At 33.9% G+C, this 41806-nt stretch carries 39 protein-coding genes and 1 tRNA gene (1 of these 40 cut by a window edge); 37 read left to right on the top strand and 3 right to left on the bottom strand.

Going from position 1 to position 41806, the window contains the following annotated elements; translation table 11 throughout:
- The first annotated feature begins 191 nt into the window (after positions 1 to 191).
- The gene (locus KA909_RS07245) at positions 192 to 725 is read left to right on the top strand and encodes a hypothetical protein (protein ID WP_210130077.1); all 534 of its coding nucleotides are present in this window, start codon (positions 192 to 194) and stop codon (positions 723 to 725) included.
- A gap of 453 nt (positions 726 to 1178) precedes the next feature.
- Here the strand turns inward: KA909_RS07245 and KA909_RS07240 are convergent.
- Positions 1179 to 1252, bottom strand: a tRNA-Arg gene (locus KA909_RS07240).
- 683 nt (positions 1253 to 1935) lie between these two features.
- On the opposite strand from KA909_RS07240, the gene KA909_RS07235 reads away from it, so the two are divergent.
- From KA909_RS07235 to KA909_RS07220, 4 genes are all read left to right on the top strand, one after another.
- Positions 1936 to 2070 (top strand): phenol-soluble modulin PSM-beta-3, encoded by a 135-nt coding sequence (locus tag KA909_RS07235; RefSeq protein ID WP_011276028.1) that lies wholly within the window; start codon positions 1936 to 1938, stop codon positions 2068 to 2070.
- Positions 2071 to 2129: 59 nt separating this feature from the next.
- On the top strand, positions 2130 to 2264 hold the full coding sequence (locus tag KA909_RS07230; RefSeq protein WP_070855432.1) for a beta-class phenol-soluble modulin: 135 nt from the start codon (positions 2130 to 2132) through the stop codon (positions 2262 to 2264).
- Between the two features lie 64 nt (positions 2265 to 2328).
- Positions 2329 to 2463 carry a beta-class phenol-soluble modulin gene (locus KA909_RS07225; RefSeq protein ID WP_075108605.1) on the top strand — a complete coding sequence of 45 codons (135 nt, stop codon included), beginning with the start codon at positions 2329 to 2331 and terminating at the stop codon, positions 2461 to 2463.
- 109 nt (positions 2464 to 2572) lie between these two features.
- A complete protein-coding gene (locus KA909_RS07220) occupies positions 2573 to 3274 on the top strand; it encodes a YjjG family noncanonical pyrimidine nucleotidase (protein ID WP_210130076.1) in 702 nt (233 codons plus the stop codon).
- A 212-nt stretch (positions 3275 to 3486) separates the two neighbouring features.
- Here the strand turns inward: KA909_RS07220 and KA909_RS07215 are convergent, their stop codons facing one another.
- The gene (locus KA909_RS07215) at positions 3487 to 3930 is read right to left on the bottom strand and encodes an N-acetyltransferase (RefSeq protein WP_053029181.1); all 444 of its coding nucleotides are present in this window, start codon (positions 3928 to 3930) and stop codon (positions 3487 to 3489) included.
- Positions 3931 to 4119: 189 nt separating this feature from the next.
- Between KA909_RS07215 and bshC the strand changes: the two genes are divergently transcribed.
- The 32 genes from bshC (at position 4120) to KA909_RS07055 (ending at position 40031) form a co-directional block, all read left to right on the top strand.
- Entirely contained in the window at positions 4120 to 5733 is a 1614-nt protein-coding gene (gene bshC, locus KA909_RS07210; protein WP_210125252.1) for a bacillithiol biosynthesis cysteine-adding enzyme BshC, read from the top strand.
- A gap of 142 nt (positions 5734 to 5875) precedes the next feature.
- A complete protein-coding gene (gene mraZ, locus KA909_RS07205) occupies positions 5876 to 6307 on the top strand; it encodes a division/cell wall cluster transcriptional repressor MraZ (RefSeq protein WP_053029183.1) in 432 nt (143 codons plus the stop codon).
- Between the two features lie 14 nt (positions 6308 to 6321).
- Positions 6322 to 7257 (top strand): 16S rRNA (cytosine(1402)-N(4))-methyltransferase RsmH, encoded by a 936-nt coding sequence (gene rsmH / locus KA909_RS07200; RefSeq protein WP_075108608.1) that lies wholly within the window; start codon positions 6322 to 6324, stop codon positions 7255 to 7257.
- Positions 7258 to 7270: 13 nt separating this feature from the next.
- On the top strand, positions 7271 to 7672 hold the full coding sequence (gene ftsL, locus KA909_RS07195) for a cell division protein FtsL (protein WP_053029185.1): 402 nt from the start codon (positions 7271 to 7273) through the stop codon (positions 7670 to 7672).
- Entirely contained in the window at positions 7653 to 9971 is a 2319-nt protein-coding gene (locus KA909_RS07190) for a penicillin-binding protein (RefSeq protein WP_210130075.1), read from the top strand. Before ftsL ends, KA909_RS07190 begins: the two co-directional genes overlap by 20 nt.
- A gap of 243 nt (positions 9972 to 10214) precedes the next feature.
- Positions 10215 to 11180: a phospho-N-acetylmuramoyl-pentapeptide-transferase gene (gene mraY, locus KA909_RS07185; protein WP_053029187.1), complete on the top strand. Its 966-nt coding sequence runs from the start codon at positions 10215 to 10217 to the stop codon at positions 11178 to 11180.
- Position 11181: 1 nt separating this feature from the next.
- Positions 11182 to 12531 (top strand): UDP-N-acetylmuramoyl-L-alanine--D-glutamate ligase, encoded by a 1350-nt coding sequence (gene murD / locus KA909_RS07180; protein ID WP_053029188.1) that lies wholly within the window; start codon positions 11182 to 11184, stop codon positions 12529 to 12531.
- Positions 12532 to 12546: 15 nt separating this feature from the next.
- Positions 12547 to 13872, top strand: a complete 1326-nt coding sequence (locus KA909_RS07175; protein WP_193839457.1) for an FtsQ-type POTRA domain-containing protein — start codon at positions 12547 to 12549, stop codon at positions 13870 to 13872.
- Positions 13873 to 13975: 103 nt separating this feature from the next.
- A complete protein-coding gene (gene ftsA, locus KA909_RS07170) occupies positions 13976 to 15412 on the top strand; it encodes a cell division protein FtsA (RefSeq protein ID WP_193839456.1) in 1437 nt (478 codons plus the stop codon).
- Positions 15413 to 15441: 29 nt separating this feature from the next.
- Entirely contained in the window at positions 15442 to 16623 is a 1182-nt protein-coding gene (ftsZ, locus tag KA909_RS07165; RefSeq protein WP_107629863.1) for a cell division protein FtsZ, read from the top strand.
- A gap of 229 nt (positions 16624 to 16852) precedes the next feature.
- Positions 16853 to 17644, top strand: a complete 792-nt coding sequence (gene pgeF / locus KA909_RS07160) for a peptidoglycan editing factor PgeF (protein WP_210130074.1) — start codon at positions 16853 to 16855, stop codon at positions 17642 to 17644.
- Between the two features lie 97 nt (positions 17645 to 17741).
- A complete protein-coding gene (locus tag KA909_RS07155; RefSeq protein ID WP_193839454.1) occupies positions 17742 to 18410 on the top strand; it encodes a YggS family pyridoxal phosphate-dependent enzyme in 669 nt (222 codons plus the stop codon).
- Between the two features lie 11 nt (positions 18411 to 18421).
- Positions 18422 to 19015 carry a cell division protein SepF gene (locus tag KA909_RS07150; protein ID WP_193839453.1) on the top strand — a complete coding sequence of 198 codons (594 nt, stop codon included), beginning with the start codon at positions 18422 to 18424 and terminating at the stop codon, positions 19013 to 19015.
- Between the two features lie 11 nt (positions 19016 to 19026).
- Positions 19027 to 19317 (top strand): YggT family protein, encoded by a 291-nt coding sequence (locus KA909_RS07145; protein ID WP_193839452.1) that lies wholly within the window; start codon positions 19027 to 19029, stop codon positions 19315 to 19317.
- Between the two features lie 65 nt (positions 19318 to 19382).
- On the top strand, positions 19383 to 20180 hold the full coding sequence (locus KA909_RS07140; protein ID WP_193839906.1) for a YlmH family RNA-binding protein: 798 nt from the start codon (positions 19383 to 19385) through the stop codon (positions 20178 to 20180).
- 42 nt (positions 20181 to 20222) lie between these two features.
- Positions 20223 to 20921, top strand: a complete 699-nt coding sequence (locus tag KA909_RS07135) for a DivIVA domain-containing protein (protein ID WP_193839451.1) — start codon at positions 20223 to 20225, stop codon at positions 20919 to 20921.
- Positions 20922 to 21149: 228 nt separating this feature from the next.
- Positions 21150 to 23900, top strand: a complete 2751-nt coding sequence (ileS, locus tag KA909_RS07130; RefSeq protein WP_075108619.1) for an isoleucine--tRNA ligase — start codon at positions 21150 to 21152, stop codon at positions 23898 to 23900.
- Between the two features lie 205 nt (positions 23901 to 24105).
- Complete coding sequence (locus KA909_RS07125) at positions 24106 to 25611, top strand: NmrA family NAD(P)-binding protein (RefSeq protein ID WP_210130073.1); 1506 nt, start codon at positions 24106 to 24108, stop codon at positions 25609 to 25611.
- Between the two features lie 348 nt (positions 25612 to 25959).
- The gene (locus KA909_RS07120; RefSeq protein ID WP_193839448.1) at positions 25960 to 26754 is read left to right on the top strand and encodes a VOC family protein; all 795 of its coding nucleotides are present in this window, start codon (positions 25960 to 25962) and stop codon (positions 26752 to 26754) included.
- A gap of 4 nt (positions 26755 to 26758) precedes the next feature.
- Positions 26759 to 27238: a CHAP domain-containing protein gene (locus KA909_RS07115; RefSeq protein ID WP_075108622.1), complete on the top strand. Its 480-nt coding sequence runs from the start codon at positions 26759 to 26761 to the stop codon at positions 27236 to 27238.
- Between the two features lie 115 nt (positions 27239 to 27353).
- A complete protein-coding gene (lspA, locus tag KA909_RS07110; RefSeq protein ID WP_075108623.1) occupies positions 27354 to 27830 on the top strand; it encodes a signal peptidase II in 477 nt (158 codons plus the stop codon).
- An 11-nt stretch (positions 27831 to 27841) separates the two neighbouring features.
- The gene (locus KA909_RS07105; RefSeq protein ID WP_075108624.1) at positions 27842 to 28759 is read left to right on the top strand and encodes an RluA family pseudouridine synthase; all 918 of its coding nucleotides are present in this window, start codon (positions 27842 to 27844) and stop codon (positions 28757 to 28759) included.
- Between the two features lie 338 nt (positions 28760 to 29097).
- A complete protein-coding gene (gene pyrR, locus KA909_RS07100; protein ID WP_075108625.1) occupies positions 29098 to 29625 on the top strand; it encodes a bifunctional pyr operon transcriptional regulator/uracil phosphoribosyltransferase PyrR in 528 nt (175 codons plus the stop codon).
- Positions 29626 to 29852: 227 nt separating this feature from the next.
- Entirely contained in the window at positions 29853 to 31163 is a 1311-nt protein-coding gene (locus KA909_RS07095) for a uracil-xanthine permease family protein (RefSeq protein WP_193839447.1), read from the top strand.
- A gap of 32 nt (positions 31164 to 31195) precedes the next feature.
- The gene (locus KA909_RS07090) at positions 31196 to 32089 is read left to right on the top strand and encodes an aspartate carbamoyltransferase catalytic subunit (protein ID WP_053029205.1); all 894 of its coding nucleotides are present in this window, start codon (positions 31196 to 31198) and stop codon (positions 32087 to 32089) included.
- 3 nt (positions 32090 to 32092) lie between these two features.
- On the top strand, positions 32093 to 33367 hold the full coding sequence (locus tag KA909_RS07085; RefSeq protein ID WP_210130072.1) for a dihydroorotase: 1275 nt from the start codon (positions 32093 to 32095) through the stop codon (positions 33365 to 33367).
- Positions 33368 to 34468, top strand: coding sequence for a carbamoyl phosphate synthase small subunit (locus KA909_RS07080; protein ID WP_210130071.1), 1101 nt, complete (start codon positions 33368 to 33370; stop codon positions 34466 to 34468).
- Positions 34461 to 37634 (top strand): carbamoyl-phosphate synthase large subunit, encoded by a 3174-nt coding sequence (gene carB / locus KA909_RS07075; protein WP_193839444.1) that lies wholly within the window; start codon positions 34461 to 34463, stop codon positions 37632 to 37634. The genes KA909_RS07080 and carB overlap by 8 nt, the downstream gene beginning before the upstream one ends.
- Before the next feature lie 94 nt (positions 37635 to 37728).
- Positions 37729 to 38421 (top strand): orotidine-5'-phosphate decarboxylase, encoded by a 693-nt coding sequence (gene pyrF / locus KA909_RS07070; protein WP_053029209.1) that lies wholly within the window; start codon positions 37729 to 37731, stop codon positions 38419 to 38421.
- A 1-nt stretch (position 38422) separates the two neighbouring features.
- Positions 38423 to 39031, top strand: a complete 609-nt coding sequence (gene pyrE / locus KA909_RS07065) for an orotate phosphoribosyltransferase (RefSeq protein WP_070855472.1) — start codon at positions 38423 to 38425, stop codon at positions 39029 to 39031.
- A gap of 30 nt (positions 39032 to 39061) precedes the next feature.
- Positions 39062 to 39289 carry a hypothetical protein gene (locus KA909_RS07060; protein ID WP_070855474.1) on the top strand — a complete coding sequence of 76 codons (228 nt, stop codon included), beginning with the start codon at positions 39062 to 39064 and terminating at the stop codon, positions 39287 to 39289.
- Positions 39290 to 39626: 337 nt separating this feature from the next.
- Positions 39627 to 40031: a VOC family protein gene (locus KA909_RS07055; protein WP_053029212.1), complete on the top strand. Its 405-nt coding sequence runs from the start codon at positions 39627 to 39629 to the stop codon at positions 40029 to 40031.
- A gap of 92 nt (positions 40032 to 40123) precedes the next feature.
- On the opposite strand, the gene KA909_RS07050 is transcribed toward KA909_RS07055, so the two are convergent.
- Positions 40124 to 41806: the 3' portion of an Rqc2 family fibronectin-binding protein gene (locus KA909_RS07050; protein ID WP_193839443.1), read on the bottom strand. It continues 15 nt past the right edge of the window; 1683 of the gene's 1698 nt are visible here — the last part of the coding sequence; the start codon falls outside the window, past its right edge; the stop codon is at positions 40124 to 40126.

Raw genomic sequence — 41806 nt, 5'->3', positions numbered from 1 at the left:
TATACATGCTAATATAATACACTCAGATGACATTTCACTATTAGTTCGTAAAGGGATAAGCATAACGGTGCTTGCCCCTGTTTTTTTATACCTGTTATAAAATACTTAAAGAAATTTAAGTAAAAGTATTGACAATATATAATACTTAAACTATTATAAGTATGTAAATTAAAACAAAGGCGGTTATTACAATGAGAAAACAAATCGAAGAATTATTAAAAAGCGAAGTTACAGGTTATAGAATTGCAAAGAAAACAGGTATTGGTGAAAGTGTTATTAGTAATTTAAGAAGTGGCAAACGTAATTTAGATAATATATCACTAAAGAACGCTGAATTACTAGCGCAATTCAAAAATGATTGGGACTTATATACAAATGCAAAACAAATTGAGGTAGATCCTGAAAGTGAAATAGAATTTGTAGAAAGTTTATATACTAATTACAGCATGATTAATACTAATAATGAGAATAACGGTTACTTTATTAGCTTTGAGAGTATTAATAAAGTAGAAGTTAATGACAAAGAATTATTCGAAATAGAATTTAAATATGCTGATGAAATTGAAATAGAAGAAGATTACTTTAAAGATGAAGTTGAACGTGCAATTTGGGGCAATGAGGAAGTCGAAGATAGAATATTCTTCAAAAAATATGAGGAAGCATTATCATATCTTAAAATGAGATATGATATATTCACATTAGAAGAAGTAATCGGAACAAAATAAAGTTAATTATGTTATAATTAACTTACAAGGGGTTTACCCCCAGTTAAAAACGTAATGATCTTAAGGAACAATTCATTTGAAAATGTTCCAATACGTATTGATCTAGCCATATCTCTATTCGGGGTATGGCTATTTTATGTTATAATTTAATCATTCTCGGTAGCCATTCTGATTTAGTGGAGGCCTTGCTTGCGTTTAGCAGTAAGTAACTGACCACTCATTTGATAGACGTCTAGTAACCGTATCTTAATAGGTACGGTTATTTTTTATGTATAATTTTCAAAAAAAACACAAACCACGTTCTTATGAGCGTGGTTTTATGCGAGGGACTCGGGTCCCTAAAAAGTCCCTAAAAATTTGTATTATATGGTGTGTTATTAATAGGCAAAATAAAAAGAACCCCGTCGTTATGGGATTCTTAATTTCGAAAAGTGTTTAATTTTTAGTTAATAACGTCCTGGGAGGGATTCGAACCCCCGACCGATGGCTTAGAAGGCCATTGCTCTATCCAGCTGAGCTACCAGGACATGATTTTTTAACACAAGAATAATTATAGCTAAAGAAACCTTATTTATCAATAGCTTTGATATAAAAAAAGTTTATATTTTTCACTAATTATGCGCATTTGTAACTCTTACGAAACGAATTGACCAAAATTAGACGTTAAACCTTTTATATACTATCTGCCGATTTTGAATTTCAACGTTAGTTATCAATAGTAGTACAATGAAATGCGTGAACAGGAATGGTATTGATAAAGTAATGTCATTTAATTAGTATGATCATTGATTAATACGCGTTTATTTACGATTATGCTTTGTTTTATGAATGAAAATAGACACAGATTAACTTAGCAAGGACTATAATTGATGAAATAAACTGTTTAAGCGAGGCTTTTATAATCTAATTTTAAGCGAATGTAAAGGTATTGTAAACGTTTGCAGAATTGTCTGATTTTGTACAACATATATGAATGCCTAAGTGTATTCTAATAAATCAAATGCCTACAGTTTTGATGTTTAATGTTTGAGTTAAGAAAGATAGAACGCAAAACCAACAAATCGGTATATAGTATAAGTATCAAAACGATAGGTAAACAAAAACTTACCAATTCATCGTTTTTAGTTTTAAGAAATAGCTTAATGTATTTCGAACAAACGAGTGCATTAAGATTCAAATATTCTAGCTAAAAAGAAATGGAGCGATTTAAATGTCAAAATTAGTACAAGCAATTTCAGATGCAGTTCAAGCAGGCCAAAACCAAGATTGGGCTAAATTAGGTACAAGCATTGTAGGTATCGTAGAAAACGGTGTTGGCATTTTAGGTAAATTATTCGGATTCTAATATTTCGACTTAAACATTTCATCTAAATATAAATAAACAGTACAAAGGAGATTATAATCATGGAAAAAATCGCAAACGCAATTAAAAGCGCAATCGAAGCAGGTCAAAACCAAGACTGGACTAAATTAGGTACAAGCATTTTAGATGTAATTTCTAACGGTGTAACAGAATTAAGTAAAATCTTTGGTTTCTAATTCAACGCTTTTTTTAAAACTTAGTTAATATCATAAATATACAAACAGAAATGGAGAGATAAATATGCAAAAATTAGCAGAATCTATTGCATCAGCAATTCAATCAGGTCAAGATAAAGACTGGGGTAAAATGGGTACTGACATCGTAGGTATCGTAGAAAACGGTATTAGTGCTTTAGGTAAAATCTTCGGTTTCTAATATAAATTTTAAGTCATATGGACCAGGGCAAGCGCTCTGGTCTTTTTTTAATTTATAGATCAATTTCTGTTAAAATACATAGTAGTAAATAATGAGTAAGGATGAAACGATGAAATATAATACAATTCTATTAGACTTCGATGATACTTTAGTTGATTTTTATGATGCTGAAGATAAAGCATTTCATAATATGGCAAAGCATTATCAACATTATCCAACAGCTGAAGACTTTCAATTTTTTAAACAAATTAATCAAGCACATTGGGAGGCATTTCAAGAAAATAAACTTACTAAAGAAGAAGTTCTATCCCACCGTTTTATTGAATACTTTAATCATTATGGTATAGAAGTTGATGGTAAACAAGCGGATATTATGTTTAGAGATGAATTAGCAAAGGCACCTATTAAGCACTTTGATTCAACTTTAGAAACCATAGATCGCTTAGCTCAAAATAATGAACTGTATATCGTAACGAATGGCGTTACTGATACGCAAAAAAGACGTATTGCGCAATTACAGTTTATAGATACATTTGCGGGTGTGTTTATTTCAGAAGAGACAGGCTATCAAAAGCCTATGATAGAATTTTTTGATTATGTGTTCGATGAAATTGGTGAAGCGAAACGCGAAAGTGCCATTATCGTAGGAGATTCGTTAACTTCAGATATATTAGGAGGCAAAAATGCTAATATCGCTACATGCTGGTTTAATATAAGAAACAAGAAGAACACCTCTAACATAGAGCCGGATTATGAAATTAAATCATTAGACGAATTAGTTAAATTAATTGAAATGGATAATGAAACATAGCTGAGTGCGGGGCTTAACGTAGCAGGTTCCAAACAGAAACGTCACACATATGTCAAGTTGTGCTAGTGAGCTATTAATTCTCAGTTTTTCAAAAATTAAAGCCAGTAAATGAATTAAGTCAAAACACATTTACTGGCTTTTTTCTAGTAATTGAATCTTGGTTTTTATATAGAAATGATTTGAATCACTTTTTTGTTCACGCTATGAAACGATTATTTAGGAGACCAAACAAGTACATCGTGGCCTTCAGGGTTTTTGGCATGAACATCTTCAAAATCTTGATTGATTAAAAAGTTTTTAGAATTTTGACGTGCAATCGCTTTGATAGGCATATTATAAGATTTGGCATAATCAATGAGTGATTGGCCGTATCCTTTATTTTGGTACTTCTCTAATACTTCCAATTTCCATAATAGTAAATAGTCATCAAATTCTGGAAAATAAATTTCCTCAACATCACCTTTTTTTAACAACGCCATACGCGCAACAAGGTTTTCACCATGGAAAATGCCATAGAATGGTGAATCGGAACTAGCGTCTATCATTTGACCTTGTAGTTCTTCTACCATGTATAAATCTTTGTTTCCAAACGCTCTAAAAGCTTCAAATAACTCGTCTGTTTTATAATTAATTTCAAGATGTTTAACTTCACTCATTTTCGTTATCCCCCTTATTTCTTTAGTTTTATTATAACTTAAATAATATGTAAATTTCATTCAATTATATTTTCCTTAGCAAAGACATCTTTTACAATACTATTTATAATTTTTTAAGCCGTAAAATTGTCATATAGTGCTATAATCTTTATACTATATGAGTAATAGCTATGTTGAAGGAGTATGGATATGGACTGTCGAGTAACTCAGTTTAAAGAAAAAGATTTATTTATTTCAAAATTAAAAGAAAGTGACAAGCGATTATTAGCGTTTTATCAGTATGATCCTGTTGCATCATCTAGCTTCACTGCGAGAATGGAACGTCCAAATAATGGTAGAGAACAACAATTAGCACAAATCATTAAAGACGAAATGGCAGATTTAAAATTAACGACTTCTCAACTAGAGCACATAGAGGCGCTTGGACAAGGTGCAAAAGTAGTCATCGGTGGTCAACAAGCCGGTCTATTTGGTGGACCTTTATATACGTTCCATAAAATACTTTCAATTGTTACGTTAAGTAATCAACTAACTAAAGCATACGGTGAAACGGTTGTACCAGTATTTTGGATTGCCGGGGAAGATCATGACTTTGATGAAGTCAATCATACGTATGCATATAATGGCAATGAGGCACAAGTAAAGAAAGTTAAATATCATACAATGACACCACCAGAAACTAATGTTTCAAGATATACACCTGATAAGGAAGCACTAATCAATGCATTAAATCTTTTCTTCAAAGAATTAAAAGAAACTAAGCATTCTAAACCTTTATATAACTTATGTGTGGATATTATTAATACGTTTGATACATGGACAGATATCTTTAAAGCTTTATTACATGAAGTCTTTAAAGATTACGGTTTGTTACTCATTGATGCACAAAATAATAACCTTAGACAACTGGAGAAACCATTATTAAAAGAAATTGTAAATCATCACGCTAAAATTGATCAGGCATTTAGACAAACACAAGAGCAAACTATTGAGGCTGGGTTAACACAAATGATTCAGACTGACACGAATGTTCATTTATTCCTTCATGAAGATGGGATGCGACAATTAATTACAAGAGATGGGGACTATTTTAAATTAAGTAAGTCTGAGAGCACTTTCTCAGAAAAGGAACTCATGGAATTGATAGAAGCTGAGCCAGAGCGATTCTCAAACAACGTTGTCACAAGACCAGTCATGGAAGAATGGTTATTCAATACTGTAGCATTCATAGGTGGCCCAAGTGAGATTAAGTATTGGGCAGAATTAAATGGTGTGTTCCAATTACTAGATGTTGAAATGCCTATTGTTTTACCACGTATGAAAATCACTTATATGATGGAGAGAACAGAAAAGCTATTGAAGCAATACAATTTGAATGTTGAAAAAGTAATTCAAACTGGTATTGATGATGACAAAAATAAATTTGTACGAGAAAAAGCATCCAACACCTTCATTCAACAAGTAGAAGAATTGCAAGCTAAACATGACAATGTATATGAGCAATTATTAAATGAAGTTCAAGGAAATCAAGACAATTTAAATTTAGTTACTAAAAATAGAGACATTCATCATAAACAATTTGATTATTTACTTAAGCGCTATTTATTAAATATTGAACGAGAAAATGATATTAGCATGAGACAATTTAGAGAATTGGATTTCGTATTACATCCTCACCACGGACTGCAAGAAAGAATTTGGAATCCACTCCAAATTATGAATGATTTTGGGATTGATGTGTTCAGTCCCTCCACTTATCCACCACTTGAATACACATTTGATCAAATCATTGTAAAACCTTAATAAATCAGGCATTAGCCCTATTTTATCGAAATGATAAAATAGGGTTTTTTTGTATAGAAAAAAGAATTTTAAGATATTTTACAGAATTAGTGGAGGATAGTGGGGATATGTGGTAAATTATAAATAAGGTGAGGTGATAATAATGTTCATGGGAGAATACGAGCATCAACTTGATGCTAAAGGACGTATGATAATTCCATCTAAGTTTAGATATGACTTAAACGAACGTTTTATTATCACACGAGGCCTTGATAAATGTTTATTCGGTTACACACTTGAAGAATGGCAACAAATAGAAGACAAAATGAAAACCTTACCTATGACAAAAAAAGACGCACGTAAGTTTATGCGTATGTTCTTCTCAGGTGCGATTGAAGTGGAATTGGATAAGCAAGGGCGTATTAATATTCCTCAAAATTTAAGGAAATACGCTAATTTAACAAAAGAATGTACAGTAATAGGCGTCTCAAATCGAATTGAAATTTGGGACAGAGAAATTTGGAAAGATTTTTATGATGAATCTGAGGAAAGTTTCGAAGATATTGCTGAAGATTTAATAGATTTTGATTTTTAATGGAGGAATAAGTCGTGTTTCATCATATTAGCGTCATGCTCAACGAAACAATAGATTATCTAGACATCAAGGAAGATGGTATTTATGTAGACTGTACGCTTGGTGGCGCGGGTCATGCTCTCTATTTATTAAATCAATTAAACGATGACGGTAGATTAATTGCGATTGATCAAGACACAACAGCATTAGATAATGCTAAAGAAGTATTGAAAGATCATCTACACAAAGTCACGTTCGTACATAGTAATTTTAGAGAATTGACTGACATTTTGAAAAATTTGAACATTGAAAAGGTAGACGGAATTTATTATGACTTAGGCGTTTCGAGTCCACAATTAGATGTTCCAGAGCGAGGATTTAGTTATCATCATGATGCCAAACTGGATATGAGAATGGATCAAACGCAGCAACTTAGCGCATATGAAGTAGTCAATCAATGGCCATATGAAGCGCTTGTTAAGATTTTTTATCGTTATGGAGAAGAAAAATTTTCTAAACAAATAGCGAGACGAATCGAAGCACATCGTGAACATCAGCCTATCGAAACTACATTAGAGCTAGTTGACATCATCAAAGAAGGCATTCCTGCTAAAGCTCGAAGAAAAGGTGGTCATCCTGCAAAACGTGTATTTCAAGCTATACGTATAGCAGTCAATGATGAGTTATCTGCATTCGAGGATTCAATTGAACAAGCGATTGAGCTTGTGAAAGTTGGAGGCAGAATTTCAGTAATCACTTTCCACTCTTTAGAAGACAGATTATGTAAGCAAATGTTCCAAGAGTATGAAAAGGGTCCTGAAGTGCCACGAGGGTTACCAATTATTCCTGAAGCTTACACACCTAAACTTAAAAGAGTAAATCGTAAACCAATAACGGCAACTGACACAGATTTGGATGAAAATAACAGAGCGCGCAGTGCAAAATTACGTGTTGCAGAAATTTTAAAATAAGGAGTAATTGACGATGGCTGTAGAAGAAATATATGAACCATATGAAGACGTCCAGCACAATAGTATACCGAAACAACAACCTCAACCCAAACCACAAACACGAACTGTCACAAAAAAGGTTGTAGTTCAACTCACAAGGTTTGAGAAATACTTATACATAACACTTGTTACTGCAATTGCAGTTATTGCTATCTATATGCTATCTTTAAAAATGGATGCGTATGATACTAATGGAAAAATTGCAGATTTAGATTCTAAAATTGAACAACAATCAAGTGAAAATAGCGCGATTCAATCTGAAATAAAGAAAAGTTCTTCTTACCAACGCATTTACGACAAGGCTAAAGCACAAGGTATGAGCCTAAATAACGACAATGTAAAGGTAGTGCGTACAAATGGCGAAGCGAAAAATTAAAATTAGAAAAAATAAATTAGGAGCAGTCCTCCTTGTTGGTATATTCGGACTGCTCTTTTTTATATTGGTTTTAAGATATGCGTACATAATGATTACAGGTCATTCAGATGGACAAGATTTAGTTATGCGGGCAAATGAAAAGTATCTTGTTCAAACCAATGAACAGGCGGAACGAGGTAAGATCTACGATAGAAACGGTAAAATTCTCGCAGAAGATGTAGAAAGATACAAAGTTGTGGCTGTTGTCGATAAAAGTGCAGGTAAAAGTGGTGATAAACCACGCTATGTTGAAGATAAGAAAAAAACTGCTAAAGCATTATCTAAAATTATAGATATGAAACCTGAAGAAATTGAAAAAAGGCTTAATCAGAAAAAAGCATTCCAAGTAGAATTTGGGCAAAAAGGAACCAATTTAACGTATCAAGATAAGCAAAAACTCGAAAAAATGGATTTACCTGGCATCACATTATATCCAGAAACTGAACGATTTTATCCAAATGGTAATTTCGCGTCTCATTTAATTGGGATGGCTCAGAAAAATCCGGATACAGGCGAATTAAAAGGTGCACTTGGTGTAGAAAAAATCTTTGACAGTTATTTAAGTGGTACTAAAGGTGCGTTGTCGTATATTCAAGATATTTGGGGATATATAGCTCCAAATACTAAAAATGAAAAATCACCTAAACGTGGCGACGATGTTCATTTAACGATTGACTCTAATATTCAAGTGTTCGTAGAGGAAGCACTGGATGATATGGTTAAGCGATATCAACCAAAAGATTTATTTGCTGTTGTGATGGATGCACAAACGGGTGAGATCTTAGCTTTTAGTCAACGACCTACGTTTAACCCAGAAACTGGCGAAAACTTTGGAAAAAAATGGGCAAACGACTTATATCAAAATACGTATGAACCTGGTTCAACATTTAAATCATTCGGTTTAGCAGCAGCTATACAAGAAGGTAAGTTTGATCCTGATAAGAAATATGAGTCTGGACACCGTGATATTATGGGGTCTCGAATTTCTGACTGGAATAGAACTGGTTGGGGAGAAATCCCAATGTCTCTTGGATTCACTTACTCTTCAAATACATTGATGATGCATTTACAAGACCTTGTAGGTGCTGACAAAATGAAATCTTGGTATGAACGATTTGGCTTTGGTAAAAAAACAGGCGGCCTATTTGATGGTGAAGCTGAAGGCCATATTGCCTGGTCAAATGAATTACAACAAAAAACATCATCATTTGGACAATCTACAACTGTAACGCCAGTACAAATGATTCAGGCACAATCTGCTTTCTTTAATGATGGCAATATGTTGAAACCTTGGTTTGTTGAAAGTATTAACAATCCAGTTTCTAAGAAAACATTCTATCAAGGCAAAAAAGAATTTGCGGGCAAACCCATCACTGCTTCAACTGCAAGTAAAGTAGAAACTGAACTAGATAAAGTAGTTAATAGTAAGAAAAGTCATGCGATGAACTATAGAGTAGACGGCTATGATATTGAAGGTAAAACTGGTACCGCCCAAGTAGCAGATGAAAATGGTGGCGGTTATGTTAAAGGTGAGAACCCTTACTTTGTAAGTTTCATAGGCGACGCACCTAAGAAAAATCCTAAGGTTATCGTTTATGCTGGAATGAGTTTAGCTCAGAAAAACGACCAAGAAGCCTATGAAATGGGTGTAAGTAAAGCATTTAAACCAATCATGGAAAATACACTTAAATATTTAAATGTAGGTTCTAAAACTGATGAAACAAAATCAGCACAATATTCAAAAGTTCCGAATGTATCAGGACAGTCTACAGATAAAGCGAAAGAAAGTCTGCAATCTGAAGATTTACAAGCAGTAGTTATTGGTAATGGAGATAATGTTAAATCGCAATCGATTAAACCAAACAAAAAACTATTGCCTAATAGTAAAGTGCTTTTATTAACCGATGGCGATATCACAATGCCAAATATGAAGGGTTGGACAAAAGATGATGTACTTGCCTTCCAAGAATTAACCGGCATTAACGTTACAACAAAAGGTAGTGGTTACGTCACAAAACAATCGGTTACGAGTGGAACAACATTAAAAGATAATAGTAAAGTTGAAATTGAATTATCTACTGAAGACCCTGATGACACGTCGACAAATGCTAGTGCTAATGATTCAACATCAAATGATGCTTCTAATAAAGAACAATCAAGTGATGATTCGTCAGATAAAGACAAATCAAATTCGTCTTCTGACACTAGTGGGGAAGACAACAAAGAAGATTCATCTCGTTCATCTGGCCAAGACGAGTAGTCCAGTACGACGCACAACGCTAGTAAGTAATCAGACATTGTCTTGAAAAGGTAGATGATGAGGTACAGGTATTGGATGAACACTGATGTTTTTATAAATTACGCATCATCAAAGTGTTTCATTCAATACTGTACTCATATTTAAATGAATTCACTTACAAATATTGATAAAATAAATAAGATATTATAACGAAGTTAACTCAGAGTACAACGTTTAAAAATTAAATATATAAAGGAGACCATTATGCTTTTTATACTCGCGTTTATCGCACTACTAATTACTTTTATTTTAGTACCAATATTAATCCCAACACTTAAGCGAATGAAATTTGGACAAAGTATTCGTGAAGAAGGTCCGCAAAGTCATATGAAGAAGACAGGAACACCTACAATGGGTGGCTTGACTTTTTTAATTAGTATTATCATTACGTCAATTATTGCAATTTTCTTTGTAGATAATTCAAATCCAATCATATTATTATTATTTGTAACCATTGGTTTTGGTTTGATTGGCTTTATCGATGATTACATCATCGTAGTTAAGAAGAACAATCAAGGTTTAACAAGCAAACAGAAATTTTTAGCACAAATCGCTATTGCAATAGTATTCTTTGTACTTAGTGACGTATTTCATCTTATAGCGTTTTCAACTGATCTAAATATACCTTTTACAAATATTAGCATTCCATTATCATTTGCTTACGTTATTTTTATCGTATTTTGGCAAGTTGGATTCTCAAATGCTGTGAATTTAACAGATGGTTTAGATGGCTTAGCAACAGGACTATCAATCATTGGTTTTACAATGTATGCCATTATGAGCTTTGTTTTAGATTCACCAGCAATTGGTGCATTTTGTATCATAATGATTTTTGCTTTATTAGGTTTTCTACCATATAACCTTAATCCTGCAAAAGTATTTATGGGTGATACAGGTAGTTTAGCCTTAGGTGGTATTTTTGCTACAATCTCAATTATGTTAAATCAAGAATTATCATTATTACTAGTTGGATTAGTATTTGTAATCGAAACAGCTTCAGTTATGTTACAAGTTGCTTCTTACAAACTTACAAAAAAACGTATCTTTAAGATGAGCCCAATCCACCATCACTTTGAATTAAGTGGTTGGGGAGAATGGAAAGTTGTAACAGTATTTTGGACAGTTGGTTTAATTTCAGGATTAATCGGATTATGGATAGGAGTGCATTAGCATGCTCGATTATAAAGGATTAGAAAATAAAGATGTCCTTGTGGTAGGATTAGCAAAAAGCGGATATGAAGCAGCTAAGTTACTAATTAAACTAGGTGCAAATGTAACAGTCAATGATGGCAAAGATTTATCTCAAGATCCACATGCCAAAGATTTAGAAGCATTAGGTGTTAAAATTGTTGATGGTGGTCATCCTTTATCGTTACTTGATAATAATCCTATTATTGTCAAAAACCCTGGTATCCCATACACCGTTTCTATTATTAAAGAGGCTTATCAACGTCATTTAAAGATTTTAACTGAGGTCGAATTAAGCTATTTAATATCTGAAGCACCTATTATTGCAGTTACTGGTACCAATGGTAAAACAACTACCACTTCTTTAATAGGAGATATGTTCAAGAAAAGTAGATTGACTGGTCGTTTATCTGGAAATATAGGTTATGTGGCATCTAAAGTAGCACAAGAAACGTCGCCAGATGAATTTCTTATAACTGAATTGTCATCTTTTCAATTATTAGGTGTAGAGCAATATCGTCCGCATATTGCAATTATTACAAACATATATTCAGCGCATCTTGATTATCACGAAACGCTTGAAAATTATCAAAATGCTAAGAAACAAATTTATAAAAATCAAACCGAAGATGATTATTTAATATGTAATTATCATCAAAGACAATTAATTGAGTCAGAGAATTTAAAAGCTAAGACACTGTATTTCTCTACACATCAGGAAGTTGACGGTATTTACATTAAAGATGGCTTTATTATCTATAAGGGCATAAGAATCATAAATATAGATGATTTAGTTCTACCAGGTGAGCACAATTTAGAGAATATTCTAGCTGCGGTATTGGCCTCTATTCTAGCTGGTGTCCCAATAAAGGCCATCGTTGATAGTTTAACGACATTCTCCGGCATAGATCATAGATTGCAATATATTGGCGCCAATCGCACGAATAAATATTATAACGATTCTAAAGCTACGAATACATTAGCAACACAGTTTGCATTAAATTCCTTTAAACAACCTATAGTATGGTTATGTGGTGGTTTAGATCGTGGGAATGAATTTGATGAATTAATCCCTTATATGAAAAATGTTCGTGTTATGGTTGTTTTTGGTCAAACGCAAGAAAAATTTGCTAAACTTGGCAATAGTCAAGGCAAAATCGTCGTCAAAGCTACAGATATTGAAGATGCAGTGAAAAAAGTACAAGATGTAGTTGAACCGAATGATGTTGTCTTATTATCTCCAGCTTGTGCAAGTTGGGATCAATATAATACATTTGAAGAACGTGGAGAAAGATTTATAGAGAGCTTCCGTGCCCACTTACCATCTTATTAAAGGTTGTGAAATCAAGTGAAAGATAAACGACGTAAAAATAATAAGGTGAGCTCGATTCAAAGTCTTATCGAAAAGAGAAATCGAGAACTAAATAATGAAGACCACCTTTCAAATCATGTAAATAATAATGACTTACCCACTGATGATGATCAATTGTATAAAATAAAAAAGCAAACTGATGAATCAAATCGAGAAAATGAGAACAATTCAGCAGACACACAGAAAACGGAAAGCCAAATCAAGGATTCTGAATCATTAGAACAAAATACATCTAGTGATCCATCGCATAAAAGCATAGAGAAAAAAGCCGAGAATAATCATAGTCATGATAGTGAAAAACCAGAGAAAAGGCATACGCTTTCTACTCAGTCAGAAGAACCTACGCACAAATTTACTGTCAAAGATAGGTTGAAAGAATTTAACGATAATCGTAAGAGACGAAAGCGTGAAAAGGATGCTCGATTCGATCATTTATCACCTCAAGAAAGAAAAGAACAACTAAGAATTCAGCGAAGGAAACGTCAAAAAAGAGTTCAGTATATTATCCTAACCGTTTTAATACTGTTAATTATCTTATTTTTACTTTATATGTTTACACCACTAAGTAGAATTTCAAATATTAAAATTAGTGGAAATAACAACGTAACTGATAGTCAAGTTGAAAAAGCTTTAGATGTTAAAGACAATTCAAGGATGTATACGTATAGTAAACGTAAAGGGATTCAAAATCTGAAGAAAAACGATTTAATCAAAGACGTTAAAATTAAAAAACAATTACCTAATACATTGAAAGTACAAATAACTGAAAATCAAGTTGTGGGTGTTGTCAAAGAGAAAAATAAATATGTGCCAATCATTGAAGGCAACGAAGAATTGAAAAACTTTGATGGTAATATTGCCGGTAGCGGTCCAATTATAGATGGATTTAAAGGTAAAGAAAAAGATAACATGATTAAAGCGTTGTCTAAGATGTCTCCAGAAGTGAGAGATATGATTTCAGAGGTGAGTTACGCACCCAAACAAAACAGTCCTAATCGAATTCTTTTATATATGCAAGATGACATGCAAGTGGTAGGTAATATCAAAACAATTGCTAATAAAATTAAATATTACCCTCAAATGTCACAATCTTTAGCGAAAGATGATTCAGGAAATCTAAAAACACAAGGATATATAGATTTATCTGTAGGTGCATCATTTATCCCGTATAATGAAAATAGTAGCGGAGATTCTAAATCTGATCAAAATGTTCGTCAAAAATCACAACAAGAAACAGATGCAAAAGATGAGTTACAAAGTGCATTAAATAAAATTAACGAACAATCAGATTCAAATAATTAAAAAATTTCGATATTAATATGTGTTTATAGTTCACAAGCCTTTCGACGTATTGTAAACTAAACATAGTGTATTTTAATAGTAATTTGTCAGGAGGTGCCTATCTATGGAGGAACATTACTATGTAAGCATAGATATTGGTTCATCAAGTGTAAAAACAATAGTAGGCGAGAAATTTCACAATGGTATCAATGTGATAGGTACAGGACAAACCTACACTAGCGGTATTAAGAACGGATTAATTGATGATTTCGACATTGCTAAACAAGCAGTTAAAGATACAATTAAAAAAGCTTCTATCGCATCAGGTGTAGACATTAAAGAAGTTTTCTTAAAATTACCTATCATAGGTACAGAAGTATATGATGAAGCAAATGAAATTGATTTTTATGAAGATACTGAAATAAACGGCACACATATTGAAGAAGTGCTAGAAGGTATTCGTCAAAAAAATGATGTAGCGGATACTGATGTCATTGATGTTTTCCCGATTCGTTTTATAGTAGATGGGGATAACGAAGTATCAGACCCTAAAGAATTAATTGCTAGACACTCATTGAGAGTTGAAGCTGGGGTTATTGCAATTCACAAATCTATTTTAATCAACATGATTAAATGTGTAGAATCATGTGGCGTAGACGTTTTAGATGTTTATTCAGATGCATATAACTATGGTTCAATTCTTACTGCCACTGAAAAAGAATTAGGCGCGTGTGTTATTGATATTGGTGAAGATTTAACACAAATAGCCTTTTATGAACGTGGCGAATTAGTAGATGCTGATTCAATTGAATTAGCAGGTCGCGATATTACTGATGATATTGCTGAAGAATTAAATACTACATATGAAACAGCTGAAAAGATTAAACATCAGTATGGTCATGCTTTTGCTAATTCAGCATCAGAACAAGATGTATTCAGCGTTGACCAAGTAGATAGTGATGAATTAGTAGAATATACTCAAAAAGACTTAAGTGCAGTAATTGAGAGAACAATGCAAGATATCTTTGATGAGGTATTTGATGTATTAGTCGACTTAGGTTTAACACGAGTAAACGGCGGTTTCATTGTAACAGGTGGTTCTTCAAATTTATTAGGTGTTAAAGAATTACTCAATACGATGGTAAATGAAAAAATCAGAATTCATACACCATCACAAATGGGTATCAGAAAACCAGAATTCACATCAGCGATTTCTACTATATCTAGTAGCATCACTTTTGATGAGCTGCTAGATTATGTTACAATGAGTTATCAAGATAATGATGAATTTGAAGAAGAAGTTATTGAAGATAACGAAAAAGAGCATACTTCTAAATCTGGTGGATTTGACTGGTTTAAACGTAAGTCAAATAAAAATGAAGATACTTATGAAGAAGACTACAACGAACCACATGAAAGAACAGAAAAAGTAGGCGACGATGATAAGTATGAAAGCCATGAAACTCATCACGATACGACAGAACATTATGATGATGATCAAGAAAAACCTCAAAAAGAAGAGGGTAAATTTAAAAAACTTATGAAATCTCTATTTGAATGATGGGCCATTAAGACTAGGAGGAAATATAAATGTTAGAATTTGAACAAGGATTTAATCATTTAGCGACATTAAAAGTCATCGGTGTAGGTGGTGGCGGTAATAACGCTGTTAACCGTATGATCGACCATGGTATGAATAATGTAGAATTTATTGCAATTAACACAGATGGACAAGCTTTAAACTTATCTAAAGCAGAATCTAAAATCCAAATTGGTGAGAAATTAACACGTGGACTTGGTGCAGGTGCTAACCCAGAAATTGGTAAAAAAGCAGCTGAAGAATCTCGTGAACAAATTGAAGATGCTATCCAAGGCGCAGATATGGTATTCGTAACTGCTGGTATGGGTGGCGGTACTGGTACAGGTGCTGCACCAGTAGTAGCTAAGATTGCTAAAGAAATGGGAGCATTAACTGTAGGTGTTGTAACGCGTCCATTCGGATTTGAAGGACGTAAACGTTCAACACAAGCAGCTGCTGGTGTTGAAGCTATGAAAGCAGCTGTAGATACATTAATCGTTATCCCTAACGACCGTTTATTAGACATCGTTGACAAATCAACACCTATGATGGAAGCATTTAAAGAAGCAGATAATGTATTACGCCAAGGTGTTCAAGGTATCTCTGACTTAATTGCTGTATCAGGTGAAGTAAACTTAGACTTTGCTGACGTTAAGACAATCATGTCTAACCAAGGTTCAGCATTAATGGGTATTGGTGTATCTTCTGGTGAAAATAGAGCAGTTGAAGCAGCTAAAAAAGCTATTTCATCACCATTACTTGAAACTTCAATCGTTGGTGCTCAAGGTGTGTTAATGAACATCACTGGTGGAGAATCACTTTCATTATTCGAAGCGCAAGAAGCAGCTGACATCGTACAAGATGCAGCAGATGAAGATGTGAATATGATCTTTGGTACAGTTATCAATCCTGAATTACAAGATGAAATCGTAGTTACTGTAATTGCAACAGGTTTTGAAGACAAACCAACTTCACAAGGACGTAAAGCTTCAAGCACAGGTTTCGGAACAAGTGCAACTTCAGGTACTTCATCTCAAGCAAGTACACCTAGAGAAGAATCATTCTCTCAAAGTTCATCAAGCACGCGTTCTTCTGAAAGCGTATCTGAAAGAAGTCATACTACTAAAGATGACGACATTCCTAGCTTTATCAGAAATAGAGAAGAAAGACGTTCTAGAAGAACTAGACGTTAATTCAAATAAGTTTAGACTATATTTCGTTGTATGATTAAGTGTTTTTATCGTCTTAATCATTCCTAAAAGGGAGTAGAACGACGAATTCACTTGTGGATTCATGTTCGCTCCCTTTTTATTTACTTTCAAGTAAAGTGAAGATTGTTATATAATATAATTATATTCAATTTTAGAGTAAGGCTTTTTAAATCGATAAATATAAAACATAAAATTAAGGTGGTTTGATTTCGTGTCAGAGAAGTTTGTGAAGTATCCCCATTACTTAAATTATGAATCTAAAGACTTGATGCGTGTAAATTTGGGATTCACTACAAGAGAGGGTGGCTATAGCCTATATCCTGAAGCGTCATTTAATATGGCCAGATATGTGGATGATGAACCTGAAAATATTACGAAACATCAAGAAATATTGGCGGATGCAATTGGATTTGAAAGCGCGCATTGGGTATTCCCGATTCAAACACATGAAAATCGTGTGATTGAGATTACACAAAGTCATCGTGGGACTAACATTAATAGTTTAACAGATGAACTATATGGTATCGACGGGATGTATACATATGAATCTGATACGTTATTAACTATGTGTTATGCAGACTGTGTACCCGTTTACTTTTACAGTGAGAAACACCACTATATAGGTTTAGCACATGCAGGATGGCGAGGTACTTATGGCCAAATCGTTAATGAAATGTTAAAACAAATTGATTTTGATTTAAAAGATTTAAATATAGTGATAGGACCATCGACATCAACGACGTATGAAATTAATGATGATATTAAATCGAAGTTTGAAACGTTACCAATTAATGTAGAGTCATATATTGAGACACGTGGAGAAAATCGACATGGCATTGACTTAAAACGTGCTAATGCATTATTACTTCATCATTATGGTGTGCCAATGGACAATATATATATTACTGATTATGCTACATCAGAAGATTTGTCTCTTTTCTTTTCATATCGTATTGAAAAGGGCCAAACAGGAAGAATGTTGGCATTTATAGGACAAAAATAAGCTATTTAAAGTAATGATTGTCGAAATACAATAGGTATGTGAAAACAAATATTAATAATCATTGTACTTAACAAATGTTAAAGAGGTTGGGTAGAATATGGACGTAAAAGATAATTTAAAAAATATTGAAAGTGAAATTCAAGCACACTTTGAAAATAGTGAAGCAAGTTCCTTGCCAAACGTGATTGCAGTGACAAAATATGTTACAATAGACCGTGCTAAAGAAGCTTATGATGCTGGGCTAAGACATTTTGGTGAAAACAGATTAGAAGGCTTTTTAGAGAAGAAATCTGCGTTACCTGACGATGTTACGATGCATTTTATAGGTTCTTTACAATCTAGAAAAGTAAAAGAAGTAATTAACGACATTGATTACCTGCATGCATTAGATCGACTTAGTCTAGCTAAGGAAATTAATAAACGAGCTGATCATGAGATTGCCTGCTTCGTACAAGTTAATGTCTCAGGTGAAGAATCTAAACATGGTATTGCTTTGAATGAAGTTAATCACTTCATAGAACAAATGAAACAATATGATAACATTAAAATTGTCGGATTAATGACTATGGCACCCTATACAGATGATACAGCTTATATTCGTCAGTTATTTAAACAATTACGATTAAAACGAGATGAAATTAAAAACCTTAAATTAGATTATGCACCATGTGATGATTTATCTATGGGAATGAGTAATGACTATGCAATTGCTGTAGAAGAAGGTGCTTCATTTATAAGAATAGGGACTAAACTTGTTGGAGAATAGGAGTGAGCCCCGTGGCTATTAAAGATTTATTTAATAATTTTTTTCTAATGGATGATGAAGAGGAAGTAGAAAGCCCTGAAGAGCGACAACGTCGTGTAGTTCAGAATGAAGAAACAGAAACAAACCATGTTCAGCAGAATCAACCACAACAATCTGAACGTTCATATAGCAATCAAAGTAAATTAAAGAGCGTACCGCAAAAGAAAGCATCAAGAAATTATAACTCAGAAGAAAGGAATGTGCGTATGAATCAACCACCATCAAAGTCAAACAGTAAAAATGTTGTGACGATGAATCAATCGTCGCAAAGCTATAGTGGCAACGAAAGTTCAAAAATGTGCTTATTCGAGCCACGTGTATTTTCTGATACGCAAGATATCGCAGATGAATTAAAAAACCGTCGCGCTACATTAGTTAATTTACAACGCATTGACAAAATTTCAGCTAAACGTATTATTGATTTCTTAAGTGGTACAGTTTATGCGATTGGTGGGGATATTCAACGTGTAGGTACTGACATATTCCTTTGTACACCTGATAACGTGGAAGTTGCGGGAAGTATCACAGACCACATTGAACAAATGGAAACGCAGCACTACGAATAAGGAGACATTATATGGATGTAGGTTTATTAGCTACTATTTTTGATTTTATAATATTTCTAGTACAAATATATTATTTTGGAATGATTATATATTTCTTTACATCTTGGGTACCAAGTGTTAGAGAATCTAAATTAGGCCAAATACTAGGTAAATTATATGAACCATTTTTAGAACCATTTAGAAAGATTATCCCACCAATTGGAATGATTGACATTTCTTCACTTGTAGCTTTGTTTGTACTTGTATTATTCCAAGCTGGGTTAAGAAGTATTTTTAATATGATACTTATTTATTTAGTGTAATAATTAATGAAGTTGAAGAGGCTGAGACAATACAAATGTTTGTTTCAACCTCTTTTATCATTTGAATTAGATATAAGAGAGGTGTAACAGTAATCGATATTTATCAACATTTTAGAGATGAAGAGCAAGTGCTAATTGATCAATTAATAGATAAGTGTGATCAGGTCGAACAGCAGTATGCACCTATTTTGACAAACTTTCTTGATCCGAGAGGGCAATATATTCTTGAAGTTATCACAGGCAGTTATGAAGATATGCATGTGACATTTTTTGGTGGAAATCACGCTGAAAGAAGAAGAGGAATGATAGCACCAAGTTATTTTGATCCAGAGGAAGACGATTTTGAAGAAGTATTAATTCAGATTAATTACCCTGAAAAGTTTGTTCATCTTCAACACCAGCATGTGTTAGGCACACTCATGTCATTAGGAATTGAAAGAGAACAAGTCGGAGATATCATTGTAGGAGAACATATTCAATTTGTTTTGACAAAGCAACTAGAATCATATATTATGTTGGAATTAACAAAGATTAAAGGTGCTACAGTTAAACTTAATTCTATTCCATTTAAAGATATGATACAATCAGTAGAGAATTGGAAAATTCAAGGAAGTACTGTAAGCGCATTGAGATTAGATGTCGTCGTAAAAGAAATGATTCATAAATCTAGATCAATTGCGAAACAATTAATTGAAAAGAAACGTGTCAAAGTGAATCATACGATTATTGATTCACCAGATTTTCAAATACAAACCAATGATTTATTATCTATTCAAGGATTTGGAAGGGCCCAAATCACTGATATAGGTGGTAGAACTAAAAAAGACAAAATACACATTAATTATCGAACATTGTTTAAGTAATAAATAGAAGTCAATTTAAAATTGATTTAAGGAGGATGTAGGATGCCTTTTACACCTAGTGAAATAAAAAATAAAGAATTTACAAAAGTGAAAAATGGTCTTGAACCAGCTGAAGTAAGTGATTATTTAAATCAATTAAGTCATGAAATTGAACGATTAAAAGATGAAAAAAAACAACTTGAAAAAGTAATTGAAGAGAGAGATACTAATATTAAATCTTATCAACAAGTACATCAATCAGTTAGCGATGCACTTGTTCAAGCACAACAAGCTGGCGAAGAAACAAAACAAGCAGCAAATAAAGAAGCGGAAGCTGTGATTAGTAAAGCGCAGGCACAAGCAGACTTAATCGTAAATGATGCTATTGAGAAAGCGCGTCATTTATCATTCCAAACGGAAGATATGAAACGTCAATCTAAAATCTTTAGATCTCGTTTCCGTATGTTAGTGGAAGCTCAATTAGATTTATTAAAAAATGACGATTGGGATTATTTACTCAACTACGATATCGATGCAGAACAAGTTACGCAAGAAAATTTTCAACATTTAAATAGTCAAGATATTACACCTGAGGAACAACTTAAAGCTCAGGCTCAGCAATCTGAAAGTGCGGTTACGAGCGAAAGTGATAGCCAATCAACCGATTCACTAAGTACAAGCGACGCTACTAGTACAAGTGAACCTGTTGCTTCAGAGGCAAGTGTGAGTCAAAGTGAATCAACATCAAATACAAATAAATAAATGTTATCAAATAAGACAGACACGTAGGAGATAATCAACTTTTTACAGCGAATTAGGGTCGGTGAAAGCCTAATAAAAGTCTATCTCTTATATCACTGACTTAGACAAAGTAATACGATATATATGAGAGAACTCTAAGTTGAGTTAACAAGGGTGGTACCGCGGTCATTCCGTCCCTTTTTAATTGAACTTAGAGTTCTTTTTTACATTTAAGGAGTGAAAACAATTATGAACTATAAAGATACTTTATTAATGCCAAAGACTGACTTCCCAATGCGTGGTGGATTGCCAAATAAAGAACCTCAAATCCAAGAACAATGGGAAGCTAACAACCAATACCAAAAAGCACTAGAAAAAAATAAAGGTAACCAATCTTATATCCTACATGATGGTCCACCGTATGCGAATGGTAATCTACACATGGGACATGCATTAAATAAAATCATTAAAGATATCATCGTCCGCTATAAAACGATGCAAGGATTTTATGCACCATACGTTCCGGGTTGGGATACGCACGGTTTACCAATTGAACAAGCTTTAACTAAAAAAGGCGTTGATCGTAAAAAAATGTCAATTGCCGAATTTAGAGAAAAATGCAAAGAATTTGCTTTAGAACAAATTGAATTACAAAAGAAAGACTTTAAACGTCTTGGTGTGCGTGGTGACTTCAATGATCCATACATCACTTTGAAACCAGAATATGAAGCGGCACAAATTCGTTTGTTCGGTGAAATGGCTGATAAAGGATTAATTTATAAAGGTAAAAAACCTGTTTATTGGTCACCTTCAAGTGAATCATCTTTAGCTGAAGCGGAAATTGAATACCATGATAAACGTTCAGCATCAATTTATGTTGCGTTTGATGTAAAAGATTCAAAAGGTATTGTAGATGAAGATGCACAATTTATTATTTGGACAACTACACCATGGACTATTCCATCAAACGTTGCGATTACTGTTCACCCTGAACTTAAATATGGTCAATATAACGTGAATGGTAAGAAATATATCATTGCACAAGCTTTATCTGAAAATGTAGCAGAAGCATTAGAATGGGATAAAGAAGCAATTCAATTAGAAAAAGAATTTACAGGTAAAGAATTAGAGTACGTTGAAGCCCAACACCCATTCTTAGATCGTGTATCACTTGTAATTAACGGTAACCATGTTACAACTGATGCAGGTACAGGTTGTGTTCATACCGCTCCTGGTCACGGGGAAGATGACTATATCGTTGGACAAAAATATGATTTACCAGTAATTAGTCCTTTAAATGATAAAGGTGTGTTCACTGAAGAAGGCGGACAATTTGAAGGTATGTTTTACGATAAAGCTAACAAAGCAGTTACTGATTTATTAACTGAAAAAAATGCTTTATTAAAACTTAACTTTATTACACATAGTTACCCTCATGATTGGCGTACTAAGAAACCAGTTATTTTCCGTGCAACACCACAATGGTTTGCTTCAATCAATAAGGTAAGACAAGATATCTTAGATGCAATTGAAGACACAGACTTCAAAGTAGATTGGGGTAAAACACGTATCTATAATATGATTCGTGATCGCGGAGAATGGGTTATTTCTCGTCAACGTGTATGGGGTGTACCATTACCAGTATTTTATGCTGAAAACGGCGATATTATCATGACTAAAGAAACGGTTAACCATGTAGCAGATTTATTTGAAGAACATGGCTCAAATATTTGGTTTGAAAAAGAAGCGAAAGACTTATTACCTGAAGGATTTACACATCCTGGTAGTCCAAATGGTACGTTTACAAAAGAAATGGATATCATGGATGTTTGGTTTGACTCAGGTTCATCACATCGTGGTGTATTAGAAAATCGTCCAGAATTAAGTTTCCCTGCAGATTTATACTTTGAAGGTAGTGACCAATATCGTGGTTGGTTTAACTCTTCAATTACTACTGCTGTGGCAACAAGAGGACAAGCACCATATAAATTCTTATTATCTCACGGCTTTGTAATGGACGGTGAAGGTAAGAAAATGAGTAAATCACTTGGTAATGTTATTGTTCCAGACCAAGTTGTAAAACAAAAGGGTGCTGATATCGCACGATTATGGGTTAGTAGTACGGATTACTTAGCTGACGTTCGTATTTCTGATGAAATCTTAAAACAAACATCTGATGTTTATCGTAAAATTAGAAATACATTAAGATTCATGTTAGGTAACATTAACGATTTCAATCCGGAAACAGATGCAATTCCTGAATCTGAATTATTAGAAGTAGACCGTTACTTATTAAACCGTTTACGTGAATTCACTGCAAGCACAATTAACCATTATGATAACTTTGATTATTTAAACATTTATCAAGAAGTTCAAAACTTTATTAATGTTGAATTAAGTAACTTCTATTTAGATTATGGTAAAGATATCCTTTATATCGAAGAGAAAAATGCGCATAAACGTCGCAGTATGCAAACAGTGTTATACCAAATCTTAGTTGATATGACGAAATTATTAGCACCTATTTTAGTCCACACAGCTGAAGAAGTTTGGACACACACACCACATGTGAAAGAAGAAAGTGTTCATTTAGCTGATATGCCTAAAGTAGTTGAAGTTGATCAAGCATTACTTGATAAATGGAATCAATTAATGGCATTACGTGATGATGTTAACCGAGCATTAGAAGTAGCACGTAACAATAAAGTAATCGGTAAATCACTCGAAGCAAAAGTTGTTATTGGTAATAACGACAACTTTAAAGCTGCAGCGTTCTTACAACAATTTGAAGATTTACAACAATTATTCATAGTTTCACAAGTTGAAGTTACAGATGCTGTGGACAATGCAGAGACTTACCAACATGGTGATATCAGAATTGACCACGCTGAAGGCGAAAAATGTGAAAGATGTTGGAACTACACTGAAGCATTAGGCGCAGTAGGTGAATTAGAACACTTATGCCCACGATGCCAACAAGTAGTTAAAACGTTAGTTTAATAGTATGTGAGCAAAAAGGAGCTGGACAGAAATAATTTTTCTAAAATTTATTTCATTGTCCTGCTCCTTTTTAATATTCGCAATATAATTTATACATAAAAAGAATAATAATACACAATGTTTCGCTTTTTGATTTAAGGTTATTTAGAAAGATATATTCATAGATAAATGACAGAACGAATTTTTAATAAACAGAGGTGGAACGATGAGTAAAATTTTATTAACAGGTGCATCTGGCTATATTGGTGGACACTTGAAAGCGCAATTAAAAGAGAATTACGAAATTATAGCAATTTCAAGAAACACTAAAAATAAAGAAAATGAACAGAATGTCACTTGGAAAGCTGCTGATTTATTTGATTTAGATGAAATCACAAAGGTTATGGAAGGGGTAGATACTGCAATTTACCTTGTTCATTCTATGATGCCTAATGCTAAATTGACGCAAGCAAATTTTGAAGATATGGATGCCTTATTAGCGGATAATTTTGCGAGAGCTGCTAAAAAACAAGGCGTAAAACATATTGTTTTTATGAGTGGTTTAATTCCCAATGAAGACAAGCTGTCGGCGCATTTACGTAGTCGTTTAGAATGTGAGAAAATTCTTGGCTCTTATGGCATACCGGTTAGCACATTGCGAGCAGGTTTAATTATTGGGGCAAAGGGAAGTTCTTACCCGATTTTAAAACGTTTAGTTGAACGTTTACCCGGAATGGTCTTACCTAGTTGGGCATATCATATGATTGCGCCCGTTTCAATCAACGATGTTATTGATAAACTCGCACTATTAGTCAAACGTACACCACAACATAATGAGGCTTTTGATATTACAGGTCCAGAAATTATGAATTATAAGGAATTAATACAACGCACGGCAGTAGTGTTAAATAAACGTTTACCAATCGTTGACTTACCAATTATCCCTATTTGGGTTAGTCGATATTGGGTACAACTTATTTCACAGGTGCCTAAAGAGATGGTTTACCCACTTATGAATAGTTTAGTTCATGATATGATTCCACAACCAGAACGCACACATCCTGATATATCTATTGGTAAGATGTCATATGAAGAAAGTTTAGAACAAGCGCTAAATGAAGAAAATAAAATGAATCAAAAACAAAATAAAAACAAAAAATCATCAAGTGAAAGTAAAAAAGAAAGCATCAAAGATGTAAGAGCAATATCACGTTTTAGTATTCCGGCCAATTATTCAATGGAAGATGTGGCTAAAACATATGCAACGTTTATTAACAATATTACGTTACATTTAATCAATGGCACTATAAATGAAAATAAATTTGATATTACACTGCCGTTTACGAATCAATTTATCTTAAAAATGGAACGTGATATGGAAGATTCTTCTGAGGATATGATTGTTTACAAAATCGTAGGTGGCAATTTAGCATTATCCAATAATGGTGGCAATGCTCGATTTGAATTTAGACGTATTTTAGATACGAATGAAGCAATCGTTGCGTTACAAGAATATGAGCCGACATTGCCTTGGGTAGTTTATAAATATACACAAGCTAATATTCATAAAACAGTTATGGAATTATTTGTAAATCATATGAATAAACGTGCTGAAGAAGATAAACAAGCATCATCATACAATAATCAGCTATTCAGTACTGTAGCGATGACTACAGGTGCGATTGTGGGTGCTTATCTAGGATCAAAAATATATCATCTGATTAAAGCATAAATCATCCATATTGATATAATGCATACGTTAATTTGTTTTAAAAGAACGTCCGAGTTATAGTGTATATATAGTTGAAAAAGACAATTTCTATTAAAATAATATAGAAATTGTCTTTATTATATATTAGCGTATATTTTAAAAAAGGAAACTAAGTAAAATGTAAATACTTTATTTTGAAGTCGGTATTTATAAGAGCGAACTAAAAAAACATAAATTGCAATATACATACAAAGACTGATAAAATTTGATAGATTTTAAGGTAAAATAAAAAGTATTATTTTCATCAAAGTGATTAATGCATCCAATAAAAATGATGCAATTGATTTACAGTCATATTAGGAGGCTACAATGTTTCATTCCAAGCATGCACATTTCGTAAATGGTATCACGTTAAATGTGAGAAATTTAGCTAATTTAAGACCATTTTATGAAACGGTATTAGGATTTGAAGTGATTACCGAAACACACCAATCTGTCCAATATGAGATTGGTCAATCTAATCATTTTATAACTTTAAAAGAAATTGTAAATGGTAGGGAACCGCTGTTATCTGAAGCCGGATTATTTTATATAGGTATATTGCTTCCTAATATAGCAGATTTAGCAGATTTACTTGTACAAATGACAGATTTTGAAATTCCAGTAAATGGTGGAGAACAAAGTGTCTGTACCTCTCTTTTTATTGAAGATCCAGAGGGAAATGCATTTAAGTTTTATGTCGATCACGATATAGATGACTGGGTGTACGATAATAAATATGTGAAATTGGATGTTGAAGCAATTCATGTTCCACGATTATTAACGCATGTAACAGATCAAACTTGGCAAGGCATTCCTAAAGGAACTAAAATTGGAAATGTATCTCTTAAATCGATACGTATGTCTGAAGTCAAATCATATTATTTAAACTATTTTGGGCTTGAAACATCTGCATATTTGGATAAGTTTTCACTCTATATGTCTTCAAATCAATATCATCATCATTTAGCAATTAATCAATGGTTATCAAGTACAAAGCGCGTTATGAATCCTATCACATATGGTCTCGCATTAATTGATTATTATTATCCTGAAACAACGCATATCGATGTTAAGGGTCCAGACGGACTTCAATTTAGATTTAATTTTATAGAAGTAGTGTGATTAAATGAAGAAATTTATAGCTATAATGTTTTTAGGTAGTGCACTTTTCACTGTTGGTGCAATATATGATGGTATTGATAATCAAGATATGACGCAACCTACAATTCATTTTTGGGAAAAGAATCCAATGAAATTCAATTTATATGCTAAGGGGCAGTGTACGTATTACGTGTTTGACAGAATACGACAAGATGGTAATATGATTAGCAATAAATGGGGTGATGCTAAGTATTGGGCTGCCAAAGCTGATGAAGAAGGATATACAGTAAATAATGAACCTAGTGTTGGCGCAATTTTGCAATATCCTAAAGGTCAATATGGTCATGTAGCATATATAGATAAAGTTCACCAGGATGGGTCGCTAACAGTATTTGATATGAACTATAATAAACCGTATGAAGTGACAAAAAGAACAGTTCATGACAATCAAGTAGACGAATTTAATTATATTCATCCAAAGGAAAATAAAAATGAAACAGCATAGTGAACTACAGTTACACCTCTCATGAGTTATTTGTAACTGTAGCTTTTTTTATGTATGGGAGTAAGCTATAATGTAGAGTGTTGTCAAAGTGTAGTGTGTGAATGGAGGCACGTGAATGAAAAAGAAATATTATATAACGATATCTTTAATCGTAGCAATCACAATATTAATCATTGATCAAGTAACTAAACGTATAATAGCTACAACAATGAATATTGGTGATTCGTATGAGGTTATTCCCAATTTTTTAAATATAACATCACATAGAAATAACGGTGCGGCGTGGGGAATATTAAGTGGTAAAATGGGATTCTTTTATATTATTACGCTTATAATTCTCGTCGTACTTGTATTATTTTATATTAAAGAAGCAAAGTATAATCTGTTTATGCAAGTTGCAATTAGTTTATTATTTGCAGGCGCATTAGGTAACTTTATTGATCGATTAGTAAATGGTGAAGTAGTTGATTTTGTTGATACGACTATTTTCGGATATGATTTTCCAATATTTAATGTTGCGGATTCAAGTCTAACAATAGGTGTATTATTCATCATCATTGCCTTACTTAAAGATGCAAATTCGAAAGAGTAGGAGGCTGTAATTTGAAAACACATGAATTTAAAATAGAAGATCAAGCTTATGTTGGACAGCGTATTGATAAATTATTACCTGAATTCAACAATGACTGGTCAAGAAGTCAAATACAAGATTGGATTAAAGACGATTTAGTAACAGTAAATGACAAAGTGATTAAATCTAATTATAAAGTTAAATTAAATGACAGTATTATCGTTACTGAAAAGGAAGTCGTTGAAGCTGATATTCAGCCGGAAAATTTAAACTTAGATATTTATTATGAAGATGAAGATGTTGCGATTGTATATAAACCTAAAGGTATGGTAGTTCACCCTTCACCAGGTCATTATTCAGGTACACTGGTTAATGGATTAATGTATCAAATTAAAGATTTATCTGGTATTAATGGTGAGATTCGTCCTGGTATCGTACATCGTATCGATAAAGATACATCAGGGTTATTAATGGTTGCGAAAAATGATATCGCGCATCGTGGTTTAGTTGAACAGTTAATGGATAAATCTGTTAAGCGAAAATATACTGCATTAGTACATGGAAATATTCCACATGATTACGGTACAATCGATGCGCCAATAGGAAGAAATGAGAAAGATAGACAATCTATGGATGTTGTTGATAATGGTAAAGAAGCCGTGACACATTTCAATGTGTTGGAACATTTTAAAGATTATACATTAATTGAGTGTCAATTAGAGACAGGGCGTACACACCAAATCCGTGTGCATATGAAATATATAGGATTTCCTCTTGTTGGAGACCCTAAATATGGTCCGAGAAAGACACTTGATATTGGGGGTCAAGCTTTACATGCAGGGGTTATTGGGTTTGAACATCCAGTCACACATGAATACATTGAACGACAAGCGGAGTTACCTGAAGCATTTGAAACATTATTAGAAGATATCCGTTTAAGAGAAGCTTAAGTTAATCATTCAATTGTCTAAAATGGAATTTAATCTAATAAAAAGTATTATTTAACACAGATAATTTTAAAATTTGCATTGACTTATAAGTCAAAAAGCATTAAGCTAATGACAGTTCAAAAAGAAAACGATGTCTTTAAACGAAAGTCCAGAGAGGCTTCAAAGACAATGAGTATAATTCTATACACTTTCTTAAAATCATTCATTGAGCACATTGATGAATTGTATAATGAGAATGACTTTATCATGTATCGTATAAACGTACATGTCCGTATATAAATTAAACCTCATGTCTTTGATTAAAGACATGAGGTTTTTTAATATTAAGAGGTGAGATAATGTCTGAACGTATCATCATGGATGAAGCTGCAATACAACGTACTGTAACGCGTATGGCGCACGAAATTCTAGAATACAATAAAGGTACAGAAAATCTTGTGTTACTCGGTATCAAAACGAGAGGCGAATACTTAGCACGACGTATTCAAGACAAAATCAATCAAATTGAACAAAAAGCAGTTCCGACAGGCACAATTGATATTACTCATTTTAGAGATGATATTGAAATTGCTAACAAGAAAATCACTCAAGACGCAATAGATATTGATGCTGATATTAATAACAAGGTCGTCATCATTATTGATGATGTGCTTTACACTGGTAGAACTGTTAGAGCTTCACTAGATGCGATTCTATTACATTCTCGACCAATTAAAATTGGATTGGCTGCACTTGTAGATCGAGGACATCGTGAGTTGCCTATCAGAGCCGATTTTGTAGGAAAAAATATTCCAACTGCTAAAGAAGAATCCGTTTCTGTGTTCTTAAATGAAAAGGATTCACAGAACGCAGTTATAATTGAATAAAGGCCTTTTAAATCAGTACGAGAGACTGAAAAAGGTAAAGTATTCAATAGTGAGTGTCAGTATGAAAGTTTCAAAATAAGTAGTAATGTGCTCACTAAAACAGAATACTTTGTCACGTATGTACAGATCACGTTGGATATGAAAACGTATCTGCTTACTAAATACGATTTTTTAGTCTCTTTACATTTATATGTTAAAGAGACTTTTTTTATGAAAGGAAGAAAAAAATGGAAAATGAACAAATGTTTGAACGCACCGTTAAGCCGGTGTTAGATGTACAGGATAAACCGCAACCGGCACAGTGGGCATTACTGAGTTTGCAACATCTATTTGCAATGTTTGGTTCTACTGTATTAGTACCATTCCTTACTGGCTTACCTATATCAGCTGCTTTACTTGCATCAGGAATAGGAACATTGCTTTACATCCTAATTACTAAAGCAAAGATTCCAGCATATTTAGGGTCAAGCTTCGCATTTATCACACCAATTATTACAGGATTGAGTACGCACAGTCTAGGCGATATGTTGGTCGCATTATTCGCTAGTGGCGTCATGTACGTCATCATCGGTATTCTAATCAAAATAAGTGGTACAGGATGGTTAATGCATTTACTTCCACCAGTAGTAGTGGGGCCAGTAATCATGGTGATTGGTTTAAGCCTAGCACCAACAGCAGTTAATATGGCAATGTTTGAGAATTCAGGTGATATGAAAGGGTACAACTTAAGCTATTTAGTTGTAGCACTTATCACATTACTTGTAACCATTATTGTCCAAGGGTTCTTCAAAGGATTCTTATCACTGATACCGGTACTTATTGGTATCATCGTCGGCTACATTGTTTCAATCTTTATGGGATTAGTAAACTTTTCAAATATTGCGAAAGCAAATTGGATTGACTTCCCTCACATCTATTTACCGTTTAAAGATTATGTACCGTCGATACACCTTGGTTTAATACTCGTCATGTTACCAATCGTGTTCGTAACAGTGAGTGAGCATATCGGTCACCAAATGGTAATCAATAAAATTGTAGGTAGAAACTTCTTCGAGGATCCAGGTTTACATCGCTCAATTATCGGTGATGGTGTGTCAACCATGTTCGCAAGTATTATTGGTGGTCCACCAAGTACAACATACGGCGAAAACATCGGTGTTCTCGCAATAACAAAAATTTATAGTGTTTATGTTATTGGTGGCGCAGCGGTCATCGCGATTGTCTTATCATTCATTGGAAAGTTCTCAGCGTTGATTTCATCAATACCTACCCCGGTAATGGGCGGCGTATCCATCTTGCTCTTCGGTATTATTGCAGCAAGCGGACTCAGAATGTTAGTTGAGAGCAATATCGATTTCGCAAGCAACCGTAACCTAGTCATTGCTTCAGTCATCTTAGTTGTAGGTATTGGTAACTTACTTATCAATTTAAAAGGTTTAGGTGTAAACCTTCAAATCGAAGGTATGGCACTCGCAGCACTTTCAGGTATTATCTTAAATTTAATTTTGCCAAAAGAAAAACAGGAATCAAAAAACTAATTTAACAAGGATTATTTATCAGGAGGCGCTTTATGAATAACTTATTATCTATGGAACATTTATCTAACGAGGACATTTACGATTTAATTCAAACAGCTTGTGATTATAAATCAGGAAAACAACCATTACCACAATTCGAAGGAAAGTTTGTTTCAAATTTATTCTTCGAAAACTCAACACGTACTAAATGTAGCTTTGAAGTAGCAGAGCAAAAATTAGGTCTTAAAGAAGTTAACTTTGAAACAAGTACATCATCAGTACAAAAAGGAGAATCACTGTACGACACATGTAAAACGCTTGAGAGCATCGGCGTTGATTTACTTGTCATAAGACATTCTCAAAATGCATATTATGAAGAACTAGAAAATCTTAATATCCCAATTGCAAATGCTGGTGATGGTAGTGGTCAACACCCTACACAAAGTTTATTAGATATCATGACAATTTATGAAGAGTATGGGTCATTTGAAGGATTAAATATCTTGATCTGTGGTGATATTAAAAATTCACGTGTAGCAAGAAGTAATTTCATAAGCTTAACATCACTAGGCGCAAATGTGATGTTCTCAAGTCCAGATGAATGGGTTGATGAATCTTTAGATGCACCATATGTGCAAATTGATGATGTTATCGACCAAGTAGACATTGTTATGTTATTACGTGTTCAACATGAACGCCATGGTATAACGGGTGAAGCTAACTTCGAGGCAAATGATTACCATGAACAATACGGTTTAACAATGGATAGATATAATAAGTTGAAAGATAAAGCAATTGTTATGCACCCTGCACCAGTTAATAGAGGTGTTGAAATTGATTCTGAATTAGTGGAAGCACCTAAGGCACGAATTTTCAAACAAATGACAAATGGCATGTATTTAAGAATGTCAGTAATCAATAAACTATTATCAGGAAAAGAGGCGTAAACGTTGAAATTAATCAAAAATGCTCAAATTTTAGATAACGGTGAACTTAAGCAAACATCTATTTTAATTGACGGTCAACATATTAAAGAAATAAGCAATAATATTGAAGTTGATGAAAGTGTTGAAGTAATTGATGCACAAGGACATTTTGTAGCACCTGGTTTAATTGATGTTCACGTTCATTTACGTGAACCAGGTGGAGAACATAAAGAAACGATTGAAACAGGTACGAAAGCTGCAGCTCGTGGTGGGTTTACAACTGTATGTCCAATGCCAAATACACGTCCAGTACCGGACACTGTTGAACATATGGAGCGTTTACAACAATTAATTCAAGATAACGCACAAGTACGTGTATTACCATATGCATCTATAACCGTACGCCAAGCTGGAAAAGAACATGTTGATTTTGAAGCACTAGCTAAGCAAGGTGCTTTTGCGTTCACAGATGATGGCGTAGGTGTACAAGAATCAGCAATGATGTATGAAGCAATGCAACAAGCAGCTAAAGTTAATAAAGCTGTGGTAGCACACTGCGAAGATAATAGTTTAATTTATGGTGGTGCAATGCACCAAGGTAAACGAAGCGAAGCGTTAGGTATACCTGGCATTCCGAATATTTGTGAAGCGGTACAAATCGCGAGAGATGTGCTACTAGCTGAAGCAGCAAATTGTCATTATCATGTATGTCATGTTTCAACGAAAGAAAGTGTTAGAGCAATTCGTGATGCTAAAGCAGCAGGTATTCATGTGACAGCTGAAGTCACACCACATCACTTATTACTAACTGAAGTTGATGTACCAGGTGATAATGCAATTTATAAAATGAATCCACCTTTAAGAAGTAAAGAAGATAGAGAAGCCTTATTAGAGGGGTTATTAGATGGAACGATAGATTGTATTGCAACTGACCATGCACCACATGCGAAAGAAGAGAAAGCACAACCGATGACTAAAGCACCTTTCGGTATTGTAGGAAGTGAAACTGCATTCCCATTACTATATACGCATTTTGTAAAAAATGGAGATTGGTCATTGCAACAATTAGTGGATTACTTAACTGTTAAACCAGCGCAAGTATTTGATTTACCATATGGCAAATTGGAAGAAGGACACTTTGCTGATTTAACAATGATTAATCTGGAAGAAGAACGCGAAATCAAAGCTGAAGATTTCTTATCTAAAGCAGATAATACACCTTTTATTGGTTACAAAGTTTATGGTAACCCAATTTTAACTATGGTAGAAGGCGAAGTTAAATATAAGGAGGATAAATAAATGCTTGAGCGACGCTATCTTGTATTAGAAGATGGGACTTATTATGAAGGATATCAATTGGGATCTAACGACTTATCAGTTGGAGAAATCGTATTCAACACAGCGATGACAGGATACCAAGAAACAATCTCAGACCCTTCATATACTGGTCAAATCATTACATTCACATACCCATTAATTGGTAATTACGGTATTAACCGAGATGACTTTGAAGCACTAACACCAACATTAAATGGTGTAGTAGTGAAAGAAGCAAGCACTCATCCAAGTAACTTTAGAAATCAAAAAACGTTACACGATGTGCTTGTGCAATACAAGATACCTGGTATCTCAGGCGTAGATACACGTAGTATTACTCGTAAGATTAGACAGCATGGTGTACTCAAGGCAGGGTTCACTGATAATCGAGAGGACATTGACACACTAATCAGTACATTACAAGATACAACGTTACCTCGAAATGAAGTGGAAACAGTATCTACTAAAACACCATACGTCTCTACAGGATCTGATTTGAGTGTCGTCTTGTTAGACTTTGGTAAAAAGCAAAACATTGTAAGAGAATTAAATTTGCGTGGGTGCAATGTGACAGTAGTACCTTATGACACATCGGCTGAAGAGATATTAGCTATGTCACCTGATGGCGTGATGTTATCTAATGGCCCTGGTGACCCAGATGTGGTAGAAGTTGCATTGGATATGATTAACGGTATTTTAGGCAAAATTCCATTCTTCGGTATATGCCTAGGACATCAATTATTCGCGCTATCTCAAGGTGCGACGTCATTTAAAATGAAGTTCGGTCATCGTGGTGCAAATCACCCTGTAAAAGATTTACGAACTGGAAAAGTAGATATCACAAGTCAAAACCATGGTTACGCTATTGATAAAGCGTCATTGGCACATACTGACTTAGAAGTGACACATATTGCGTTAAATGATGGTACGGTTGAAGGATTAAGACATAAGACATTACCAGCATTTTCGGTGCAATATCATCCTGAAGCACGACCAGGCCCAAGCGATTCAAATTATTTATTCGATGAATTTATGTCTATGATGAAAGAATTTAAAGAAAAGGAGCAAACAGCAAATGCCTAAACGTGACGATATACAAACGATTCTAGTTATTGGATCAGGTCCAATTATCATTGGACAAGCTGCAGAATTTGATTACGCAGGTACTCAAGCGTGCCTTGCTTTAAAAGAAGAAGGCTACCGTGTCATATTAGTCAACTCTAACCCAGCAACGATTATGACAGATAAAGAAATTGCAGATAAAGTTTATATCGAACCGTTAACACATGACTTTATTGCACGTATTATTCGTAAAGAACAGCCTGATGCACTGTTACCAACATTAGGTGGTCAAACAGGTTTGAATATGGCAATTCAATTACATGATAGTGGTGTACTTGAAGCAAATAATGTGAAATTACTAGGTACGGAATTAAAGTCAATTCAACAAGCAGAAGATAGAGAATTATTTAGATCATTAATGAATGATTTAAATGTACCTGTCCCTGAAAGTGATATTGTAAATACTGTTGAACAAGCATTTGCGTTTAAAGACGAAGTAGGCTATCCACTCATTGTTCGTCCTGCCTTTACAATGGGAGGTACTGGTGGTGGTATTTGCTACAATGATGATGAATTAAAAGAAGTAGTGAGCAATGGACTACATTACAGTCCAGCGACACAATGTTTAATTGAAAAATCTATCGCGGGCTACAAAGAAATTGAATATGAAGTAATGCGAGATAAAAATGACAATGCAATTGTTGTTTGTAATATGGAAAATATCGACCCAGTGGGTATTCATACTGGAGACTCTATCGTAGTAGCGCCGAGTCAAACGTTATCAGATGTTGAATATCAAATGTTGCGTGATGTATCTTTAAAAGTAATTAGAGCATTAGGTATTGAAGGTGGATGTAACGTCCAACTTGCATTAGACCCACACTCATTCAATTACTATATTATAGAGGTAAATCCACGTGTATCACGATCATCAGCGCTTGCATCTAAAGCAACTGGATACCCAATTGCAAAATTAGCGGCAAAAATAGCAGTAGGATTAACATTAGATGAGATGCTTAACCCTGTCACAGGGACATCATATGCTGCCTTTGAACCAACATTAGATTACGTTATTTCAAAGATACCAAGATTCCCATTTGATAAATTTGAAAAAGGCGAACGTGAATTAGGTACTCAAATGAAAGCTACTGGTGAAGTAATGGCTATCGGACGTACATATGAAGAATCGTTATTGAAAGCAATACGTTCACTTGAATATGGTGTACACCATTTAGGCTTACCAAATGGAGAAAGTTTTGATTTAGATTATATTAAGGAACGCATCAGTCATCAAGATGATGAAAGACTCTTCTTTATAGGTGAAGCAATTAGACGTGGTACGACGCTTGAAGAAATACATAATATGACGCAAATTGATTATTTCTTCTTAAATAAATTCCAAAATATTATTAATATCGAACATGAGTTGAAAGCACACCCTGGAGATTTAGACTACCTTAAATATGCTAAAGACTATGGCTTTAGTGACAGAGTGATTGCACATCGATTCGGTATGACTGAAGCAGAAGTTTATCAATTGCGCCAAGAAAACGGCATTAAACCTGTATACAAAATGGTTGACACTTGTGCTGCGGAATTTGAGTCAACAACACCCTATTACTATGGCACTTATGAGACTGAAAATGAATCCATCGTGACAGATAAAGAAAAAATCTTGGTACTTGGATCAGGTCCAATTCGAATTGGGCAAGGGGTGGAATTTGACTATGCTACTGTACATGCAGTATGGGCAATTCAAAATGCCGGATACGAAGCAATTATCGTGAATAATAATCCTGAAACAGTATCGACTGACTTTTCAATATCAGATAAATTATACTTCGAACCATTAACTGAAGAAGATGTAATGAATATCATCAATTTAGAACAACCTAAAGGCGTAGTCGTGCAATTTGGTGGCCAAACGGCAATTAACTTAGCGGATAAATTAGCTAAACATGGGGTTCAAATATTAGGAACGTCTTTAGAAGATTTAAATCGTGCCGAAGATAGAAAAGAGTTCGAAGCCTTACTGCATACCATTAATGTACCTCAACCTAAAGGTAAAACTGCGACTTCTCCAAAAGAAGCACTTGAAAATGCCCGTGAAATTGGCTACCCGGTTGTGGTGAGACCATCATATGTACTCGGTGGTCGTGCTATGGAAATAGTGAATAGCGACGTTGAATTAGAAAACTACATGGAACAAGCTGTTAAAGCGAGCCCAGAACATCCAGTATTGGTAGATAGATATTTAACTGGTAAGGAGATAGAGGTTGATGCGATATCAGACGGTGAAACAGTCATCATTCCTGGTATCATGGAACACATCGAACGTGCAGGTGTTCATAGTGGTGACTCAATTGCTGTTTATCCGCCCCAAACTTTAAGCCAAGAAGATATTAATACGTTAGAAGACTACACAATTAAATTAGCTAAAGGGCTTAATATCGTAGGCTTGATTAATATCCAATTTGTGATCGCACATGATGGTGTTTACGTACTAGAAGTAAACCCTCGTGCAAGTCGAACGGTACCATTCTTAAGTAAAATCACAGATATTCAAATGGCACAACTTGCGATGCAAGCTATAATGGGAACACAGCTTAAAGCGTTAGGCTATAAGCAAGGCATCCAACCATATTCAGAAGGTGTCTATGTGAAAGCACCTGTCTTCAGTTTTAATAAATTGAAAAATGTCGATGTGACTTTAGGACCAGAAATGAAATCTACCGGTGAAGTGATGGGTAAAGATCTAACTTTAGAAAAAGCACTTTATAAAGGATTAACGGGTAGTGGTGTAGAAGTTAAAGATCATGGTACTGTACTTATGACAGTAAGTGATAAAGATAAAGAGGAAATTGTAAAAATTGCTCACCGTTTAAATGAGGTAGGATATAAGATTTTAGCTACTCAAGGAACGGCACAAAAATTAGAAGAACATCATATTCCAGTTGAAGTTGTAGGTAAAATTGGTGGCGATGATGATTTATTAACACGTATCCAAAATGGTGAAGTACAAATTGTCATTAATACCATGACTAAGGGTAAAGAAGTAGAAAGAGACGGTTTCCAAATTCGTCGTACAACAGTAGAAAATGGTGTGCCATGTTTAACATCATTAGATACTGCGAATGCTTTAACAAATGTGATTGAAAGTATGACATTTTCAATGAGAACGATGTAATATGACAATTCAAGAACGACAAGGTTGTATGTAGTCAGGATTTCCTTAGTCAGACGACTGCGACCGCGTCGTTCATTTTCAAAGGAGTTATAATATGAAAGATTTACCTATCATAGCATTAGATTTCGAATCCGCAGAAAAAGTGAATACATTTTTAGATCAATTTGATGAACCACTTTTCGTGAAAATCGGAATGGAACTCTTCTATCAAGCAGGGCCAGAGTTCATTAAATCTATTAAATCACGTGGTCATGATATTTTCTTAGATTTGAAGCTACATGATATTCCAAACACAGTTGAAAAAGCAATGGAAGGCTTAGGAAAGTTAGATGTCGATTTAGTTAATGTGCATGCAGCTGGTGGTACAGCCATGATGAAAGCTGCAGTAAGGGGATTGCACAAATTTAGTAATGATACAAAGATTATTGCTGTTACACAATTAACATCTACAACTGAAGAAATGTTGCGTAATGAGCAAAACATTCAAACAACAATCGAAGAAGCCGTATTAAACTATGCGACATTAACGCAACAAGCAGGTTTAGATGGTGTTGTATGCTCTCCATTAGAAGCAGAATTATTAACAAATGAATTAGGTTCAGACTTTTTAAAAGTAACACCTGGAATTAGACCACAAGGGGCAGCTGTAGATGATCAAAAGCGAATCACTACACCTGAAGACGCTAAACAATTAGGGGCAACACATATTGTAGTTGGACGACCAATCACGCAAAGTGAGAATCCTGTAGAAAGTTATCACACTATTAAAGAAAGTTGGTTAAGTTAATATGGCAAAAGAAATAGCAAAATCTTTATTAGATATCGAAGCAGTAACATTATCTCCAAACGACCTATATACATGGAGTTCAGGAATTAAATCTCCGATATACTGTGATAATCGTGTAACATTAGGCTATCCAGAAGTACGAAGTGCCATCCGTGATGGATTGAGCCAGTTGATTATTGAACAATTCGGTGATGTAGATATTATATCTGGTACAGCAACAGCAGGTATTCCGCATGCAGCGTATATCTCTGAGAAATTAAATTTACCAATGAATTATGTTCGTTCGAAAAGCAAAAGCCATGGAAAACAAAACCAAATTGAAGGCGCTTTAAGCAAAGGCAAGAACGTCGTCGTTGTCGAAGATTTAATCTCAACAGGTGGATCTTCAATTACTGCAGTTGAAGCATTAAAAGAAGCCGGGGCCAATGTCGTAGGTGTAGTAGCCATTTTCACTTATGGCTTAAAGAAAGCAGATGACATGTTTAATGATATCAATGTCCCTTACTACACATTAAGTAACTATAATGAGTTAATTGAAGTTGCACGTGAAGAAGGTAAAATTTCTGAGCATGATATACAAACTTTAGTTGAATGGAGAGACAACTTGTAATATGCTATGTCAAAAGGGGGATTGATTAATATGACGGATAGTGAAGCGAATCGCTTCTATAATAATATGAAGCACGTTAATGAATTCTTATATAGAGATGAAGACTTCAAATCCCCAGACAACGCAATGTCGATTGATAATAGCATTAAAGAAATAAGTAAAAATCAATCTAAAGTAAACATGGACTCATTTGTACATACAAGTGACCTCTTTAAAAAGGCTAAGCAATCGCTTAGACAAAAGGGTAAAATCGATTAAAAAAACGTGGTATAGGCGCGCACAATCATCTAAAGTAATAGATGAAATGTTCTCATATCTATACCACGTTTTATATGTTTAGAAATATAATACATAACGCTTAGCGAATAAAAATTTTAATAAGCACCCATCCGATAAGTAAAACAATAAGCATACATAAAATAGGTATAACAAGATGCATCATAATTGAAAGCCTCCAATTGAACTTTATTTTAATTTTAACTTGAAAATAGAATAAGTCAAAAATTTAGATTAACGAAATTATATATTTAAATTTTTTCAAAATGATATAGATTAGTTTAAAATAAGTATTAAAGATAAAGAGAGGGGAATCAATGTGGAAATACCTAAAATAACAACATTTCTAATGTTTAATAATCAAGCAGAAGAAGCAATTAATTTATATACGAGTCTGTTCGATAATAGTGAAATTTTAACTATGGTTAAATATGGAGAGGATGGACCGGGTGTGCCAGGCACAGTACAACATTCTATATTTACGCTAAATGGGCAAGTATTTATGGCAATTGATGCGGATAATGGTGAGAATTTGCCCATGAATCCGTCAATTTCTTTATATATTACGGTTGATAACGCGATGGAAATGGAACGACTATTCAGTGGTTTGAAGAAAGAAGGCGCAATATTAATGCCTAAAACTGCGATGCCACCATTCCGTGAATTTGCATGGGTACAAGATAAATTTGGGGTTAGTTTTCAACTCGCATTACCTGAAAAATAAAACATGGGATTAGAACTGAATGTAGTTGTGCGTTCGGTTCTAATCCCTTTTTTAAATATTGTTTCATCATTTTAGTGACTGTGCGATGCAGCTTATTTAACTTTCATGCTTTGAATTTTGTCATAATCTGGCGTTGCAAATAATGTTTTTTGATTATCATACGTTACAAATCCTGGTTTAGCACCAGAAGGTTTGTGAACATTTCTAATTTCTGTATAGTCTACAGGAATTTGTCCAGAATTTCCGGCTTTTGAGAAATAACCAGCTAACATAGCAGCTTCTTTAATCGTTTGTTCACTTGGTGCATCATTAAGAATAACGACATGAGATCCTGGAATATCTTTTGTATGGAACCAAATATGTGACTTTTGAGCTTTACGATTTGTTAAATAATCATTTTGTTTATTATTTTTGCCTACCAGTATCGTATCCCCATCTGTAGAAAGATAGGTTTGAAGTTGAATTTTATCATTCTTTTTCTTTTTAACGTTTTTACGTTGTTTCATAAATCCTTGTTCTGCGAGTTCATCACGAATATCATCTATCTCATCAACCGTAATATGGTCGAGTTGTTGTTCGATATTTGCAAAGTAATCGATGTTCTCGCGCGTTAATTGAATTTGATGATTTAATTCGCGTTCACGTGTTTTCATTCGATTATATTGCTTGTAATAATATTGTGCATTAACTGACGGTGATTTAGTAGGGTTTAATGGAATCGTAATGTCTTCATTTGTATAGTAATTGAGAACAGTTACAGCATCATCGCCTTGCTTAATGCGGTAAATATTAGCAGTAATGAGTTCACCGTATAGTTGCTGTTTATCTTTATCTTTAGCACTTTCATACTCCGTAATCAGTTTGCTCAATTTATGTTGATATTTTTGAGATTGCTGTTGAACAAAGCGTACTAAATCATTTGCGCGTTGTTTGACACGTTCGCGTTCTCCGCGGGCATCATAATACCGATCTAACAATTCATGTAAGGATGCATATTCAACCATATCATCATGAAATTGTTCTAATTTCATGAAGTAAAAATCTTCTTTACCAGTTTCATGATTTTTATGGAAAACAGGTACAGGTGTTTGTAACGTTTGAGCGATAACCTCATCATAAGCTTTAGGTAGTGTGTCTGTTGTCATAAATTGATAGCGATTGACAATTTCATTAGTAATCAGTGGACTAAAGCCTTCAAACGTGTTCAATAACTGCTTTGCAAGTTTACCACTATTAAAATCTACATATTTTAAAGCTTCATCCCCAGAAACGTCAAATGGATTTAATTTATTTTGTGTTGGTGGTGCTTCGTATTTAAAACCCGGCATAACCGTACGATACTGATTTGTATTCGGGGTTAAATGTTTAAATCCTTCAATAATTTTATAATTTTCATCGACAAGTAATAAATTGCTATGTTTACCCATAATTTCTAAAATAACGGTGCGATAAATGGTATCCCCAATTTCATCTTTACTTTCAACATCGATTTCAATACGGCGGTCATTACCGATTTGACGTACTGATTTAATAATGCCACCTTCTAAATGTTTTCTAAATACGCGTGCGAACATTGGTGGTTCAAATGGGTTATCATACTTCTTCGTTGTGATATGCATTCTTGAGAAACTAGGGTGTATGGATAGTAATAGTTGATGATTTTTGCGATTTTGGCGTACAACCATAAGAATCGTATCATTTTCTGGTTGATTAATCTTATGAATTCGACCAGATACTATAAACTGTAGTGATTCAACTATTTTTTTAGTGAATAA

Origin of the sequence: Staphylococcus sp. GDX8P54P (assembly GCF_017893165.1) — a bacterium.
In the GTDB taxonomy this organism is placed as follows: domain Bacteria; phylum Bacillota; class Bacilli; order Staphylococcales; family Staphylococcaceae; genus Staphylococcus; species Staphylococcus borealis.
Note: the sequence above shows the minus strand (reverse complement) of the source record. Positions and strands in the feature narration are given on the sequence as shown.

Excerpts from the sequence above, each read along its gene's own strand:
- pyrE (WP_070855472.1), top strand. The coding sequence starts at position 38,423 with ATGGCAAAAGAAATAGCAAAATCTTTATTAGATATCGAAGCAGTAACA.
- KA909_RS07095 (WP_193839447.1), top strand. The coding sequence starts at position 29,853 with ATGGAAAATGAACAAATGTTTGAACGCACCGTTAAGCCGGTGTTAGAT.
- mraZ (WP_053029183.1), top strand. The coding sequence starts at position 5,876 with ATGTTCATGGGAGAATACGAGCATCAACTTGATGCTAAAGGACGTATG.
- bshC (WP_210125252.1), top strand. The coding sequence starts at position 4,120 with ATGGACTGTCGAGTAACTCAGTTTAAAGAAAAAGATTTATTTATTTCA.
- KA909_RS07215 (WP_053029181.1), bottom strand. The coding sequence starts at position 3,930 with ATGAGTGAAGTTAAACATCTTGAAATTAATTATAAAACAGACGAGTTA.
- pyrF (WP_053029209.1), top strand. The coding sequence starts at position 37,729 with ATGAAAGATTTACCTATCATAGCATTAGATTTCGAATCCGCAGAAAAA.
- KA909_RS07090 (WP_053029205.1), top strand. The coding sequence starts at position 31,196 with ATGAATAACTTATTATCTATGGAACATTTATCTAACGAGGACATTTAC.
- KA909_RS07120 (WP_193839448.1), top strand. The coding sequence starts at position 25,960 with ATGTTTCATTCCAAGCATGCACATTTCGTAAATGGTATCACGTTAAAT.
- KA909_RS07190 (WP_210130075.1), top strand. The coding sequence starts at position 7,653 with ATGGCGAAGCGAAAAATTAAAATTAGAAAAAATAAATTAGGAGCAGTC.
- KA909_RS07080 (WP_210130071.1), top strand. The coding sequence starts at position 33,368 with ATGCTTGAGCGACGCTATCTTGTATTAGAAGATGGGACTTATTATGAA.
- mraY (WP_053029187.1), top strand. The coding sequence starts at position 10,215 with ATGCTTTTTATACTCGCGTTTATCGCACTACTAATTACTTTTATTTTA.
- pyrR (WP_075108625.1), top strand. The coding sequence starts at position 29,098 with ATGTCTGAACGTATCATCATGGATGAAGCTGCAATACAACGTACTGTA.
- ftsZ (WP_107629863.1), top strand. The coding sequence starts at position 15,442 with ATGTTAGAATTTGAACAAGGATTTAATCATTTAGCGACATTAAAAGTC.
- KA909_RS07115 (WP_075108622.1), top strand. The coding sequence starts at position 26,759 with ATGAAGAAATTTATAGCTATAATGTTTTTAGGTAGTGCACTTTTCACT.
- KA909_RS07220 (WP_210130076.1), top strand. The coding sequence starts at position 2,573 with ATGAAATATAATACAATTCTATTAGACTTCGATGATACTTTAGTTGAT.
- lspA (WP_075108623.1), top strand. The coding sequence starts at position 27,354 with ATGAAAAAGAAATATTATATAACGATATCTTTAATCGTAGCAATCACA.
- KA909_RS07155 (WP_193839454.1), top strand. The coding sequence starts at position 17,742 with ATGGACGTAAAAGATAATTTAAAAAATATTGAAAGTGAAATTCAAGCA.
- ftsL (WP_053029185.1), top strand. The coding sequence starts at position 7,271 with ATGGCTGTAGAAGAAATATATGAACCATATGAAGACGTCCAGCACAAT.
- KA909_RS07060 (WP_070855474.1), top strand. The coding sequence starts at position 39,062 with ATGACGGATAGTGAAGCGAATCGCTTCTATAATAATATGAAGCACGTT.
- murD (WP_053029188.1), top strand. The coding sequence starts at position 11,182 with ATGCTCGATTATAAAGGATTAGAAAATAAAGATGTCCTTGTGGTAGGA.
- carB (WP_193839444.1), top strand. The coding sequence starts at position 34,461 with ATGCCTAAACGTGACGATATACAAACGATTCTAGTTATTGGATCAGGT.
- KA909_RS07145 (WP_193839452.1), top strand. The coding sequence starts at position 19,027 with ATGGATGTAGGTTTATTAGCTACTATTTTTGATTTTATAATATTTCTA.
- KA909_RS07225 (WP_075108605.1), top strand. The coding sequence starts at position 2,329 with ATGCAAAAATTAGCAGAATCTATTGCATCAGCAATTCAATCAGGTCAA.
- KA909_RS07125 (WP_210130073.1), top strand. The coding sequence starts at position 24,106 with ATGAGTAAAATTTTATTAACAGGTGCATCTGGCTATATTGGTGGACAC.
- ftsA (WP_193839456.1), top strand. The coding sequence starts at position 13,976 with ATGGAGGAACATTACTATGTAAGCATAGATATTGGTTCATCAAGTGTA.
- KA909_RS07230 (WP_070855432.1), top strand. The coding sequence starts at position 2,130 with ATGGAAAAAATCGCAAACGCAATTAAAAGCGCAATCGAAGCAGGTCAA.
- KA909_RS07235 (WP_011276028.1), top strand. The coding sequence starts at position 1,936 with ATGTCAAAATTAGTACAAGCAATTTCAGATGCAGTTCAAGCAGGCCAA.
- KA909_RS07135 (WP_193839451.1), top strand. The coding sequence starts at position 20,223 with ATGCCTTTTACACCTAGTGAAATAAAAAATAAAGAATTTACAAAAGTG.
- ileS (WP_075108619.1), top strand. The coding sequence starts at position 21,150 with ATGAACTATAAAGATACTTTATTAATGCCAAAGACTGACTTCCCAATG.
- KA909_RS07245 (WP_210130077.1), top strand. The coding sequence starts at position 192 with ATGAGAAAACAAATCGAAGAATTATTAAAAAGCGAAGTTACAGGTTAT.